We start from the raw sequence: 49,829 nt of genomic DNA, 5'->3' as shown, positions 1-49,829 counted from the left end.
ACGTCAACACCACATCCCCACACACCACCGCCACCGCACCCGGCGACCGACCCACCCACCGACCCACCAACTCATGCACCAACAACCCACCCGAAACACCCGAACCCACCACCGCCGACGACCACGACCCCACCAACGACCGCTCCGCCTCGTCCATCGCCGCGAGGTGCCCGATCGCCAGGCGGGGTTGGTCGAGCGCGCTTCCCAGCAGTCGCAACCAGTGCCGGAAGAACAGTTCTGCCGAGTCACGCAGGAACAGGTCCGTGCAGTACTCGATCTCGATCTCGTACCGGTCGCCGACGTCGTAGACGGTGAACGTGAGGTCCAGCTTCGCGGTGTCCGTCGGCACGAACTCCCGGGTCAGGAACGACTCGCCGACGCCGGCCGCCGGCCCGTTCTCGTGGAACGCGAACAACACCTGCACGAGCGGGCCGTGGCTCGGCACCCGCTGCGGCACGAGACGGTTGACCAGCCGGTCGAACGGCACGTCCAGATGCTCCAGGGCGGAGAGCACCGACTCCTGGGTACGTTCCACGACGGCCTCGAACGTCGGTTCCCCGCTCAGGTCGGTGCGGGACACCAGCGTGCCGGCGAACAGCCCGACCACGTCCAGGAACCGGCTGTCCCCCCGGCCGGCGACCGGCGAACCGACGACGACATCGGTCTGGCCGGTCTGCCGGTGCAGAAAGACGTTGAAGGCCGCGAGCAGCACCACGTACGGCGTGACCCCGCCGCACCCGGCCAGCGCCCGCACCCGGTCGCGGACGCCTGGCTCCACGGTGAACCGCAGGGTCTCGCCGCGATAGGTGAAGTCCCGGGGGCGGTTCCGGTCACGTCCGAGTTCGAGCAGCCCCGGCGCGCCGCGCAACTGCTCGACGCGGCGGTCGAGTTCCCGCTGCGCCTGCGGCCCGGCCAGCCACCGCTGTTGCCGGACGCAGTGCTCGACGTACGCCGCCTCCGCCGAGGGTGGCACGGCGGCGCCGCCCAGCCCGGCGGCCAACTCCCGCTCGATGATCTCCAGCGAGAGGCCGTCGACGGCGATGTGGTGGAACGTCAGGTGGACGAGACGCACCTGGTCGTCGACCGCGAACACCGCCGCGCGGACCAGGGGCCCGGCGCCGAGGTCGAACGGCGCCCGCGCCACGGCCCGTACCACCTCGGCGCACCGCGCGTCGCGCTCCTGGACCGGGCAGCCGGTGAGGTCGTGGACCTCCAGGGGAAGCACGCGGCCGGGCAGGAGACGCTGCACCATCTCGCCGTCGACCTCCTCGAAGGCCATGAACAGCGCGTCGTGCCGGGCCAGCAGGCGGCTGAGGGTGGCGACGGCCTCCGGCAGCGGTACGGCGGCACGCAACCGCCACGAGACCGGGACGTGGTAGGCGGCGCTCGTCGGCGCCAACCGGTCGAGGAACCACAGCCGCTGCTGCTCGCTGCTCAACGGCCAGGGCCGATTGTCCTGCGCCATACGACACTCCCTGCCAGACGGTTCACCTGCTGCGCCCACGAAGGTCGGCGTTCTACTTCTCGGCCTGGAGCATGGCGTTCTCGGCCTGCGCCATGGCGAGGGCGAGGCTTCTCGGCCGCATGTCCTGCCAGTTCTCCTCGACGAAGCGGAGCGCTTCGTCCCGGCCGCCCGGCCCCCATGCCACGGTCCATCCCGCCGGCGCCTCGGCGAATTCCGGCCACAACGAGTGCTGCAACTCCGCGTTCACCAGCACCAGAAACGTGCCGTCCGCATCGTCGAATGGATTCATGATCCGCCTCCGGTCCACGTCGATGCCGCAGGGAGTCCACAAATCCTCCGGAAGCGGCCGTCCCGAATCCTGCCGGGCGATTGAGGCGGCGGCCAGAAATTGCCACTTTCAGAAACTGGCAGTTGGTGTACGCGGTCCCGGCGGGACCGCACGGGCAGGCCAACCCGCCGACGGCAGAATTCCCCAGAAACGAAAGTGGAGGATGTGAGGCGGCTACGCCGGGTCGGTCACCGGAATCAGCGACACGATCTGCAGTTCACTCGCGCTCGGATCGGTGAGGGTGACGACGTCGACCAGGGTCGTCCGGTGGTCGCTGGAGAGCCGGATGCCGCGCCGCGACCGGAGGGCGCACCCGTACGCGGCGTGGGCGTTCCACAGGCAACGGGCTTCGGGGTTGGTCTCCAGGCAGGCGTCGACCAGCGCGGCGATCCCCGCGTCCTGGGGGTGCAGTGCCCGGGCGATACGCATCTGGGTGAGCAGCGGCGCCGCCCAGTCGGTCTCCCAGTTGACCAGCCGGCGGCGCGCGTCCGCGTCGGTGAACAACCAGCGCGGATAGCTGGGATCGTTGCGCAGCCAGGGATAATAGGCCTCGCACGTCTCGTTGTGCAGCACCACCCGCGCGTACCGGTCGAGAACGTAGGTCGCCCAGCGCTGGCCCTCGACGAACTGGCGGAGGGCGGGCCCGAGGACGACCGCGGTCGCGCCGACCGGCGACGGCGGCGGCATTCGGCCGACCGCGAGGAGATACAGCAGCTCCCGCTCGTGCCTGTCGAGCCGCAGCGCCTCTGCGACGGCGTCGAGGAAGGCGTCCGAGTAGTTGGCCCGCACGCCGCGTTCGAGGTTGCTGTACCACACGACACTCACCCCGACGATCTCCGCGATCTCCTCCTGGGTGACGTTCGACCGACGCCCCCGGCGTCTCCGGGCAACCTGGTGGTCGTCCGGCGACAGCCGGTGCCGCCAGGCTCTGACGCAGGCGGCCAACTCGCTGTTCTGATCCGCCGAGACCTGCCGGATGGCAACCATTTTCCCCTCGTCCTGGCGCAGCAGCCATGAATGATTGGTCCACGCACCGAGACCCGACCAAAATGGACCCACCGGCCATCGGCCATCGGTCACACGGCTCTCCTGCGAACCGGAAGCGGGGCAGATCGATCGGTCGACGGCTGCCCGTCACCGTGACCGAGAGATCCTGCGTACGCCGCATTCAGCCGGATAGGCCGAAGCCCGCTCGCGACGAGACCGGCACAATCAGGGCCAGCGGCCGTCACGAATGTGGATACTACCGGCTGGGGACCCGGACACCAATAGTCGAGTATCGATTAGGTCACTGTCCGATCACCTCGCGCGAAACTCCCCGCAACCACCTGCACCAGCTCGTCATGGACTTGGCCGTACTGCACCCTTGGCCACGTCCACGCAGTGCCGCACGATCTGCCCGTGATAAGCGTGTTGCGTAGATAGCGGCAGCCGGGATCGCGCCCACGTCCGAGTGAAACGAACCACGACCATGATCCAGCGCTTTTCGGATTGGTCGAATTCCACGTTTGTCGGGGTCGACGCAAGAAGCCGACGTGACCGCACGTCCCTCACCGGCCCGGGCTTCGCAGCCGGTGCGGGCTCACTCGCCCGGACCTGCGGGGGCGACCCCGTTGTCGACGAAGTCGAAGTTCAGGCCCTCGCCCGCATCGCCCTCGCCCACCCGTTGGGCAGTCAGGCCCTGCCCGTCGACCACGCGCAGGTAGACCTTGCCCTCGCCACCGATGGTGTACGTCGGGCGACCCTGATTCTCCTCCTGCGTCTTCTCGATGGCGAACAGCTGACCGGCCCGGCTGGAGTCACAGGCGGCCGCCACGACCGTCGTCGGGGCACTGCCGTTGTCGCGCAGGCCCATGCAGTCGGGCTCGCTGCCGCCGAGTGCCTTCGCGGTCCTGATCTGGTACCTGTTCCCACCGGCGGGCAGCAACACGAACAGACTCTTGTCCGTTTCGCCGTCGGTCAGGTTCAGCCGGCCCTTGGCGTCGACCGCCAGGATCGACTCGAACGACCCGACCGGCCGCAACACGACCTGCCGTTCACCCCGCAGGATCGGGTCGGCGCTGCCCGCCTGCGACCCGCCTTTCGACCCTGAGCCGGTGGGCGAGGGCGAGGGCGCGGCCCCGGTCGCGCCGCTGTCGGTGGCGGGTGCCGATGTCGCCGGCGAGGCGGCGGAACTCCCGGCCTCGGGGGCCGGCGTGGCGCAGGCCTGCATGGATGCGGCGACACCGGCGGTCAGTACCGCCGCGGCAGCGACACGAAGGGCAGACGTGGGGCGGATCCACAGGTTCAGCATCGGCCAACTCCTTAGTGAGCTCCACCAGGAGGCTAGCCCGCTACCGGATCACGCGCAGAAGTCGTACGGCCGCAGGGGTCCACGTGGCTCGCCGTTCGTCCGGACCCTCCCCCGACACCGGATCCCCCTCGGCTGAGGCGGGCCGTTCCTCCTACGGTCCCCCCAGCGGCTCTGCCGGTCGGCAGGGGAACCCGACATCGACGCAGTGCTCATCGTCGGCGGCGGTGGCCCAGTTCGGAAGGTAGATTTCCCGGGCTGACGCACTCAGCACCTGGTCGTGATCGCGAAGCCACGTACCGATCGCGTCGTAGGCCCGCAGGATCGCCGGGTACGTCGCCTGCGCTTTCGTGAGCGACACGTACGCCTGCCGGTGTGCTCGCTCGATCCGGACCCCGACCGGCCCTTCAGGCTCCACCGGGTCGCTCGTCGGGACACACACCTCGACGGGCCCGTCGGAGTCCTCGCTGACCAGCCCGTGGTAGGCGACGAACAGCGGGCCGGACAGCACGCCGCGGGCAGCGGTGAGGTGGTCGAACAGCAACTGCGTGGCCTCGGGCAGGAAGCCGGGAAGCCGATCGGCGGTAACGTGTCGCTGGATGAAGATCACCTTTTGGGCAGGCACGTCGCGATGATGCACCTTGTGCGCCATGGGAGTTCCTTGATCTTTGAGGAGTTCCAAGAGGTGGCTCACCAGTGGCCGGCGGGCGGAGTGTCTGGTCTCGGCGTCACGCCAGTACGCCTCCACCCGGCTGACCGACTGTGGGCCGGAGACGCTGAGCACGTCGGCGATGTCCGCCAGAGGCATGCCGATCGCGCGGAGCAGAGTGATACGGCGAGCGCGGTCGAGCTCGGCGGGACCGTAGTACCGGTAACCGGTGCGGGGGTCGATGTGAGCCGGGGTCAGAAGCTTCCGTGCGTCGTAGAGGCGCAACGCCTTCGGACTCAGTCGTGACTGAATCAGGAACTCACCGCTCGTCAACCACCGTGGCATGTCGGGAGTCTGTTCCCTGCCCCTGGGGCGAGGTCAACAATGACGGCGGGTCACACACGGCTACCGCCAGCCGTGGCAGCGGCCCGGTGGGCCCGTGACATGATTGCCCCCATGGGGAAGCAGCAGGACGTCGGCGGGCCCGACCGTCACAGCGGGTCAGATACCACCGCCCACCGTGCGGCCGGAGACAGCGTCGACGCGCGGCTCGCCCTCGCGCAGGACCCCGCAACGCCGCAGATGACCCTCTTCGAGTTGGCGTCCGACCCGTCGGCCGTGGTCCGCAAGGCGGTCGCGGCCCGGGCCGACGCGCCCGCGCAGGCACTGCGACCGCTGACCCGGGACTATGATCGCCAGGTCCGGGAGGCCGTCGCGAGAAACCCTTCGGCCTCGGTCGGCAATCTGTTGCGTCTCGTCAAGGACGCCGATCGGTGGATCCGTTGGGCGGTCGCCGGCAACCCGGCCTGCGACGAGTCGGTCCGCCGGGTGATGTCGGAGGCATCCGACAAGGAGCTTCGTGGCCTCCTCGCGGAGATGCGGGAGTTGGAGCCCGAGCTGGCCGCCAAGCTGATCGACGACGTCTCGCCCGAGGTACGGGAACGACTCGCCACCCACACCCACGACCCCGACGTGATCACCGCCCTGATGGCCGACCGCACCGCACGGGTGCGCAAGGGGGTCGCCCGCAATCCGCGGACCACCGCCGGGCAGCGCAGCGCGCTTGCCCAGGACCCCGTGGTCGACGTCCGTGCCGCGCTGGTCCGCTCGGTCGAACTGGACGAGGCGGACCTGGAACGCCTGGTCGACGACCGTTCGGTGCAGGTCCGGCTGGCGATGGCGACGTCCGAGTTCATCCCGCCGCACATCCGGCAGGCCCTCGGCCGCGACCCCGACTCGATGGTGGCCGACGCGGCGCGGGACTTCCGCCCGGCGACCGGCAGTTCCCCGGTGGTACGGGCTCCCCGCATCGGTCACCGGCGCTCCGGGACCGGTCCGGGTCGACCGGGCGACGCCGCACGCTAGGGGGACATACCGGACGGCCCAGCGGGTGTGACAGTTCATTCCCGGATTTGCCCTGCCGGGAGCGGTGCACCGGGCGCGACATGTCGGCGGTCTGCTGCTCAGATCTGCCGCACGGCCAGCAGGCTGAGGGCGGCCACAAGCACGAAGCCCGCCCCGACGGTGATCGTCCGAATCCGGACCCGGAGGTCGGCGTCCCACCTGTCGCCGGTGCCAGCGGCACGGCGGGCGAGCGGGGTCAGCGCGCGCCCGACACCGAACCCGATCCCGGCGAGCACCGCGACGTGCAGGCGTTGACCGCCGAGGAGAAGGGCGGCGGCCAGCACGTACGGAGCACTCGCCGAGACGTAGGTGCGGACCCCGGTGCCGAGTTCGAAGCCGAACTGCAGCGCCCCACGCCGCAGGCTGCGCTGAAGCACGTCCTGCGGTACCTGCCGGGCATTCTGCGGTAACCGGATCGGTACCAGGCCCAACTCACGGAGCAGCCCCAGCACCGCCACCGCCACGATGCCGGCGTACCGCCACGGGCCGGGCAGGGGAGCCGACAGCCCGGAGAGCAACCCCAGCACCAGCCCGCTGAGCGAGCCGCCGACGATCAACCCGGTGACGAACAGGGCAAGGACGACGCTCTGCCGATCTCGATCTCGCCACCCGGGCGAGGCCAGCGCGTGAGCGCTGTTGTGCGTTCAAACCGAGCCGGAGAGCGTGTAACCGGCGAGCCCTCCGACCATCGCCCAGGTGAGCACGTTCCCGTACGCGGCGGCGGCGAGCGCACCGACGGTGAGCAGCAGGAAGGGTGCGAGCGGATCACCGCCCCAGCGGCGTACCGCCCGCACAGGGCCTGGCAGCGTTCGGGTCATACAGCGGCGCCGGTCAGCGTCCGCCAGGAGTTGACCCCGATGATCCCGTCGACCGTCAGCCCGTTCTGCCGCTGGAAGTCGCGCGCCGCCCCGTCGGTCCCCGCGCCGAAGACCCCGTCGACCACCAGCACGTAGCCGCGCCTGTTCAGCTGGCGCTGCGCGGCGCGGACGGCGTCACCGGTGACCCCGGAGCGGACCGTGACCACGAGCGCCGGCCAGGTGGCCGCGTTGACGACACCGGTGGCCCCGATGCCGGCCGCTGCCTGAAAGCTCTTCACCTTCGCCTCGGTGTCGCTACCGAAGATCCCGTCGATGTCGGTCGCGTGGCCCCGAGCGGTCAGCAGGTGCTGCACGGTGTAGACGTTCACCCCGGTGTTGGTCCGCTGGGTGGTGGGCCAGCTGACCGTGCCCAGGCATCCGCACTTGGTGTTCCAGCGGCAGATCGACTTCACCCAGCCCGAGTTGGTCTTCTTGTATCCGTCGTGGCATCGGCGTTCGACCGAGCAGGTACAGGCGCCGCACGCGCCGTTGTAGGCCCACAACCAGCCGTCGTACGTCCCGCCGTAGCACTGGTTCGGTCGCAGTATCCAGGTGACGCCGTCGTTCTTGTGGAATCCGGTGTTCGTTCCGCTGGTGTTGCAGGAGTCGGCGAAGATCGTGCTCGGGCCGCACCCCGGCGAGCAGTTGTGATCGCTGGCGTACGTCGGGCACCCGGCATAGATCGTGTAACCGTCGGCGTACGCGCGGCGGGCTGCCGGAAACACGCTGAGTGCGGCCATGCCCACCGCAGTGCCCGCCCGGAGCAGGGTGCGTCGGGACAGCTCCCAGCCCGCGCGCCTGCGGCCGCCCGGATGAGCCGGCACCCGCCGGACGGCGGGCCCGGTCCCCGGGTCGGTTCCGCGCAGCCAGGGCACGGTTTCGAGATCAGTCATGCCCGACTCCCCTGATTCGTGGCGACCGCCGGTCCGAAGCCGCCGGGCGGGCTGTCGATTTCGTCGAGCAGGCGGCGCAGTGCCGCGCGGGAGCCGAGCGGCTCGGCGCGGAGCACCCGCCCGGCCCGGTCGACAACGGTGGTGAACGGGGTGGCGAGGGCGTCGTACCGCTCGAAAAGCTCCGCCTGCCCGCCGAGCACGGTGATCGGCAGTCCCGCCGCCCGCGCCGGGGGGGCGTCCCGGTAGAGAACCCGGAACTCCAGGCCAGGGCGGTCGACGTGGCCGTTGGCCTCGGCCAGCACCTCGGTGCAGGTCCCGCAGTCGGGCTCCAGGAAGAGCAGCACCAGTGGAACCTCCGGTGCCGCCGGCGCCAACCGGGCGAATCCGGGGGCCGCTGCTCCCGGCCGCAGGCCGACCGACTCACGACGACGCTGGACCGTTCCGCTCGACAGCGCGTGCACCTGGCGTACCAGGCCCGAGACCGTGAAAGCCAGCAGGAGGATCGCGATCCAGCTCAGGATCAGTGCGCTGGTCTGAAAACTCATCCGGGCAGGCCCCCCTTTGTCATGGCGATGGACCGGGCGTTCGTGGGCCGCTCGGCCGGTGCCGTGGCCGGCTCGTACATCGCGGCGGGCAGATGCCACAGCAGCGCGGTGAACGTGGCGGAGGCCAGCAGCACGACGGCCAGTGAGGCGTCGATTCGATTCGCCGGAACGATCGAGCCGGACAGGAACAGTGCGACCAGCGCCAGCCCGGCGAGGATCGACGCTCGGGCCACCACCCAACCGGTCATCGGCAGTTCCACCCGGGAGCACCCGCACGACCCGGTGCGCCCGGTCGACATCAGGTACTGGCCGTAGCCGGCGTACAGGCCGAGCAGCGCGCCGCCGCCGACGAGGACCGCGGTGAGCAGGCCTGCACCGCTGTCGAGGAGCAGCGCCACGATCCCGGCGCCGGCGAGCAGGCCTTCGCTCGCGATGGCGAGAGCGGCGACCGCGACCGGAGCCGGTAGCACCCGGTGCGCGGCCAACGCCTCGGCGAGCGCCGCCGGTCGCGACAGGTGCTCGGCGGTGCTGACGAGCAGGGTGAGCAGGACGGTGTACGCGGCCACGCTGCTCAGCAGTCCGGACATCCCGGCCTACCCGGCCCTCTGGACGTGGAGCTGGTTCACCAGGGCGGGCACCTGCTCCACGGCCGTGTCGGCGAACGGCACCAGGCTGAGCCAGACGTCCGCCGCGGCCAGTACGAAGTAGGGCTGTCCGTCGGGGAGCACGTCCCTGAACAGCTCGCCCGCTCGCGTCTGCAGGCCGCGCCAGGAGGGCAGTTGCCCAGCGCGCTGCTTGGTGAGCGGTGCGATCTCCAGCAGACCGAGCCCGGGGACCTCTTTGAGCACGGTGGAGGGTTCGGCGAACTCGGTGCCGGTCTTCGGGGTCGGGCGCAGGGTCAGGCCGTCGTCGTGTTCCTCGACGCGCAGGGTCCGCAACGCCCCGAGCAGATCGATGGTCGCCGCGCCGTACATCTCGGTGAAGAAGCAGTGTCGCCGCCCCCGCCAGACCGCCACGAGCCGGTCCTCGGCCAGCTGGATCTGCGGGTCGTAGGATCGGATGCGCGCCGTCAGCAGCGTTCCGCCCTGGTAGGTGAGTTCCTCGTCGAACTTCTCGACGCCGAGCGTCCGGGCCACGTCGTCTGCGAGCCCGATCGAGCCGGCCGTGAACTCGTGCAGTCGGCCGCCGATCGTCACATCGGCCACGGACGTGAACGGTGCGCTGAGGTCGAGTGAACCATCGAGCAGGAACCGACCTCTGTCGACTGCCCGATGTGTCACCGGCGCCCCTCTGGCTGCCATGCGACCGCCCTTCGTCCGGGTCTGGAACTTCTCACCGGGACGATATATGGCCATGCAAATATTTGACAAGGTGGATCGAAGCCGCCCGACCGGCGGACGGCCGGTTCACCGATCTGGCCGGAGCCGGCGTTGAGGCTCGGCGTGGCTTCGGTTCGCAGGGACGGTTCTGGTCGACATGACCCATCCAACGGGGATCGACATGCCCGACGACGCTCCGCTGACTGCCTGGCCGCATCCCGAATCGAGCACTTCTGAGGCGCGGTGCGGCTGGTCCCGGGCAGTCCAGGACCAGCCGCACCGGATCGCGTCAGCGATGCAGCGCCCAGTCGGTGACGGCGCGGGCGACCCCCGACAACAGCCCGGACAGGGCGGCTGCCAGCAGGGCCAGCCGCGTGCGGCGGGATCGAGTCGGCTTAGGGATACGCATCGTGCGCTCCTTCTTGCAGGGGTGATCGGACAGGTACGGCGCCGTCACTCAAGCCTCTGGCCGTCAGGTGGATGCCGGCCGGGATCTGACGGAGAAAGACAACAAGCGACAGGCGACCGGCACCGGTCTGACAGAATCTGACGCCTGCGTCACCGAGTGTGTGGGAGGTTCGATTCGTGGCGGAGTCACCGATTGAGTCCGAGTTGCCGCGCGGGCCGCTGGGCGACCTCGTCAGCGCCCTTCGTCAGTTGCACAGTGACGCCGGAAGGCTGAGCCTGCGCAGGCTGAGTCAGCTCATCCGCGACCACCAAGAACTGCCGGACACCGTCAGCCACGACACCATCAACGCCATGCTGCGCGGAAACCGAGTGCCGCAGTGGACGAAACTCCGGTGCTTGGTGACCGTTCTGGTCCAGGCTTCCTTCCGGCGCCCCGACCTCGACACGACGCTGAAGCGGTTCCACGACCTCTGGATCGAAGCCGGACCGCCGAGTGACAGCGCCCCGACCCGCAGTGAAGAGCAGTCGAGTGTGCCGCGGCCAGCACCGGAGGACGACACGCTGACCCGGCTCGTGCAGGCATACACCCTCCGGACCGGACTGCCGGTGGCGCTGCCCCCGATCACCGCGACCACCGGCCCGGTCTGGGCGGTGGCGTTCTCCCCCGACGGCCGCTGGCTCGCCAGCACCGAGGACACGGTACGGCTCTGGGACGCGGGCACCGGGCAGCTCACCCTTTCGCTACCCGGCCACACCGAGATCGTCTGGGGAGTGGCGTTCTCCCCCGACGGCCGGCAACTCGCCACCGCCAGCCACGATCGGACGGTACGACTGTGGAACCTGGCCACCGCCGAGTCCACCGCAGTCCTGACCAATCACAACCACGCTGTCTGGGGCGTGGCGTTCTCTCCCGACGGACGATGGCTCGCCACCGCCAGCGAGGACGGCACCGCCATGCTGTGGCACCTGGAGAGCCGGTCGGTTCGCATCCTTACCGGACACACCGACGCGGTGTATCAGGTGGCTTTCTCCCCGGACGGTCGCCTGCTCGCCACCGCCAGCCAGGACCGGAGCGTACGACTGTGGGACGTGACCAGCGGCCAGCCCGCCGGGAAACCCCTGCGGGCACACACCGACCGGGTCAACGAGGCGGTGTTCTCGCCGGACGGGCGGCTGCTGGCCACGGCCAGCGCCGACCGCACCGCGACGCTGTGGGACCTGGCCGACCGACGGCCCGTCCGGTCCCTCATCGGGCACGCCGACACGGTCGAAGGAGTGGCGTTCTCCCCTGACGGAGGCCGACTCGCCACCACCAGCCACGACGGCACGGTACGGCTCTGGGACTCACAGACCGGACAACCCACTGGTGTCCCACTCGGTGGACACGGCGCGATGGTCTACCGGGCGGCGTTCTCGCCCGACGGGCACCTCCTCGCGACCGCCGGCCGCGATGAAACGATCAGGCTCTGGGCCTTCCGCTGACGATCAAGGCGGCGCTGACGAAAGTGCTGTGATCGACCAGGCAAGGTGCGAACCCGTTCGACGGCTTCACGCTGCTCGTATCGTGCGCCCGGACCGGATGGACCGTCGCCGAGGCCGGCGTCAGGGCAGGGGCCCAGCCAGGCGAACTCCGTCAGTGGCCGGTCCTCGAGCACCGCACGGTCACTGGAGGGGCCAAGGTCGACGGGCATCGCCCGTCTACCGCGGCTCCACGATATATTCAGACCGACCCGGGTGGCCACGGTGTAGAGCCACGAGCGCAGCGAGCCGCGTCCCTCGAAGCCCGCGAGTCCTCGCCAGGCCCACAGCAGGGTTTCCTGCAAGCATCGTCGGCATCGTGGGTCGAGCCGAGCAGGCGATAGCAGTGGGCGTGCACTCCCGGCGCAGCGGCTGGACCAGGCGGGTGAAGGCACCGATCCGCCCTGCTGAGCGCCGACGCCCCGAACACCCCAGGAGACCTCGACATGACCGAGAGACAGGCAAGTGCCCGTATCAATCGTGGGAGCGACACCTGGTCCCGGATCCACGCAGAACGCGCGGCACTGGCAGCCGACCTCGCGGGCCTGACCGGTCAGCAGTTCGCGACGCCGTCGTTGTGCACCGGTCTGACGGTACGCGAGGTGCTCGCGCACCTCACCGCAGCGGCCAGCCTGAACTCCTGGCGATGGCTGGCGGGCGTGATCCGCTGCGGATTCGACTTCGACAAGCAGGTGACCATGCGGCTGAACGAGCAGTTGGGCGCGACCGCCGCCGAGACACTGGACCGATTCCGGGGCATCGTCACGAGCAGGACCAAACCGCCACTGCCGACCATGGCGATGCTCGGTGAGACGATCGTGCACGGAGAGGACATCCGGCGCCCGTCGGACATCCGCCGGACCTACCCGATCGAGACCATCACGCAGGTCGCCCGGTACTACCAGGGCTCCGACCAGGTCGTCGTGGCCAAAGGCCGGGTCCGTGGCCTGCGACTCGTCGCGAACGACGGCCCCTTCACCACCGGCTCCGGGCCACTCGTGTCCGGCACCACCCTGGCACTGACCATGGCGATGACCGGGCGTACGACGTACTGCGACGAGCTCAAGGGCGACGGTGTCGCGACCCTCCGCGAGCGCTGCGCCCCGGCCTGATCCACAACGGCTGCGGCATTCCCGCTGCATGGCGGTGGCAGGCATGCCGCCGGTCCTGGCGCGTGGCGTCGCCGGGGTGACCGCGTCGGCCCGTACGGGTCTTCGGTGGGCGCAGCGTCTGACCGGCATGACTGCCTTTCACCGGACGGTGACGTGGTTGGTGGAGGGCGGGCCGCCGGCCGGGCCCGCCAGCCGGGCGAACGCGCCGCCGGCGGCCAGCAGGACGGCGGGCGGTCCCCACTCCACCAGCCGGCCGCCGTCGAGCACCAGCACCAGGTCGGCGTCGGCGACCGTGGAGAGCCGGTGTGCGATGACCAACCGGGTCATGGGTAGCTCCCGCAGCCCGGCCTCGACCGTCGCCTCGGTCACGGTGTCCAACGCGCTCGTCGCCTCGTCCAGGATCAGCAGCGCCGGATCGGCCAGCAGTGCCCGGGCGAGGGCGACCCGCTGGCGTTGCCCGCCGGACAGTCCGGCCCCGCCGTCGCCGATCCGCGTCTGCAGCCCCATCGGCATGGCCGCCACGTCGTGGTGCAGCGCGGCCAGGCGGATCGCTCGCGCGATCGCCGCGTCGGAGGCGTCGGGACGGGACAGGGTCAGCGCCTCGCGCAGGGTGCCCGCCCCGACGTAGGTCTCCTGCAACACCACCCCGATCTGCTGGCGCACCGAGGACAGGTCCAGCGTGGCCAGGTCGAGGCCGTCGAAGTGGATCTGTCCCTCGGTTGGCGCGTACAACCCGGTCAGCAGCCCGACCAGGGTGCTCTTGCCGCTGCCGGAGCCGCCGACCACCGCCACCTTCGTACCCGGCCGGAACACGGCGGTCACCTGACGCAGTGCCCAGGGGGAACGCCGGTCGTACCGGAAGCCCAATCCCGCCAGGCTGACCAGCCCGGTCAGCGCGGGCGCGGGCCGTCCCGGCGTGGGCTGTTCGACCGGCGCCTGCGCGATGTCGGCCAGCCGGTCCACCGTGGGCGGCAGCAACGTGAACGACGGCAGTCGCTGCGCCAGGGCGACCGCCGGGGTGATCGCGGAGACCGCGAGCGCCGCCAGGCCGACTGCCTGACCCGGCGAGTCGGCCCGCCGGGCCGCCACCAGGAGTACGAGTACCGGGCTGGCAACCGACCAGGCGGCAAGGACGGCGTCCGAGACCGCCGAGAGCCGGGCCAGCCGGTGCGACGCGGAGATCTCCCGCTGGAACGACTCCTGCCACCGTCGCAGCACCCGCCGCTGCGCCCCGGCGACCCGGATCGCCGCCATGCCCTGCAACGCGTCGGCCAGCCGGGCCGACTCCTCGCCCGAGGCCAGCAGCGCCTCCCGTTGCAGGGCGCCGGACCGGCCGCCGACCCACAGCGCCGTGACGACCTGCACGGTGATGACACCGGCGGTCACCAGGCCCAGCACCGGTGCCAGCACGGACACCACGGTCAGGTAGCCGACGGCCAGCAACGCGTCGAGCGCCGTGGCCACCAGCGACGACGCCAGCAGGTCCCGCACGGAGCCCACGGCGCGGACCCGGTCGATCAGGTCGCCGGCCGACCGCCGGTGGAAGTACCCGTAGACCACCTCGAACAGCCGACTCACCGTGTCGGTGCCGAGCCGGATGCCGATCCGCCGTTGCAGGGCCGTCACGGCCAGCCCGCGCACCAGCGACAGCGTTCCGGTCACCAACGCCAGTGCGGCTGCGGCGACGAGCCACGACGCCTGCGAGGGCGCGGCGTCGTCGATGATGGCGGCCGTCGCCCACGGCACGGCCAGCCCCACCACGGTGATCAGCAGGGACGCCGCCGCCAGCACCGCGAGCAGCCCCGCGTGCCGGCGCAGCACCGGTACGAGCAGCTCCCGCGCCGGTGCGGGGGTCGGCGTGGCCGGCGGTGCCGGGCCGGCGGGCTCGGCCAGCAGCACCACCCCGGTCGTGCCCGCCGAGAACTGTGCGGGAGACAGACGCCGACGGCCGACGGCCGGATCAACGATCTCGATGCCGCGCCGGCCGATCCGTTGCACCACCACGTAGTGGTCGCCGTTCCAGTGCGCCACCAGGGGCAGCGCCAACTCCCGCAGGCGGGTCGCGTCCTCCCGCAGCGCCGGCAGCGCGATCGCCCGGCAACGCAGCCCGAACTCCTGCGCCGCGTCCCTCAGGTCGCGCAGGCTCAGCCCGTCGCGGCCGACATCGAGCCGGGCCCGCAGGTGCGATACGGGCACCGCCCGGCCTGACGCCGCCAGCAGCATGGCGAGCGCGCTGGGGCCGCAGTCGGTGGCGGTGACCTGGAGGACCACCGGCACCCGCCGCCGGCGGATCACCTGGTGGGTGCCGTCCGGTCACGGGGCAGCCAGAACCACTCGATGTCGGTGGCGGCCCGCCGCCCGGCCAACCACTCGTCGAACACGGCCTGCTCGACCAGTGGTCGGGTGGCGGTGTCCAGCTCGGCCGGTTCCCGTGCCACCACCACGGCCGTCACCGGCGTCCCGGCGACCACCGTCGACACCGGCCCGGTGGCGTCGCGCACCTCGGGTGCCGCTGCGGCGGCGACCGTCCGCAGCACCCCGGCCGCCCGGCCGTCGCGGACGGCGGCGGCCACCGCCGCGAGTGCCGCTTCGCGGCCGGTGGGCAGTGTGCCTTCGGCGGTCCAGGCGACGACAAGGGTGTCGAACGAGGACCGGTGCCGCGCGAACCAGGCCGGCACCCGGTCCCCCACCACGTGCGCGCGCAGCCGGCCGACCGCCACCGTGTCGGCGACCAGGTCGGCGAAGTCCTCGGCGGACAGGCCCCTTCCGGCGAGCCACCGCGCGGTCGACGCCGGGTCGAGCAGACCCTTCGCCCGGCGGTACGCGTCGGCCGCCGCCTGGAGTTCATCGTCGGGCATCTCGACGGGGTGCAGTTCCAGTTCGGCGGCGATCAGGCAGGTGTCGACCAGGCGGGTGAGCACGTCGTGGTCGTACCAGAGGAAGTCGAGCGCGGTCAGGGCCTCCCCCACCCAAAGCGTCCTGGTGCCGACCCTGGCGAGATGGTGGTCGGAGTGCCGGATCGCCCCGCGCAGCGGCCACGGCAGTGCCGGCGTCGGGCTGTACGCGACGGAGACGGTGCCGGCGGGCTCGCGGAGCAGTACGTCGAAGGAGACCGACCCGTCGCTGGTCTCCTCGTCACGCACGACCGCGAGATCGGCCTGTGGCCACCGCTCCCGCAGGGGCGCGAGCCGGTGCCGGGCGTCGAGCAGGCTGGCGCGCCCGGTGGTCAGCTCACGCACCAGCGCGAGGGCCTCGTCGAGCAGGGCGGGTTCCAGGGTGGTCATGTGGCAGCTCCGGTGGTGGGCACGGCCTCGGTGAGCAGGTCGACCACGGCGGCCGTGATGGGTAGCCCGGTCTCCTCCTCGACCCACAGGTACTGGCCGCTGGGGTTGATCTCGATGTACACGTACCGGCCGTCGGGGGTGACGATCAGGTCGAGGGCGCCGTAGCGCAGACCGAGCAGGCGGGTCAGCGCCACGCAGCGCGCCGCGACGTCGCCGGGCAGGTCGTACGTGCTCATCGGCGTGTTCCGGTCGTCCTGCCGACGCCAGTCGTAGCGGGCGTGGTTGGACCGCTGCGAGTCGATGGCCGCGGTGAACACCCGGTCGCCGACGACGGTGACCCGCAGCTCAACCTTCTTGGGCACCCGGGCCTGCGCGATGAACGGGCAGTGCCGTACCCCGTCGACGTGCCCGATGTCGCGGTGGCTGACCGGCTCGGTGTAACGCATCAGCTCGTCACCGATACTGGAGTGGCCGACCTGCTTGGCGATCAACTGGCCGCCGGTGTGGGCGAACAGGTCGAGCACGGCGTCCGGGTCGTTGCCGACCACTGTCGCGGGCAGGTCGAAGCCGAGGCGCAGGGCGAACTGGAGCTGGCGGACCTTCTGTTGCGCCCGCAGGACCACCGGTCGGGCCGCGGGCAGGGTCGGCACGTCGAGGGTCTCCCACACGTCGCCTACGAACTGCCGGCTCTCCTCGACCACGAACCTGGCATACGGTTCGCCGAGGTGCGCAGGCGCGATCGGCACGCCGGGGCGGCGGAACCAGACGGCGGTGACCGCGTCGAGATCGACGACCCGGCGGCCGGCCGCGTCCCGGTGGCTCCCGCCCAAGCCGGTGCCGCAGGCGTCGGGGTGCCACACGAGGGTACGGGTCAGCCGCCCGTCCCGGATGGCGATCGACAGCGACGCGCGGGACGGCACGTCGGCCGGGTCGAAACGGACCCAGGCGGCGCCACGCCGGCGCAGCTCGGCCTCGGCCGCGTCGGCGTGCACGTCGTCGGGGGCGGTAAGGATGAGGATCATGTGCACTCCGGGCGGGTCGCCGTCGACGGCCCGGACACCGGTGCGGCCGGGCCGTCGAGGGCAGTTGATCAGAAGTCGGTGTCGGTGTCCGGCCGTCCCCCGCCGGGGATGTCGTCGATGGTCTTCGACGAGCCGGCCCCGTTGGCCGGCGGCAGGCCGCCGAGCATCCGGGCGAGCTGTTCGTCGGCCAGCTCCACCCCGTCGGCGGGGATGGTGTCGATCCGCACGGTCTTGCGCCTCATGGTCCTACCTCTATCCACATCGGTACGTCGACCGGTCATCGGCCGGCCGGTAGGAAGCAGTGTCGGCCGGCGGGCGGCAGCCGGCACCGGGGTGATCCCTGGGCTTGGACCCCGGTTCTACGCTTCCACGGTGTCTACCGAAATCGTGGCCGAGCGCTTCCTGTCGGCAGCTGACGGCGCCGACCCGGACCGGGCCGCGCGCCTGGTGTTCCAGGCGTTCGTCGCGCTGTCCCGCACCGCCGACAGTCACCAGATGTTCCCGCTCGTGGCCCGCGTGCAGAAGGCACGCGACGCAAGCCGTTCGGCGCGGACGGAACTGATCTGCTGCACGCTGGTGGGGATCGTGGCCACCCGGTCCCGCCTCGCCGACGGCCCGGAATGCCTCGACACCGCCGTACGGATCTTCGACGAGAACGCCTTCGGAGACGACCCGGTTCTGGTCGAGTGCGCGCTGACGGCCGTGATGACACTGATGCGCCCGCATGAGGCGCGGCGCTTCGCCCCGCTGGTTGACGCCCTCGACCTCGCCCCGGTGGACCGGGCGCGGATGCTCGCGATGATCGGCGTCGGCGACGCGTGGGCCGGCAACCTGGTTCGGGGGCAGGCCGAGCTGCGGGAGGCGGCCCGGCTCGCCACGCTCTCCGGCAGCCTCGACGTACAGGCCGAGGCAACATCGTGGCTGGCCAAGTGCGATGCGCTCCGTGGCGACCTGGACCTGGCGGCGGCCCACCTCGACCAGGCCCGGGAGTTGGCTGCGCGGGTCGGGTCCGCCTGGGTCGCCCGCCACCTCCCCGAGTGCACGGCCGCGCTGGCGTTCGCCCGTGGCGACCTGGATGCCTGGGCGGGACTGCTCGAACTCGTGGTCGCCACCGACACCGGCGTCACCGCCGGCCTGCACTACGAGCACCGCTGGGAACTGGCCACCCACCATGCCCAGGCCGGCCGGCCGGGGGTGGCCGCCGGCCTGCTCGCCGCCGTCGACGACCCGCCCCTCTCGTGGCCGGGCGGACCGGCGCTGCCGGCGTGGCGGGCCTGGATCCTCGCCCCGGACTCGCCGACGACCGCGGCCGCGCTGGCGGCCTCGCTCGGCGAGCTGACCCGGCCCGCCGAGCAGTTGCTGACGGCCCGCATCGCCTGGCTGCTCGGCGCCCACCACGGACGGTCCGGCCGGCGCGGCGAGGCAGCCCGGCTGCTGGAACAGGCGTGCGCGGGGTACGCCCGAACCGGTGCCGCCGGCATGCTCGCGCTGGTGCTGAACGACCTGCGGCTGCTCGGCGATCCGCCGAGCACCAGGCCCCCGGCCGTAGGCCCGGCCCGCGCCGACTGGCCGCCGGCTCTCGACGCGGTGCCGACGTTCGCGAACCGGACCGGCCAGCCGTCGCTGACCGACGCCGAGGCACGGGTCGCCGCCGCGATCGCCGACGGGCTCAGCAACCGGGAGGCGGCCCAGCGCCTGTTCCTCTCGGTCAAGACGATCGAGTTCCACCTCGGCAACATCTTCCGCAAGCTCGGCGTCCGCAACCGCACCGAACTCGCCACCCGGCGGGCCCGAACAGGCTGATCGGGGCTCCGCGACCCCCACCCGAGCCGCAGCCGAGAGCTGGTCGGGCCGGGTGCGGGGCAGCCTGCGTCGATACGCATCGTCAACGCGCTGGACGAGATCGCGTGCGGCGACGGCGACCACCACGGCGACCTCACCCCGCGCGTGCGCCCGGCGCGGCGGACACCTCGTATTGGTTGCGGCTGACGAACAACCTCACCTGGGGGGACGCGACGACGTCCAGCCTTGTTGGCGCAGTCGTTCGATGCCGTCCAGTAACAGGTCCAGAGCGAACTCGAACTCGAACTGGTCGTCGCAGCCCTGGCCGACGACCGAGGTGTCGTCGTGTGACGCCGCGGTGGCGATCGCCGCGAGGTGCGGGAACCGGGCGGCGGCCTCCGCCGGAAACGCCGCCGGCGGTTCGGGCTCGGCCGTGCCGGACCGTCCGGCGCGCCGCGATGCGTCGAACAACTCCTGGCTGAAGCCCAGCATGCGACTGCCCATCGCGTGCATCACGTGGTGGGCGAGGTCCGTGGAGAAGCCGCCCTTGCGGAGCGTCCCGACCATCGAGTCGAGGTAGCCGAGGATGGCCGGCGTCGCCTCGTTCCGCGACTCGATCGCGATCGCCGCCCAGGGGTGGCGCAGCAGCACCTCCCGCGCCGAGAGGATGCGCTCGCGGATCACGCGCTTCCAGTCGGTGTCGAGCACCGGAGGATCGATCTCGCCGACGACCACGTCGATCATGCCGTCGAGCAGTTCGTCCTTGTTCGCCACGTGCTTGTAGAGGGCCATCGGCACGACGCCCAGATCCTGGGCGAGGTTGCGCATGCTGAGGGACTCGATCCCCGCCTCGTCGGCGAGCGTGACGGCGGCGCGCAGGACGCGGTCTCTGCTCAGCGGCGCCCGGCGCAGCGTCTCGGCCTGCTCAGCCATCACGGTCCTCCACTTTCTGCCGGCGGTTGAACCCTAGCCACCTTGACAGGTGTACGGCGTACACCTACCTTGTTCACAGAAGGTGTACGGCGTACACCTGGAGAGGAAGAGATGAAGGCGATCGTCCAGTATCGATACGGTCCGCCGGAGATGCTCACGCTCGCGGACGTCGACGCGCCGGTGCCCGCGGCCGACGAGGTGCTCGTCCGGGTCGAGGCCGCCGCGCTCAACGCGTACGACTGGCACGTCATGCGCGGCGATCCACGCCTGGCACGCCTGTCGATGGGCCGGTCAGGGCCGCAGGCGCGAATCCGTGGCCGCGACTTCGCCGGCCGGGTCGAAGCCGTCGGCCCCGACGTCCGGCAGGTGCGACCGGGCGACGCCGTCTTCGGCGACCTGGGCGACGCCAACGGGGCGTTCGCCGAGTACGCCTGCGTGCCCGAGACCCTGGTCGCGCGCATGCCCGGGAACCTGACGCCGCAACAGGCGGCCGCCCTGCCGCTGGCCGGAGTCACCGCACTCATGGGCCTGCGCGATGTCGGGCAGGTCGAGCCCGGCCACCACGTGCTCGTCAACGGCGCGTCCGGCGGCGTCGGCACCCTGGCCGTCCAACTGGCCAAGGCGCTCGGCGCGACCGTGACGGGAGTGTGCAGCACCCGCAACGTCGACCTGGTGCGCTCCCTCGGCGCCGACCACGTCGTCGACTACACCCGCGACGACTTCACCCACGACGCCGGCCGCCACGACGTCGTGTTCGACCTGGTCGGCAACCGTTCCCTCACCGCGCTCCGGCGAGCGCTGACCCCGACCGGGACGCTCGTGCTCTCCGGCGGAGGCGTCCATCGCGGCGGCAGCCTCGTCGGACCGGTCTGGCTCATCGCGCGCGGGCGCTTGCTGGCACCCTTCGTGCGGCACCGCATCGCCATTCTCACCACCGCACCCAGCCGGCAACACCTCGACACGCTCCGCGCCCACGCCGAGGCCGGCCGCCTCACCCCGGTCATCGACCGGACGTATCAGCTGCCCGAGGTTCCCGAAGCCATCCGGTACCTGGAAGGCGAACACGCGCGGGCGAAAGTGGTCATCACCATCCGACCTCCCGACTGATGCCAGACGCCTCCTGCCGTTCCTGGTCCTACCGAAAGGCATCGCCATGATCAGGCTCGCCCGTTCAGTCCCGCGCACCACGCCTACCGACTCCACGGCCCCGCCGGACGGTCCGCGCACGGCCACGAGGGCGGGTGTCGAATGACCCAGCACACCGTCCCGGTCACCCGATCGGCATCACGGCCCCCGCCGGATGACCGACCCGGGTCGAGCTGGCACCTCCCGGTAGCGCTGGTGGCCCTCGCCCTCGTCCCGGTCGTCGCCGGGTCACTGCGGCTGCTCGAACTCGCCGGCGGCCCTCAGCTGCTACCCACCAACCCGCGCATCGATTCCTCCCCGGCGCCCGTCGTGGCGCACGTGCTCGCCGCGGCCCTCTACGCCGTCCTCGGCGCGTTCCAGTTCTCCGCCCGGCTGCGTCGTCGCCGTCCGAGCTGGCACCGACGGTCCGGCCGGACACTGATCGTGGCCGGTCTGATCGTCGCCGCCTCCGGGACCTGGATGACACTGTTCTACCCCGACGCCCCGGGCGGTGACCTGCTGTGGGGCATCCGGCTCCTGGTCGGATCGGCAATGGCGGCCAGCATCGTTCTGGGGTTCACCGCGATTCGGCGTCGCCATGTCGCAGCCCACCGCGCCTGGATGATCCGTGCCTACGCCCTCGCCGTCAGCGCCGGCACCCAGGCATTCACCCAGCCCGTCGGTGAGGCCCTGTTCGGCACGAGCGACCTGAGCACCGCCCTCTCCGTAGGGTCCGGCTGGATGATCAACGCCGCCGTCGCCGAATGGGTCATCCGACGCCCGGCTGGCCTTCGGGCCCCCTCCGGCCCGACCGGTTTCCGCGTCACTGGCAGGGCGTCCGCGCGCAGACATCGATGACCTTGCCGGTGAGCAGGAACACCGCCTTCTGCTTCTGGGCTCCGGCCTGGGCGCGCGGGAACTCGTGCGAATCGTCGCCGTACTCCGGGCCCACCGGGGCGAGGTTGGTCGGCGGTGGCGCGTACGCCGCGCCGCTGTTCCAGATCACGATCGCCGAGCCGGTGTACGGGTACCTGCGGATCGGCGCGATGCCCCAGTACGGCCGCGTGTCCGGTGACCAGCCGTCGGCGAGCGCGGGGGTGTGCAGGCGGGCGCCGATGGTGCGCGCCTGGACCTCCGCCGCGGCGGTGGAAACCTGTTGGTCGCCGAAGGCCACGTGCATCAGCACCTGGTGCGGCGGGGTGCCCGGCAACGGCCGGTCGGTCATGTGCTGGGCGTACCCGTTGGCCTCGGACCGGTCCCACAACATCTGCAGCAGCGCGAGAATCAACTGCTGGTCGACCTTGTCCGGGTAGTAGCCGTCCATGATCGCCTGGAACGGGGCGAAGTCCTTGCTGCGTTGCAGCAGCGTGGAGTAGTTCATTCCCGGCACGCCGAGCACCGACCGGGTCCAGTCCTGGGCGATGGCGGTGAGCGCGCCGCCGTTGATGCCGCCCTGGCTGTTGCCGTCGTAGCGCAGCCCGCCGGCCACGTCGATCAGCGGCCGGGCGCTGGCGTCCCGGAACGCCGGGTGGGCGGCGAACCCGCCCGGGTGGATCATCGCCCGGCCCAGGAAGAGGAAGTTCAGGAAGCTCTGCTGCACCCGGTCCACCACTGCGGGAAAGGCACTGAGCTCGGTGAAGGCGCCGGCCACGTAGGGGACGTCGGCGGCGGACATGCCGATCCAACTGGTCGCGCAGAAGGTGAAATCGTACGTGTTCGACATCGTCCTGACGTTGCCGGCGTTGATCTCGGTCGGCTTGCCGAGCAGGCCGTGACCGTAGAGCGAGAGGTGCGCCGGCCTCGTGGCGGAGGCACTGCGCGGGATGTTGCAGACGAAGTCCGCCGCCACCGTCGCGCCGGACGGCGTGGGCAGGGCGTTCGGCGTCGGCGGGGTCCCGCCGCCGCCGGCCGGACCGTAGTGCAGCCGGGAGCCGGGCCCGCCGTCGCCGGTCAGATAGGACGGTACGCCGATGGTGCCGGTCACCTGCCGGGCGATCAGCGGCTCCTGCTCCGGTGGGTAGTCGGTCACCTGCGTGACGGTGAACGACGGTGCGGCCCGGCGGAGGGCGGCGAACGCACCATCCCGGATCGCCAGCATCCGCCCGGTCAGACCGTGCCGGCTGGCCACGGTGAAGTCCCAGGCCAGGTAGAGGCTGTGCCGCTTGACGCCGGCTTTGGTCAGGTCGGTGAGGATCCGCTTCATCTGCGGGACACGACGGTCCCGATGGTCGAGGCCGGCACCGGTCACGTACGCCGTGAACGCCTTCGGCGCCGGGATCAGCGCCTCGTTGCCGTCGCGCATTCCGCGCAGTCCGACGACGTACCGAGTGTTCTCGGTCAGCGCCACCGCCGGCCGGATGATCAGCAGCCGGCGGTCCGACTGGCCGGCCGCGTGCGCGTCCAGCTCGGCCCAATACGGCGTACGCTTGCCGGTCCGGGCGTTCAGCAACACGATCGGCGCGTCCGGTGCCAGCGAGCGGCCGATGTCGGTGACCGGCGCGATCCCGGTCGCCGCGGCGTCGAGGCCGGGCACGCGCACCAGAATCGGCGAGCCGGGACTGAACCCGTCCTGCCGGTTCCATTCCGTCGGGTCGATCGAGGTCCCCTGCGCGTTGACGGGCATCGCGGAGGCCGCGAACCGCACCCGCTTGCCGGTCGGGCTGGTCCGATCCGGCACGGTGAAGTAGTCGTTCGGGAACGGCAGCAGGCAGGCCGTCGGGTCGATCGGGTCGCAGTCCCGGTGCCCGGCCGGTGCGGGAGTCGCGGGCGCCGCGGCGGCGCCCGCGCCGAGCAGGACGGCGCCTGCGGTCACCAGCACGGACACGGCAAGACGGAGCCGTCTGAGTGTGGTCACGCGCATCTCCTTCGACACTGGGCGGTGGATCGATGCAGGGGCTGACGGTGGTGGGTGGAGCGTGGTGTCCTTCCTACGCTCGTGAATGGATCTAGGCAAGGGGCCGCGGCTCATGCACCGCGCCATCGCCCGGGGCTCGTCACATGGTTGTCCTGTGCTCCTGGCTTCTGTCCGGCGACGTGGCCACGATGAAGCAGACCGGGTTCGTGAGCCGGATGCAACCGTCGGCGTCCCGCCGGGTGTCCAGTTCCGCAGCGAGCTGACGTTCCAGGCCGGGACGGCGTTCCTGCGGAATCATGTCCCAGAAGAGGCGTAAACCCTGTGCGTACGTCCAGCGGACGAACTCCTCCCCGGACGCCGCGACGAGTGGCACATCCTCGACCACGACCCGCGGCTCGACGAAGCCCGCGCCCCGCAGATGCCGGGTCATGGCATCAACCTCGTCGGCGGCGTCGAGGGCGTCAGCCGTACCGGCTGCGGCATCGGTCGCGGCGAAGTCACGCATGGCTCGCTGGAAGAACTCCAGCGCGATCTGCGACCCGTCCCCTTCGGTGCCGGCTCCGGGGACGGCGAGGGCGATCCGCCCCCCGGGACGCAACAGCCGGGCGTAGTTGGCCAGGGTGGCCGGGTGATCCGGGACAAGGGGGAGACTCATGCTCGCGGTGATCAGGTCGAACGTCCCCGGAGCGAAGGTTGGTGCCCGGCCGTCCATGACGACCGCCCGGGCGTTGACGATCCCGCGCCGGGCGATGTCCTCCTGGAGCAACTGGATCATCCGAGGTGCCAGGTCGATGCCGGTGACCTCACCGTCCGGGCCCGCCGCGGCCGCAGCCGGGAAGAGGACGGCGCCGCGGCCGGTGCCGATGTCCAGGACGCGTTCACCAGGCGCTACCGCCGCGTGGCCGACGAGCCTGCTGCCGACCGGTTTGAAGAAGGCGGGACCGATCTCGTCGTACACGTCGGCGACCGTGTCGTAGACGGCCCACAGCTGATCAGTCATGGTCACTCCGTACTAGCGGCGGCGCGGTGGTCACCGTGCCGATGGTTCCGGGGCCGCTGGTGCCCGGCTGTTTTCTCCGCACGCTCAGGAAGTGCAGCTGGAGCGGCAGTCCGACGACGACCTGGGGTAGGACCTGCTGGGCGTGGAACAGCAGCGCGAAGCCGAGGGCGGCGTCCGGCGCGACGTGCAGCAGACTGAGGCAGTAGACGGCACCGACCTCGAACGTGCCCAGGTTGGCGGGTGCACCGGGCAGGACGTTGGAGAAGTCGATGAAGAAGACCACCAGAACGACGGCGGCCACCGACAGACCGATGTGCAGCGCACGCATGACCGCGTAGGCGGCGGCCACGTCGATCGTCTCGCCGACGAGAATGAGGCAGGAAGCCGAACTGAACCGCAACCGGTCCTTCAGGAAGTACATGCCGTCGACCATGCTGTGCAGCATCTTCGGCAGTCGGTTCGCCCGGGCACGGTAGGCGGTCACCACGAGCAGACCGAGCAGCACGAGCATGAGGGCCGACACGCCGACGACGAAGCCGGTCACCCAGCCGGGCAGTCCGGGGACCACGAACGGCGTGGCCAGTGCCAGCAGACCCATGCAGGCCGCCCCGATCGTCTTCTTCAGCACGATGAGCGCACCGGTGATCCCGACCGGGACGCCCTCGTGCTTGAGCATCCACAGGCGGAGCAGCTCACCGGCGCGGGCCGGGCTGATCGACGACGCCGCCTGCGCGGCGAACTCGTATCGCAGGAGCCGGCCGGCCGGCGGCTGGTGTCGGGGACCCAGCATCACCACCCAACTGCCGGCCCGGACGACCTGGGCGACGAGGTTGAGCAGCACCGCGACCACCAACAGCGGCACATTCGCGCGGGCCAGCGTGTCGCTGAACGCGCGCGCGTCGAGCCCGCGCAGGAACCACCACAGCGAGATGACGGTTGTCGCGACGAGCACCACCCGGACGACGAGATCCCACCGTTTCCTCGACGCCGACCGGGTCTCACTCATCAGGGCAGACGTGGTCGGCGGCCATGGAGGTCGGCAGCCGCCGGGCAGCGGCACTGTGCGGCCACAACGCGCGCTCGGTGGCGTAGAAGCGGAGCAGGTCAGGGGTGTGGATGCCCAACTTCGCCCGAATCTCGCCCAGCGGCCAGGCGAGCAGGTCGCGCCACGGCACATCGCCGAGCGGTTGGATCCTCTGGTGAGCCGCGAAGCGTACGGCCATCTCGAACAGCAGCAGGTCGTCGCGGCTCAGCCGCCACGGCCCGCGGTACAGCTTGGTGGCCGCGAGGGTGAACAGCCTCTGCTGCCACCGACTGAGTCGTCCGCCGGAGCCCATCGTGGCCCCGAGCACGAAGGCCTCATCGGGCGGCAGGGTGCCGCGGCCGAGGACGATGTGGATGCTGTCGTGGCCGAACAGATCGACGTTGCCGGGCAAGGCGACCGGGCTCGCCGGGTTCTCCAGGAGCCGGACGTACCACGGGACGACGGAGGGGTCGTCGCCGGGCATCCCGGCGTGCGCCTCCGCGAGCGTCGCGGAGTCGTCGAGACCGGGCACCCAGTCCGACAGTGATGGCGGAGTTGTCACGATGGGCTCCCCTCCGTCAGGTAGACGAGTCCGCGGGTGCCGTCGACGGTGACGATCTGGCCGTTCTGAATGACCTTGGTGGCGTTTCCGGTGCCCATCACGGCCGGGATGCCGTACTCGCGGGCGACGATGGAGCCGTGTGACAGTGCGCCCCCGCTGTCGGTGATGATGCCGCCGGCGATGCCCAGCAGCGGGGACCAGGCAGGCGTGACGTACGTGGCGACCAACACGTCGCCGGGTCTCACCTCGGTGAAGTCCCGTACCGAACTGACGTGCCGGGCGGTCGCGGTGACCAGACCGGGACTGACCGCGAATCCGCTGAGATCGGCCGACGACTCGTCGGGGTCCTCGCTGCGGCCGAGGAAGGCGATCGGTAGGAAGTCCACGCCGGCCACCTCCACCCGCAGCCCTCGGGGCACCTGGGCGGGCGGTGACACCTGGCGCTGCTGCTCCCGCAGTTCCCGCCGCAGGCGTACGGTTTCGGCGAGATCGGCCGGCCGGTCCCCGGCCCCCAGGACGCGCAGCTGCTCGCTCAGCTCGTCGGCGCTGAGGAAGAAGACGTCGTCGGCGGCGCTCAGCGCGCCCGCATCGGCGAGCCGCCGTCCCAGTTCGAGGTACCCACGCCGGATGGTCGGCCAGCCCATCGTGAAGTAGTGCAGCGCCTCGTCCCGGACGTGGGCGTAGTAGCGGGTCCAGCGCAGCAGGGCCCGCAGCGCGGCGCGGCGGACCGGCTTGCGGCGCAAGCCGCGCAACAAGGTCGTGCGGGACTCTTCCCGCTGTCCGGCCAGGTCGCGCAGGCGGTCGTGCGGCGAGCGGAGACGACCCTCCCGGTACGCCTCAAGGGTGGTCAGGATCGCCGACGGATCCTCCACCGGCGTCGGCTCAACGAAGTCCAGCTGGTACGCCTGATGTGCGTACCCCTCCAGGAACTGGTCGAAGCCGTCCGGTGGCCCGCCCCCGGGCCCGTCGGCCGTGGCCAGCTCGAAGAGAGCTACGTCCATCTCGGAGGTCTTGGTCGGGTATCCCTGCAACAGCACCGCGAACCCGTCCTCGGCCGCCTCCGGCGGCGCCAGGGAGCGGTACAGGCGGTCGAGCAGCCACTCGCCGCCGTTCCAGTACCAGGCGAGCCCGCCGAGCAGCGCCCAGTACACCGCGCTGAGCTCCTCGGCCTCGTCGATGACGGCGAGCACGTCGCGGGTGGTCAGCGTAGCCGGGGTGATCCTGCGCAGCGCCTCGATCCGCTCGACGTGGTGCGGCAGCAGGGTCGTACGCCATTGCCGGTCGAGCCGGGCGAGATGGAAGCGGAAGAAGGCGGCCACGAGCTTGCCGGTCTGGACCGGGTGCCGCTTGAGTCGGGTGTCGAGCCGGATGTAGGCGTACCCGTTGATGGTGCCCGACATCGGCTCCGGCAGCAGGCGGTCGATGCGCGGGTCCGAACCGGACCAGTTCTGCTTCCACTTGCGCACCAGGCGGGGGAAGAGCGTCGTCGCGAAGAGCGGGGACAGCGGCTCCGGCAGCCACGAGTCGCAGATGCTGATCCGCGCCCACTCGGCGCCCTCGATGGGGCTGCGCCAGCGGACGCCCTCGGGCAGCACCACGTCCCGGGTCAGCGGGCGTGCCTGCAGGATCGCGATCCGGCCGTCCGTGATTGCCCACTCGATGTCCTGGGAGGTGCCGAAGTGCTCCTGGACCTCGATGCCCAGCCGGGCGAGCGCCACGGCCTGATCCCCGGTCAGCGAGGGGGTGTCGCGCAGTTGGGGCGGGACGTCGACGACGGTGGCGCCGTCCTCGGCGGGCGTGACCATGAGGGGTTTGTGGGAGTGTTCCGTGCTGAGCAGCCGATGGCCGTCGCGGTCCACCACATGGCGGTCGGGTGTGACGACGCCGCTGACCACCGCCTCGCCGAGCCCCCAGCTGGACTCGATGACCACTGGTTCGGTGACCGCGGCGGTCGGCGCGGTCACGAACATGACACCGGCGGCGTCGGCGGGCACCAGGGCCTGCACGACGACGGCCATGCGTGCCTCGGCGTGCGGCAGTCCCACCCGGTCCCGGTAGTGGATGGCGTGGACGTCCCAGAGCGAGGCCCAGCAGCGCAGCAGCGCGTTCACCAGCCGGTCGAACGTCCGGACCCCCAGCTCGGTGTGGTACTGGCCGGCGAAGCTGGTGTCCGCCGTGTCCTCCGAGGTGCCGGAGGACCGGACCGCGACGGCTCCGCCGGCCGGGCACACCGTCCGGAACGCCTCCTCCAGGTCGGTGAGCAGGGTCGCCGGCAGCTCGATCGCCTCGATCGCCGCGCGCAGCGTTCCGGCGGCCTGCTCGTCCCCGCGGGCGAGCAGGGCCAGGTGTGGTGCCACGGCCGGCTGCGCGAACCGTTCATAGACCGAGGTGGGCAGGCAGAATCCCGGCGGCACCGGTACGCCGACGCCGATGAGCTCGCCCAGGTTGGCGGCCTTGGCGCCCACGGTCGGCGTGTCGTCCCGGCCGACGGCCGACAGCGCGATGACGTCAGGCATCGTCGGCCACCCGTTGCACCCAGTGCTGGTAGTGCTTGCGGAAGGCGCGGACACCGTTGTCCCGTTCGACGTAGATGCCGTGCCGGTCGCCGGTCTCCAGGGTGTTGAAGATCGGCAGATCCTGGTTCGACGTGACGGTGATCTCCGGCCGGTGCACCAGGTAGCTCCGCAGGTCGCGCAGCCGCCGTCCGCTCGGCTCGATGGCGACGGCGATGTGCTGCACCGTCCGGTTGGGGGCGACCGGTGTGGTGGCGAGCAGCAGCCGGTACTGGATCACGTCGTCGGCCCAGTAGGTGATGCGCTGCCCGGCCGGCCAGCCGTCGACGCGCAGCACGAACTGCTTGGCATTGATCCCCAGCAGGTTGGCGAGGGCGCCGAGCCTGCCGGTGTAGGCCGGCCAGGTCAGCTCCGCGCCCATCCACGCGCCACCGGTGATGGGCGGCCCGTGTCCGGTCAGCTCGTCCGGCCGGTCGAGGATCCGCAGGCTCGGCTGGTCAGTGACGTCGAGGCCGTGCAACTCGACGAGGTGGTCCGGGTCGTACGTGTTCTCCAGGATCCGCCGGACGGTCGCTCCGGTGCGGTCGGCCAGCCGGAACCCGCGGGCGAACCCCGCTCCGGCGTCCAGCGCGGGGAACTCCGGCAGGGCGAACATCGGTTCGGCGCTGCCGTACCACGCCCAGACATAGCCGTGACGCTCCGCTGTCGGGTACGCCCTGACCCGGGCGCCGCGCGGGATGCGGTCGGTGCCCGGAACAGCGACGCAGGCGCCGTCACCGGTGAACCGCCAATGGTGGAACGCGCACCGCAGCGTCCCGTCGACGACCTTGCCGTCGGCGAGGCTGGCGCCCAGATGCGGGCAGGTGCGCGCCATCACCGTGGGGCGACCGCTGCCGTCCCGCCAGGCCACCAGGCGGCGGCCGAACAGCGTGATCGCTCTCGGCTTACGCCGCAGCCGGTCGGACGGCAGCGCGACGTACCAGCTCGCCGCCAGGTTGAGGCCACGGTCCGTACGCGTGCCGGCCGGCTGGTTCTGCACGGTCATCGCCCCGCACCGCCGACCGGTCCGGCGGGAACGGGGCGCGAACCGGTCAGCGCCGGTGGTGCGCCGTCTGGTCGAAGCGAGCGACGAAACGCCGTTGCCACGGTGTCTCGACGGCCCGGTGCAAGTAGTGCTCGCGGACGTAGGCAACGGCCTCCGCGGGGGGCACGCCGTCGAGGACCGCCAGGCACGACAGCGCCGTCCCGGTACGCCCGAAGCCGCCTCCGCAGGCCAGCTCGACCCGTTGCGTCCCGGCCCGGTCCAGCACCTCGTGCAGGACGCCGACGAAGTCCGTGCGGTCGGCCGGCAGCCAGAAGTCCCGCCAGCGTACCCAGCGGCTCTCCCACGTCACCGGCGTCGGCGGGGAGCCCACCAGGTAGACCCCGAACTGCGGCTCGGGTCCGTCCGGCAACGGATTCCGCAGGCCGCGGCCGCGCACCAGCCGTCCGGACGGCAGTCTCATGACACCTGCTGCGTTCGGCTGCCAGCCGGCTTCGGTCATTCGGAACACCCCCTCCACTACTCGGCCTCGGGACCGGTCCGGGAGAAAGCCTAGGCGACAGATTCCCCGAACCGGGACACCGGAGCAGGAATCGCTCGTCGGCGTCCCAGCCGGTGTGGCTACGGAGCACGGCCGTCACTCCTTGCCGGCGATGAGGACGGCGAACCCCACTCCGGGCAGCTCCGCGAAGGTGCGCATGCCGTCGATGAGCCCCAGCACCTCCTGCGCGTAGTCGCCCAGCGCCGAGATCCGCTCGGAGTTCGCCCGGACCCATGCGTCCACCACGGCGAGGGTCGGCGGGATCACCTGCTCGTGGATGTCTTCCACGTACCGGGTACGCAGCCCGGCGCGGGCGAAGAGTTGGGGATACTCGTCCAGGTACGGCGGCTGGGCCAGGTGGTAGTTCTGGTAGAGCTGTCTGACGAAGTCGTCCCGCTCCGGATCGTCCACTCGTTGGAGCACCGGTTGCGCGACCACCAGCCGGCCGGCCGGCCGCAGGATCCCGGCGATCGCGTTGAGCACGCCGGCCTGGTCGGGTAGGTGCTCAAGCGACTCGATGGCGAGGACCGCGTCGAACGAGCTCTTGTCGTACGGCATGGACGTGGCGTCGACCAGCTCGAACCGTACGCGATCGGCGACCCCCGCGGCCGCCGCCCGCTCGGTGGCGATGTCGACCTGCGCCTGGCTGATGGTGATGCCGACGACCTCGACCGGGACGGTCTCGGCGAGCCGGACGGCGGGACGTCCGGTTCCGCAGCCGAGGTCGAGCACTCGCTGGCCGGGCCGCAGCGCCAGCCGTTCGATCAGCAGATCGGTCAGGTTGTCGGCCGCTTCCCGCATGCCGACGTCCTCGTGCACGCCGTCCGGGAAGTACCCGAAGTGATGGCTGTCGCCGAGCATGTCCTCGGACAGCACGGTGATCTTGTCGTACATCTCCCCGACGCTCTCGCGGTCAGGGCGGTAGGAGTCGCTCACAGTGCTCCTTCTTCGGCGCGGTCGACCCAGGTCGCATACTGCTTGCGGAAACGCAGGAGGGCGTGGTCGTACCGGGTCGGGGTGGGCGCCGCGGTGTCGTCGGCGTTGCGGTAGATGGCGAGGTCTTCGCGGGTGCCCCACCAGTGGTGGGCGCGATAGGCGAGGTACACCAGCCGGTCCCGGGCCGGGTTGCCGGTACGGCGGACCAGTGACCAGCCGCGCAGGTGAGTACGCCCCGGACCGGCCGGCGTGACGCCGAGCAACTCCTTCACCACCACCTCACCGTCCAGCAGGAAGGTGAGGCGCTGCCCTGCGGGCCAGCCGTCGACGAGGAGTTCGAACTTCTCGCTGCGCAGCCCGAGCGCGCGGATCGCGGCGGGCACCTGAAGGCCGTGGAACTCCAGCCGGGCCCCGGTCCAGGCGTCCACGGGGATCGGCGGCCCGTTCTCGGCGGCCGCGGCCGGTTCCGGCAGGATGACCAGTTCCGGCGCACGATCGCACGCGACACCGTGCAGGGCCATGAAGTGGTAATGGTCGAAGGCGTTCTCGAGGACCCGGCGCGGCGTCGCGGCGGTCGTGTGCGAGAAGCGGTAGCTCAGGTATTCGCTCCGGCGCCCGGTCAGTGCCGGGACCTCCGGCAACGGGTAGGCCGGTTCGCCGCCGCCGTACCAGACCCAGAGGTAGCCGTACCGCTCGACGAGGGGATAGGCCCGCGGCTGTCTCATCGAGTGCGAGAGCCGCTGCATGCCGGGCACCGACGCGCACGCCCCGGTGGCGTCGAAGCGCCAGTGGTGGAACGCGCAACGCAGGCTGCCGTCGACCACCTTGCCGACCGCGAGGCTGGCGCCCAGGTGCGGACAGTGCCGCGGCATGATCGACGCCCGGCCGGTCCCGTCGCGCCAGGCGACCAGCTCGCGGCCGAACAGATCGAGCTTCCGAGGCCCGCGGCGCAGCTCGGCAGAGGCCATGGCGAGGTACCAGCCCGCGGCGAGCCGCATGTCGGTGCCCGGCTGCGACGGGGCCGTCCGGCGCGGTTGGTGCGAGATCGGGCTCGCCCCGGTCACGACCGGCTCCTGACCGGGGCGGTCGTGGTCTCGACCTTGCCCACCCACGACTGGTAGTACCGGCGGAACTGCGCAACGCCGTTGTCGTACGGGGTGCGCAGTGTGCCGGCGGTGGCCTCGGTCGTGTCGTAGATCGGGATGTCCTGCCGGGTTCCGGCGCGGCTCTGCCCGTAGAGCATGACGAGGTTGAAGAGCGTCCGCAGCCGGCCGGTGCGCGGCGTACCCGCCCAGCCGACCTGGGTGGTGACCCGTTCGGACACCGGCGTGATCGCCAGCAGCACCTTGAAGAACTCCTTGCCGTCGACGTAGCCGGTGAAGCGCTGGCCGCCGGGCCAACCGTCGACCAACAGCTGAAAGGCGTCACCAGCCGCGAACGTCGCCGCTTTGGCCATCCCCCAGCGGGCGGGATCGCGTACCGGGTGCCCGGGTGTGGCGATGCCCTCGAACCAGGCGCCGAGCCAGGCGGGGGAATCGATCGGCGAGCCGTTGTCGGCGGCTTCCGACTGATCGCGCAGCATCCGGAACTCGGTGTGGTCCAGTGACAGGCCGTGCAACGTCTGGAAGTGGTAGTAGTCGAACGCGTTCTCCAGCAGCTGCCGGGCCGTACCGGTGCTGCGGTCGGTGTAGCGGAAGCCGACGTAGCGATCCCGGTTCTCCGCGAGCGCGGGAAAGTCCGGCAGGCTGAACAGGGGCTCGTCGGTGCCGTACCAGACCCAGACGTAGCCGTAGCGTTCCACGGTCGGACAGGGCGTCAGCTTCGCGGTGGCCGGGATGCGTGCGGATCCGGGAATCCGCACGCAGGCGCCGGACCCGTCGAACTTCCAGCCGTGGAAAGGGCACCGCAGGCCGTCGTCGTCCACCTTGCCCAGTGCCAGGCTGGCGCCCTGGTGGGGGCAGTAGCGCGGAGCCACGACGGCCCGGCCCGAGCGTTCCCGCCACGCCACCAGATCACGGCCGAACAGCTGCAGGGCCACCGGGCGGTCGCGCAGGCGGGCTGTGGAGAGTCCCGCGTACCAGCTGGCCGCCAGGTCCGCGGGAACGGGATCGGCGGCCGGCGCGGGCAGGGCCAGCCGGTCGGTATGCCTTCTGGTCATTCGCACGATCCCGTTCAGTTGGTACGGGTGAGGATGTAGTCCGCGATGGCGCACAGGGGCTGAGCACCCGCGCCGAACAACTCGACGTCCTGCTTCGCCGAGGCGATGAGTTCGGTGGCGCGACGGCGTGACTGGTCGAGGCCGAGCAGCCGGGGGAACGTCGCCTTGCGCTGCTTCTCGTCCTTGTGCGGCGTCTTGCCGAGCTCGTCCAAGGTCGACGTGACGTCCAGGATGTCGTCGATGATCTGGAACGCCAGGCCGATCTTCATCCCGTACGACTCGGCGCGGCGGACCCTCTCCTCGTCCGCGCCGCCCAGAACCGCGCCCGTCACGACGGCGGCGCTGAGCAGCGCGCCGGTCTTGCGGGTGTGCATGCTCTCCAGCGTCGCCAGGTCGACGTCCTCACGGTCGGCCATCTGGACGTCGATGACCTGGCCGCCGATCGCGCCGTGGATACCGATGGTGTGCAGCAGAGTGTGGATCACCCGCAGGACCCGGCTCGTCGGCGCGTCCGTGTGCAGGAGCACGTGCTCCAGCGAGTACGACAGCAGCGCGTCGCCGGCGAGCAGAGCCATGCCTTCGCCGAACACCTTGTGGTTGGTGGGGCGTCCGCGCCGGAAGTCGTCGTCGTCCATCGACGGCAGGTCGTCGTGGATCAGCGTCGCGGTATGCAGCATCTCCAGGGCAACCGCGGTCGGCATCGCCACCTCGGTGCTGCCGCCGCAGGCCGCACAGGCGGTGAGACACAGGATCGGCCGGACCCGTTTACCGCCCGCCAGCAGCGAATATCTGATTGTTCGGTACAGCTCGTCGGGCCCGCCGATCTGGATCGCCCGCTCGAGTTCCCGGTTGATGAGCTCACGCTGTGAGCGCAGGCGTGATGGCAAGTCAATCTGTTTCAACATTGACGTTCCCCCATGGGTGCAAAGCCGGTGCAACCGTACTCCGCTCGTCGCAGAGAGTCAATGTTCATCTGTTATACATTGATTTTGCCCATCGCCGGACGACGGTGTTAATGTAGCGCCAGGGCTGAACCACGGGGGTGAAGTTATGATCAAAACGGCCGCCACCGCCCGGCGTCGACGTCGAGAAAAAGCGGGCTGACCCGGGAAAACAGCGAGGATTTGCGGCGGTCGACACTGCCGCGTCGACCCTTTGGCGGTGCTGCGGCGCCGCCATTTCCGTGTCGATCTTGGCATGCCGCCACCCGGCGCCGAACGGACACCCGCCAGGGTCGGCCACGATTTCGCATTGATGTGAACTTGCTATGACAACGATGAACAGGTCCGTTTACATTCATCGCGCCCGCGTGGGCGCCACCGACGGTGGAGAAGTGCATGGCGATACCTGACGCCCCGCGGCGGATACCCGTGATCGGGCATGCCGCGGTGCTGCTGTCCGACCCGCTCGGCTACCTCTCCACCCTGCCGGCGCACGGCAACGTGCTACGCCTCGCGCTCGGACCGGTGCGGATCGTGGTCGTCTGCGACCCGGAACTCACCCGCAGGGTCCTCGTCGACGACCGCACCTACGACAAGGGCGGCCCCTCCTTCGACTCCGGGCTCGAGGAGTTCGGCGACGGCCTCGCCTCCTGCCCGCACAGCCGGCACCGTCGCCGCCGTCGCCTCGCGCAACCCTCGTTCCACCACAGCCGCCACCCCGGATACGCCCGGGTGATGACGGGCCACATCGACACGGCGACCGCCGGCTGGCGGCCGGGCCAGGTCCTGGACGTCCGGGCCGAGATGGCGTCACTGTCGATGTCGATCGCCGTCGCGACGATGTTCTCGTCGTCGATGCCGGCCGACCGCCTCCGGCAGGCGGTCGGCGACCTGCAGACGCTCGTCAGCGGCATCCACCGCACCATGTTGCTGCCGCCCGTGCTGACCCGGCTGCCGCTGCCGGTCAACCAGCGCTACCGGAGGGCCGTCACCCGCCTGCGGCAGACGATCGGCACCATCGTCGCCGAGCGCCGCGCCCACGCAGGCGACCACGACGACCTGCTGGCCAGCCTGCTCGCCGCCCGCGACGACCAGAGCGACACGCCGTCCTCGCTGACCGAGAACGAGGCGGTCGACGAAGTCATGACGTTCTTCGCCGCCGGATCCGAGACGATCGCCAACACCCTCGCCTGGTCGCTGTACCTGCTCTCGCAGGACGCCGACGTGCGGGCCCGGCAGCGCGCCGAGGTCGAGCAGGTCCTCACCGGCGATGTGGCTACGTTCGAGGACATCCCCAAGCTGGAGCTCACCACGCGGATCGTCACCGAGTCGCTGCGGCTCTACCCGCCGGCCTGGATCGTCACCCGAGCCGTCACCGCCGACACCGAGCTCGGCGGGCACCCGATCCCGGCCGGCACGTTCGTCGCCTGGAGCCCGTACCTGCTTCAGCGCCGGGCCGATCTGTACGAAGAGCCCGACCGGTTCCGGCCCGACCGGTGGGACGCGACGCGCTGCCCGGCACCGCCGCGCAGCGCGTTCGTCAGCTTCGGCGGCGGCGCCCGCAAGTGCATCGGCGACCAGTTCAGCTACGTCGAGGCCACGCTCGCGCTGGCCACGATCACCCGCCGCTGGACCCTCGACCCCGTTCCCGGGGCCCGCGTCACCCCGGCCGCCTCGACGACGCTCTACCCGAAGAACCTCCGGATGCGGCTGGTCCGGGAGGCATCCTGATGGGGAATCGGGCGACGATGGCACGCGTACGGGAGCGGCTCCGCACCGAGCACGCGGTGTTGTCCAAGTCGCGCGGCATCTTCCGGGAGTACGTGACCGAGCTGTACCACCCGGCGCAGGAGCTGACCCGATGGCAGCGGGCCCGGTGCACTCCGCTGACGTTCCTCGTGGAGTACCTGGTCTACCGGGTCGACGCCGTCGCCGAGGACAGCCGCGACCTCGACCTCGACGTGGCGGACAACCAGCACTACGACAAGTTGGTCCGCTACAAGTACAGGTTCGAGGCACTTCTCCGCCGGGCCCGCGCCCACAACGACGCGGTGGCCCGCCAGCTCGATCTCGGCGAGCAGTACGTGCGCCTGGAGAACAAGGTGACCACGCACGGCGTCGCCGACCAGCAGCAGGTGCTCCGGCTCGCCGAGCTGCGCTCCTCCGACGTACGGCTGCTGCACGCCATGACGTTCGCAATCCTCCGCCGGCCGATCGACCAGGATCTCCTCGACCTGCTGTGGCCGGTGGAGGTGCTCGCCGACATCGGCAACGACCTTGAGCACTACACACAGGACGTGGCGAGCGGGCAGTTCAACACCTACGACGCGATCGTACGCCTCCACGGTGACGCCGCGCCCGCGCGGCTACGCGCCCAACTCGACCGGTACGAGGCGCTCTTCCTCGAACGTCTCGGCAGCTTCCCCGCAGCCCGGCGCGACCGCCTGGCCGTGCTCGGCACCCGCCGCTACCGGCAGCGTACCGCCCAGATTCCTGAGCCGATCCTCGAAAGGGCTCCATGACCTCGAACATCGTCGTCGTCACCGGCGTCATCTGTGTGATCTTCTGGCTGATCGCCTACGTGGGGATCATCTACCGCGGCTTCAAGGAACACACCTACGGGATGCCGATCGCGGCGCTGGCCACCAACCTGTGCTGGGAGGCCGCGTACGGATTCTTCATCAACCCCTTCGCCGACCACATCCACACGCTGAGCATCGTCTGGTTCCTCTTCGACCTGGTGATCCTCTGGCAGGTGTACCGGTACGGGCCCACCGAGTTCGACGCGCCGGTACGCCGCTACATACGGCCGGTGGCGCTCCTCGCCATCGCGGCCGCGTACCCGGCGATGCATCTGGCCTTCTTCGAGTTCAACGACCCGGACGGCGAGTACACCGGCTTCGGCATCAACGTCATGATGTCGATCCTGTTCATCACGATGCTGGTGCGCCGGGGCAGCAGCCGCGGCCAGTCGCTCTACATCGCGGTCGCCAAGTTCCTCGGCACGCTGTTCGCCTGGATCGCCACCGCGCTCACCGTGACGACCAGCGTCACCCAGCAGTGGCCGGACAGCCCGGCCTCCTTCGTCACCGACAGCGTGACGCACCAGGACTATCCGCTGACTCCCCTGGTCAACTATCTCTATCTGCTGGTCTTCATCGCCGACATCATCTACATCGTGATGCTGCGCCGACGGCTCAAGGCCGAGGGCGTCCGGCCCTGGCGGCACTTCTGAGGAGGACGGACATGGCCTGGATCCTGTTGCTCGGCGCCATCGCGTTCGAAGTGACCGGCACGTCGGCGCTCAAACACAGCGCCGGCTTCACCAAGCTCGTGCCCACGATCGTTGTCGGCGTGGCGTACCTGCTGTCCTTCACGCTGCTCGCCTTGGCGGTCCGGCACCTACAGGTGAGCGTCGCCTACGCGATCTGGTCCGGAGTCGGCACCGCAGCGATAGCGATCGTCGCCCGGTTCGCCTTCGGCGAAGCGCTGACGCCGGCGAAGATCGCCGGTATCGCGCTGATCATCGCCGGTGTGGCGACCCTCAACCTCGCCGGCGCGGAGTGACCGGGTGCGTACCGCCGTGGTGGCGGTGGCCGAGTACGCCATCTACCTGGTCACCGCCGCATTCGCCGTGTCCTGCTGGCGCCTGCCCGAGCCCTCCCGGCGCGTCATCGCCGTCCAACTGCTGGTGGCCACGGCTGCCACCGTCGCCCTGGTCGGACTCGCCGCGCTCGCCTATCACCACCCCCGGCCGTTCGCCGACGGCCAGGTGCAGCCATGGTTCCCGCACGACGCCGACAGCGGGTTCCCGTCCGACCACACCACCGCGACCACGATGATGGCAGCGCTGCTGTGGCCGTACCGTCGGGCCGTCGCGGCGGCGCTGATGGCGACCGCCGCGATGATCGGCGTCGCCCGGGTTCTCGCGCACGTGCACTGGCCGGTCGACGTCGTGGCTGCGATCGGAATCGGCGGCACCGGCGCGGCGCTGGGCTGGTGGCTCGGGGGGCTGATGATGCGACCACGCCGCCGGACGCCGGCGGGGCCGTAAGAGGACCTCCTCCCGCTCATGCGGACCGGGCATGCACTGGCCGGTCGACGTCGTGGCCGGCGCTGCGGCTGCCCGGGCGGGCTCCGGAACGCGGGATGCGTCGGGCGTCGCAGGGTGCGTACAGTTTCGGGTCGGACTTGGGGTGGGGCCGGCTGGATCCGGCACCGGAAACGGGACGAGACAGAGACGCATGGCGGAAATGAACCTGGAGAGCGGTCAGCACGCGATTGACCGCGACCGGCTGGAGACCTGTCTCAGCGTCTTTGCGGCGTTGGAGGCCCTGCCTCCGGATCATCCCGACGTGGTGCAGGTGCAGCGGGCCACCGCCAAGCTCTACAAGGTGATCAAGCAGCGGCGGCGGGAGGAGCGTCGGGACGCCATCCTGGCGGCCGACCGGGCGGTGACGGCTGCCACAGCCACCGGCGCCCCCGGGCGGATCGACGACGAGACCCAGGGCATTCCGCTCGCCTCGCCCACCGCCGGCGCCACGGCGGGCGTCCTGCACAACGCGCGCGGCTGCTACGTCTGCAAGCAGCGCTACCGCGAGGTGGACGCCTTCTACCACCAGCTCTGCCCGTCCTGCGCGGCGCTCAACCGCGAGCGCCGGGACGCGCGTACCGACCTGACCGGCCGCCGCGCGCTGCTCACCGGCGGCCGGGCGAAGATCGGCATGTACATCGCCCTACGGCTGCTGCGGGACGGCGCGCACACGACGGTGACCACCCGGTTCCCGCACGACGCGGTCCGCAGGTTCGCCGCGATGCCGGACAGCGCGGACTGGCTGCACCGCCTGCGGATCGTCGGGATCGACCTGCGCGACCCCGCCCAGGTGATCGCCCTCGCCGACTCGGTCAGCAGCCAGGGGCCACTCGACATCTTGATCAACAACGCGGCGCAGACCGTCCGCCGCTCGCCAGGGGCGTACGCGCAGCTCGTCGCCGCAGAGGCCGCAGCCCTGCCGGACGGCCCCCTGCCGGAGGTGATCATGTTCACCAAGCCGGCCGGCGGCCCGGCCAGGAGCCTGACCGCCGGGCCGAAGTCGACCGCGCTCACCCCGCACGCGCTGACCGCGCTGGCGTTGACCAGTGGCTCCGCCTCCCCGGAGCGGATCGCGGCGTCCACCGCCATCGACGCCGGCGGCCTCGTGCCGGACCTCGATTCGGTCAACAGCTGGGTGCAGCGGGTGCAGGAGGTCGACCCCCTCGAGCTGCTCGAGGTGCAGCTGTGCAACGTGACCGCGCCGTTCGTGCTGGTCAGCCGGCTGCGTCCGGCGATGGCCGCGGCGAAGGCCCGCCGCAAGTACGTGGTGAACGTGTCGGCGATGGAGGGCCAGTTCGGACGCGGCTACAAGGGCCCAGGGCACCCGCACACCAACATGGCCAAGGCCGCGCTGAACATGCTGACCCGCACCAGCGCCCAGGAGATGCTGACCGACGGCATCCTGATGACCAGCGTCGACACCGGTTGGATCACCGATGAGCGGCCCCACCCGACGAAGATGCGGTTGGCGGACGAGGGGTTCCACGCCCCGCTGGACCTGGTCGACGGCGCGGCCCGGGTGTACGACCCGATCGTCCGCGGCGAGCAGGGCGAAGACCTGTACGGCTGCTTCCTGAAGGACTACGCGCCCTGCGAATGGTGATCGGAGAAGTTGCACATGGCAGCTGACCAGGGCACGTGACGCTGACACGGCCACGCCAGATGCCCTGCCGCTGCTGGCGTGCCCCCGTTGGCAATGATTTTCCATATAAGAACCTCTGGCGAAACTTCCCTCCAGGCGGGACAGTGAACGGCAACGATGCCTCACCCCGTGGAGCTGCCATGGCCATGACACCGCTGCGCGCCGTCGCCCTCGCGGGTGCCACCGCGCTCGCCCTCCTCGGCACCACCGCCCCCGCAGGGGCCACCGGAGCCAGCACGGCCGCCCACGACGAGCAGATCACCTGGCAGGGCTGGTCCGGGGCCACCCTGTCAACCGGCGCCACCGCAGGCACTACCGTCACCGCCGCCGGGCTCACCCTCGGCACCCCGGTCGGCACCACCGTCTACAAGGACCCGCACACCAGCATCAGGCGGACCTGGGCGTACGGCACCTGGACCTCGCCGCTGACCGAGGTGGGCTTCGGGGCCAGGGAGCTGATCGCCTCCTGGAACGCCGACACCCCGGCCGGCACCTGGCTCCAGGTCGAACTCCAGGGCACCTACACCACCGGCACCCGCACCCCATGGTACGTGCTGGGGCGCTGGGCCTCCGGCGACGCCGACATCAAGCGGACCAGCGTCGACAGGCAGGGCGACAGGACGTCCAGCATCTCGACCGACACCTTCGCCATCGACAACGCGAGCGCCGGGGTGCTGCTGCGGGCGTACCAGCTCCGGCTGACCCTCTACCGCGACCCGGCGAAGACCGCCTCCCCGCTGGTCCGCTCGGTCGGCGCGATGAGCTCGAACGTGCCGGACCGGTTCACCGTCACCCCCAGTGCCGGCCATATCGCCTGGGGCACCGAGCTGGCGGTCCCCCGCTACTCGCAGAACGTCCACGCCGGCCAGTACACGCAGTACGGCGGCGGCGGTGAGGCCTGGTGCTCGCCGACCTCCATCGAGATGGTGATCGAGTACTGGGGGCGGAAGCCCTCCGCCGCCGACACGTCCTGGGTGGACCCCAGCTACGCGGACCCGACGGTCGACCACGCCGCCCGGATGACCTACGACTACCAGTACAAGGGCGCCGGCAACTGGCCGTTCAACACCGCGTACGCGGCCAGCTTTCCCGGGCTGGAAACGAAGGTGACCCGGCTGCACTCACTCGACGAGATCGAGCACTTCATCGCCGCCGGCATCCCTGTGGTGGCCAGTCAGTCCTTCCTCGCCAGCGAGCTGACCGGGGCGGGCTACGGCACCGCCGGGCACCTGATGGTGGTGGTCGGCTTCACCGCCACCGGTGACGTGATCGCCAACGACCCGGCCTCGCCCAGCAACGACGCGGTACGGCACGTCTACTCCCGGACGCAGTTCGAGCAGATCTGGCTGCGGACCAAGCGGACCACGGCCAGCGGCGGCGCAGGCAGCGGCTCCGGCGGCATCGTCTACCTCATCAAGCCGACCGGAATGGCCTGGCCGCAGGTGACGGACTCCACCAACTGGTAGCGACGGTCGGCACAGTCGCCATCGGGCACCGGCACCGGCCCTCCCTCGACCGACCCCGGGCGGCCACCCGCATCGCCCCTGCGCCGCGGTGGCCGCCCGGTCGGCATACCGGCTGCGATCGGTGAACTCGGTGGCGGCAGGGCGGGACGCGCGAGCCTGGCACACGCTGCCGCCACCTGATTCGGTCGCCCGGCGGTCCTACCCCGGCAGCCAAGCCCGGAAGTACCAGCCGTTGTATTCGCTGTTGGGCAGGGTGCGGTACTCACAGTTGCTACTGACCTCACCCCAGTAGCTGGCATCGATGCGGTAGCGCTCGCACTCGTCGTAGGTCACGAAGTAGCCGTTCCAATCGAATTGCACGGCGGCGGCCGGGGCCGGCTGGACGGTGAAGCTGACGGCTGCCGCGGCGGCGGCGACAACCCCGAGGCGTGCGAGCCGGCGGCGGAGCGGCTGGGGCATTGCGAGTCCTTCCGGAGTGGTGACGAACCTGCCGACCATTATAAATCCACGATCGCCGATTGATGATCCACCGTCCGGATAGCCTGGACCCACCAATATCGGCGGATGCCACCGCCACGGCCAGCCTGTCGCCGGCTCGACGATCTGCATGGCCCGGAACTCCGATCCCGCACCGCCGGAAAGCAGCACCACCGGTCGCTTCTCATCGATCTGGGCCCACCAGAGCTCGCCACGCTCCACGTACCGACCCTGGCAACGCCGTCAGGTCGGCGCTGTCGGGTCGCACTGGTTGCGCCTCCTGCGTCAGCGCGGCCCGCGCCCCCATGGACCGGAGGTGCAGGGGCCGAGCCTTTCGGGCGTCCCCACGGCTGGGGCCGTGCGTGGCCACGGACGCAACCCACGAGGGAGAGCCGTGACCCGCTTTCCGTACGCCACCGCATCGATCATGCGGAGCGCCCAGCGGGACCCGAACCCCTGGCCTTCCGATCCGCGTGATCGGTCGTCGTCGACGATCACGGCACGGGCCTGTCGCAGGACCCCGATGAGCCGGTCGATGCACGCCGCGTGGAACTCCGCGCCTCCGGGCATGGTGCGACGACGTTGGGGATCGGTGCCCGAATCTGTAACTATCCGTTGCGTGATGCTCACCAAAGGAACTGGTCGTTCGGGGGCGTCGGAATGAGCGGCCGGCTGGGCACGCTCCTACGGCGGCACCGTGCATCCGCCGGGCTCACCCAGGAGGAACTCGCCGAGCTGGCGGGCGTCGCGGTGCGTACCGTGCGGAACCTCGAACTCGGCCGGGTGGCCCGACCTCAGCGCCGCACCGTGGAGGAACTGGCCGACCGGCTCCGCCTCTCCGAGCCGGACCGGTCCCGGTTGCTCTCCGTGGCCCGTGGCGGCCCGGACAACGACCGGGCGGGCTCGCTGCCCGGGGACCTGGCCGACTTCGCCGGCCGGGCCGAGGAGCTGCGCCGGCTCGCCGGCGAGGCGGAGGCCGCCTGCCGGTCCGGCGCCGTCCGGGTCGTCGTCGTCAGCGGCCCGCCCGGCGTGGGAAAAACCAGTCTGGTGGTGCACTCCGCGTACGCCCAGGCACGCCGGTTCCCGCACGGGCCGCTCTTCGTCGACCTGCGGGGCATGGACGACGAGCCGACGACCCTGGCGCAGGCCCTCGACCAGCTACTCACCGCCCTCGGCGTGACCCAGCCACCGTCCTCGCCGGACGCCCGGCTGACCCTCTGGCGCACCCTCACCGCCGACCGACGAGGGCTGCTGGTTCTGGACAACGCCCGGGACGAGGCGCAGGTGCGGTCTCTGTTGCCGAGCGGGCCAGGCTGGCTGGTCCTGATCTCCAGCCGGAACACGCTGGCCGGGCTGGCCGGGGTGTACCGGTTGCCGCTGGCAGTGCTGTCGAACGTCGAGACGTACACCCTGCTCGCCACGACGGTGGGCGGTGGCCGGATCGACACCGAGGGCACGGCGGCGGTGGAGCTGGGCCGGCTCTGCGGCGGGCTGCCGCTCGCCCTCCGGGTGGCCGTGAACCGGCTCGCGGTGCGTCCGGAGTGGAGCGTGCAGTCGCTGGTCGAGCGGCTCCGTGACGAGCAGCGCCGGCTCGACGTGCTGCGGGCCGGCGACGTCCAGGTGCGCAGCGCCTTCGAGCTGTCGTACCGGCTGCTCGACGCACCGGCCCGGCGGGCGTTCCGGCTGCTGGCCGCCGTTTCGCTGCCGCAGTACTCCGCGCCGGTGGTCGCGGCGCTGACCGGCGAACCCGTGACGGTCACTGAGGACCGGCTCGACGGCCTGGTGGACGCGGGACTTCTCACCGCTGGGGCCACCCCCGGTCGGTACGTCCTGCACGACCTGCTGGCGCTCTTCGCCGCCGAGCGGGTCGCGGGGGACGAGACGGCGGAGGGCCGGGAGGCGGCCAGGGACCGCCTGGCCGCGTACCTCCTGGACCGGGTCGCGGCGGCCGAGGGGTGGCTCGACCCGGTCTGCCGGGAGCCGTCGGGCGGTTTTCCCACGGCAATCGCGGCGGTGGGCTGGCTCGACACCGAGCGACCGGCCTGGTGGTGGGCGGTCCGGCACGCGGCAGCGCGGGGACGCCATCACGAAGTCCTGGCCGCCGCCCGGCACCTGTACTGGTACTCCGACCGGCGACACCTGGCGGTGCCCTGGGACGAGCTGTTCGGCCTGGCGGTGCGTGCCGCGCGGGCGCTCGGCGACCCGGGCGCCGAGGCCACCCAGCGGAACAGTCTCGGCTGGGCGCTGCACCTGGTCAAGGGCGAAGCCGACGAGGCTTTCGTCGAGCATGACACCGCGCTGGCGCTGGCCGAGGCGGCCGGTGACCCACGGACGATCGGATGGTCCCGCTGTTACCTGGCCGGCCTACTGAGCAGGCGGGGCGCTCCCGCCGAGGCGGTGGAGCAGTTCCGGGCGGCCAGGCGGCTGTTGTCGGACGCGGACGACAAACTCGGCTGGATCGTGGCCTCCTATTCGCTGTCGGACCTGCTGCGGTCCCTCGGCCAGCTCGACGAGGCCCTGGAGTTGGTCGAGGACGCCCACGCCGGCTGGGCGACCGCCCTCCCGGACCGGCTCTCCAGCCGTCCGCTGCGGGGCTGGATGCGGCTGCGGCTGGGGTTGTTGCAGGCGGACCTCGGCCGGTTCGGCGACGCAGAGGCCACCCTGCTCGGGGCGATCGGGGACTTCGTCGCCGGGGACGACCCGAACGCCAGCGGCCGGACCCACCTGAGCCTCGCCGAGGTGCTGCTGCGGGCGGGGGAACCGGACCGGGCCAGGCACGCGCTCGACCGGGCCACCGACATCCTCGAAGCGGTCAACGACGTCCCGTCGGTCCGGCATGCGGAGCGGGTGCGGGCTCAGCTCGGCGAGCCCCTCAGGTGACCGGATCGACGCCGCACCGGCGACGCTGCACCAACCCGAGGGTGATCGCCTCCAGGGTCAGCTCGGCCTTGTTCCCGACGTCGAGCTTCGACCTGATCCGGGTGACGTAGGTGTTCACCGTGGCCTCGGAGATGCCCAGCCTGCGGGCCGTCTGGGCATGTGTCAGGCCCTGGGCGATCAGCTCCAGGGTCGCCGCCTCCCGGGGAGCGAGCGCGGGCCGGCGGGGCGCTCGGGAACGTGTCCGGTCCCGGCCCGGCCCGGGACCCGGCGCGCAGGCCGGGCCCCCGCCGCCGGCCGCCCCCCGACCGCCGGTGACCACACCGCCGGACTGGCCGCCGCCGACCGGGCGCTCCGGGCCGGGGCCGTCCGCGTCGGCGCGGAGCCGGGCGGAGAGCATCGGGCACAGGTAGAACCCGCCGGCCGCGGTGACGTCGAGGGCGATCCGCAGCTGCGTACGCTCGGTCGCGGTGCTCACCACCGAGCGGGCGCCGGCCCGGATCGCCTCCATCGTCATGGCCTTCGTCGACTCCGGCATCATCACCAGGGTCGGGTGTCGGGCGCAGGCCCACCGGACCACCTGCGGCAGCGGGTCGACCAGGACCACCACCGTGTCGGGGCCCCCGCCGACCGCGGCTACCTCGCTCGCCGTGTCGACGGCGAGCAGACACCGAACCATGTCGTTGCCGTCGATCAGCTGGTGAACCCCGCGCCGGGCCAGCGGCTCGGACACCACCACACACACGTCGTACATCCGCCCACCTCTCGGTGAGCAGTCAACTACGGAATGGGTGGCGGGACGAGGCAAGAAGACCGGCAAGAACGGTGTCACACCGGCAGGTAGCCGAGTTCGACCGCGCGCTGGGTCAGCTCGGCCTTGTTGGCGGCGCCGAGCTTGCGGCGCAGCCGCTTCGCGTACGTGTTGATGGTCTGTTCCGTGACTCCTAGACGGCGGGCGGCCTGCCGGTGGGTGAGGCCCTGGGCGATGTACCGGAGCGTCTCCACCTCCCGGGGGCCCAGGGACGCCGGGTCTCCCCGGCCGTCACCGCCCGGCCGGCCGCCGACCGACGCCGCCACGCTCCGCGACAGGTACGACCCGCCGGTGAGCACCGCCGACCGGGCCAGGTTCAGCTCGTCGGTGCCGTCGCCGTCCCGTAGGACAGCCCGGACCCCGGCGGCGAGCAGCGCCAACGGGGCGACCGTCGTCTCGTTGGGCAGCACGAGGAGGACCAGCCCGTCGGCGGTGAGGTCGGCCAGCTCCGGCCAACGTTCGCCGGCCAGACCGTCCCACCGGACCACGACCGGCATGGGTCCACCGGCTTCGGGTGGGTCGACGGTCGACATCAGGTCGCTCCTGGGAAGGATGGGTGCCCGAACCCCAGCGTGTTCCGAGCGCTACCGATGGTAGATGCCCCGGAAGTCCCCGAATTGACGGCTGCCCATGTCCCCCGACGGCCGAGCAGAATCTGCGACGCGACGTGGGTCGCCCACCTCCCCAGCACAGGCGGTCCCGCCTACGCCGTGACCGCGCCCGACACCAGCGCGGCCCGGTGCTGGCGTCTGGTCGCGGACCGGCAACGGCCCGCGTTGTCGTGGCGACAAGGGAGACAGATCACATGACTTCGAGGGATCGTCCGGCAGCCGCCTCCGAGGGGCGCCGGTACCTGAGGTTACGCTGCTTCGGCGGGTTCCGGCTGGAGCCGGACGGCGTCCCGGTGGACTGGTCGGGCATACGCCCCCGGATCCGGACCCTGATGCGTTACCTCGCGGCGGACGCCGGTCAGCCGGTGCACCGGGAGCGGATCACGGCGGCGCTCTGGCCGGAGCTGCCGGACCGGGCCGCGATCAACAACCTACACGTCGGCGTCTCGACACTGCGTACCTTCCTGGAGCCCGGCGTGGCCCGGGGCGCGTCCCGGTTCATCATCCGCGACGGGTCGACGTACCGGTTGGACTTGGGGGCGGGCGGTGTCTGTGACGTGTCAGCCTTCGAAGCGTCGCTGGTCGCCGTTCGGCGGGCCCGGTCGACCGGCGAGGACGCGGCTGCCGTCGCGGCGCTCCGCAGCGCGCTCGACCACTACACCGGTGACCTGCTGCCCGAGGACGGACCCGCCGAGTGGGTGCTCGCCGGCCGGGACCGGCACCGGGCCCGGGCGACGGAGGCCGCGGTGCTGCTCGCCCGGCTGGAGCTGAACCGGGGACGGGCCCGGGCCGCGGCGACGGCGGCCCGGCGGGCGCTGGAGTTCGACGGTTACCACGATGACGGATGGCGGCTACTGGTCGCCGCGCAGCGCCGGGCCGGCGACGTGGCGGCGTCCCAACGCAGCCAGCAGGCGTACGAACGGATGCTCCGTTCGCTCGGCGTCGCCCGGCCGGCCGACACCCGAACCGTGCACGTCACGGCCGCCTGAACACCTCGATCTCGGCCAGCGCCACCTGCCGTCCCTGCTGCGCGCCGTAGCTGGCGTCGACGGTCAACCGGAGCCGGGCCACCCCGCCCGTCACGTGGTGGAAGCTCTGCGGTCCGGGCCGGTCGGTCAGGCGCAGCACCGTGGTGCTGCTCGTGCCGTCCCTGGTCCACAGGGTCATCGTCAGCTCGGCCGGCCTCCCCTGCCGGACGAACGCGTCCTGCTGCGGGGACGCCCCGGTGTGCACGATGAGGTCCATCAGCCGGATCGGCGGGTCGAAGGTCAGCTCCACGTACTGGCCGGTGGCCGGCCGGTCGGTGGCGGGTGCCCAGTACCGGTTGTTCAGGCCGTCCACGGTGGACCGGGCGGGGTGACCGGACGCCTCACTGGAGGCCGTCACCGTGCTCGGCAGGACCGCCTCGGGCTTCGCCGTCCGGTCCCGGACCGCGTCGACGACCGGGCCCGCGAAACGGGCGACGGCCCAGACCGCCCCGGCGACCAGGACCAGGACCACGAGCACCGCGAGCAGCCGCCGCAGCCGGCCCCGGCCGGGCCGCCGCCGGGGCCATCGCAGCCGCCGCCACCACGGTACGACCGCCGTCGGTCGGGCCGTCGCGGTCAGCGGCCGACCGCACCCCCGGCAGAACGAGCTGCCGCCCCGGTTGGTGGTCCCGCAGGCCGGGCAGACCACGTCGTCCGCGCCGCCGGCCCGGTCACCGGCGAAGTCGCGGACCTCGGGCGTGGGCGCGACGGGCCGGCCCGGAAGCACCGCGCCGGGCTGGCCGGCGACGGGAGGCCGGTCGGCGGCCGGCGGTGGGGTGCCGGCGGCCCGGTCGGGGGGCGGGGTGGGACCGGTCTCGTCGGCGGGGCGCACCGGCACCACGAGCGCGGCGGCCCGCCGAAGGTCCCGCTCCTGCGCCCGGTGTTCCTCGTGCCCGACGTCCCCCGTCCCGGCCGCCGGCTCGGCCGCCGGTTCGGTCGGTTCGGTCGGTTCAGTCAGTTCAGTCGGTGTCCTGGCCGGCGTTTCCTCCGCCGCCGTCCCGGCCGGCATTCCGGTCGCGGTCGCGGCCGGCGTGGCGCCGCCGCCGGCCGGGGCGTCCCTGGCGGTCGTGGTCGCCGGCGCGGGTGCCGTGTCGGTGGCGTCCCAGGCGAGGAAGGCACCGCAGGTGCCGCAGAAGCCGTCGCCGGCGGCCACCTCGGCGCCGCAGTTGTCGCAGATCCTCACCGGGGCCCGCCCGCCGCCGGGCCGTCGTCGGGCGACAGCACCTCCACGGTGTACGGCACGTGTGCCGGCCGGTTCGCCTCGACCACCGCCCGGAGCCGGGACTCCAGGGCCGCAGTGGGCTCGGACACCCTGATCCGTACGGTCAGGGCGGGCTCGGCGGAACCGGGCAGCTCGGCACCCGGGGTGGCGGACCAGGCCGTCCCGCCGCTCTCGACGACCTCGGGGGTGACGCCGGTGGCGAGCCGGATCTCCTCGGCGAGCCCGGCGGCGGTGCCGCGCACCCGGTGCCGGGCCACCGCGCCCGCGACCATTCGGCGGCGCTCGTCGGTGCCTGCGTCGCGCCCGCCCCCGGCGGCGACCCAGCCACCCAGCCAGTCCACGAAGTCCGGCGGGGCCAGCGCCGGGTCGAAGTACGCCCACAGGCTGTCCAGCGTGGCGTGCACCGGCGCGATGACCTGGTCGTACGCGTCGGTCAGGCGCTGGGCCAGGTCGTCGGCGGCGTAGACGGCGGGCAACCGCCGACCCAGCGGGTCGGGCGTGGCCAGTCCCTCGATAGCGGCGCGCATCCGCGTGCTCCCTCCTGCTCAGGCGCCCGGCGGGCGCTCGTCGACCCGGACCTGATGCTGGTGGGAGAAGGCGAGGGCGTGCCGGTCCAGCTCGATCCGGGTCACCTGCTCGCCCCGGCGGCCGGTCAGCGGGTCGGCGGGAAACATCCGTACCTCCTCGACCACCTCGACCCCCGGCAGCCGTTGCAGGACCCCGAAGATCTCCCCGGAGTGCACCTGCCGCCCGAACGGCCACCCCGTCCCCTCCGGCCCGCCGCGTACCGGGTCGAGGTACCGGTACAGGGTGGCCGTCGCCTCGGCACGGAGCTGCGCGGCGGCCGTGTCGGGGCGGGGAACAAGCCGGGCCGCGACCGTGACGCCCTGGTAGAACGGCGGCTCCACCATGAGCCGGGTGCCCACCGGGCGGCGGGCGTCGAGGTGCTCGGCGATGGTGGCGAGCATCCCGTCCGGGGGCACCAGGTCCTCGAAGTGGAGCCGGCCCTCCTCGTCGGCGGCCACCTCCGGCACGACCAGCAGCCGGACCCCGCCGGCCGCGCTGCCGTCACCGGCGGGCAGGCACCGGACCCGGGC

General features: G+C 71.5%; 47 protein-coding genes and 1 pseudogene. 15 read left to right on the top strand and 33 right to left on the bottom strand.

All coding sequences use genetic code 11. The features are described from left to right. The 5 genes from ABT023_RS23625 to ABT023_RS23605 form a co-directional block, all read right to left on the bottom strand. Positions 1–1,465, bottom strand: a 1,465-nt coding sequence (locus ABT023_RS23625; protein ID WP_350888574.1) for a condensation domain-containing protein, incomplete at its 3' end; no start/stop codon positions are given. A 52-nt stretch (positions 1,466–1,517) separates the two neighbouring features. Beyond that, the gene (locus ABT023_RS23620) at positions 1,518–1,754 is read right to left on the bottom strand and encodes an MbtH family protein (RefSeq protein ID WP_350888573.1); all 237 of its coding nucleotides are present in this window, start codon (positions 1,752–1,754) and stop codon (positions 1,518–1,520) included. Positions 1,755–1,967: 213 nt separating this feature from the next. Continuing rightward, positions 1,968–2,780: a helix-turn-helix domain-containing protein gene (locus tag ABT023_RS23615; protein ID WP_350888572.1), complete on the bottom strand. Its 813-nt coding sequence runs from the start codon at positions 2,778–2,780 to the stop codon at positions 1,968–1,970. 595 nt (positions 2,781–3,375) lie between these two features. Next, positions 3,376–4,086, bottom strand: a complete 711-nt coding sequence (locus ABT023_RS23610; RefSeq protein WP_350888571.1) for a hypothetical protein — start codon at positions 4,084–4,086, stop codon at positions 3,376–3,378. Positions 4,087–4,237: 151 nt separating this feature from the next. Then, positions 4,238–5,077: a MerR family transcriptional regulator gene (locus tag ABT023_RS23605; protein ID WP_350888570.1), complete on the bottom strand. Its 840-nt coding sequence runs from the start codon at positions 5,075–5,077 to the stop codon at positions 4,238–4,240. Between the two features lie 111 nt (positions 5,078–5,188). Between ABT023_RS23605 and ABT023_RS23600 the strand changes: the two genes are divergently transcribed. Then, positions 5,189–6,097 carry a hypothetical protein gene (locus ABT023_RS23600; protein WP_350888569.1) on the top strand — a complete coding sequence of 303 codons (909 nt, stop codon included), beginning with the start codon at positions 5,189–5,191 and terminating at the stop codon, positions 6,095–6,097. A 98-nt stretch (positions 6,098–6,195) separates the two neighbouring features. Here the strand turns inward: ABT023_RS23600 and ABT023_RS23595 are convergent, their stop codons facing one another. From ABT023_RS23595 to ABT023_RS23570, 6 genes are all read right to left on the bottom strand, one after another. Further along, positions 6,196–6,693, bottom strand: a complete 498-nt coding sequence (locus ABT023_RS23595) for a hypothetical protein (protein ID WP_350888568.1) — start codon at positions 6,691–6,693, stop codon at positions 6,196–6,198. A gap of 87 nt (positions 6,694–6,780) precedes the next feature. Beyond that, the gene (locus ABT023_RS23590; protein ID WP_350888567.1) at positions 6,781–6,930 is read right to left on the bottom strand and encodes a hypothetical protein; all 150 of its coding nucleotides are present in this window, start codon (positions 6,928–6,930) and stop codon (positions 6,781–6,783) included. A gap of 20 nt (positions 6,931–6,950) precedes the next feature. Beyond that, positions 6,951–7,886, bottom strand: coding sequence for a peptidoglycan-binding domain-containing protein (locus tag ABT023_RS23585; RefSeq protein WP_350888566.1), 936 nt, complete (start codon positions 7,884–7,886; stop codon positions 6,951–6,953). Continuing rightward, positions 7,883–8,431, bottom strand: a complete 549-nt coding sequence (locus tag ABT023_RS23580) for a hypothetical protein (RefSeq protein ID WP_350888565.1) — start codon at positions 8,429–8,431, stop codon at positions 7,883–7,885. The genes ABT023_RS23585 and ABT023_RS23580 overlap by 4 nt, the downstream gene beginning before the upstream one ends. Continuing rightward, positions 8,428–9,018 (bottom strand): MauE/DoxX family redox-associated membrane protein, encoded by a 591-nt coding sequence (locus ABT023_RS23575; protein WP_350888564.1) that lies wholly within the window; start codon positions 9,016–9,018, stop codon positions 8,428–8,430. Before ABT023_RS23575 ends, ABT023_RS23580 begins: the two co-directional genes overlap by 4 nt. 6 nt (positions 9,019–9,024) lie before the next feature. Continuing rightward, complete coding sequence (locus tag ABT023_RS23570; protein WP_350888563.1) at positions 9,025–9,636, bottom strand: hypothetical protein; 612 nt, start codon at positions 9,634–9,636, stop codon at positions 9,025–9,027. Positions 9,637–10,335: 699 nt separating this feature from the next. Between ABT023_RS23570 and ABT023_RS23565 the strand changes: the two genes are divergently transcribed. Continuing rightward, positions 10,336–11,640 carry a WD40 repeat domain-containing protein gene (locus ABT023_RS23565; RefSeq protein WP_350888562.1) on the top strand — a complete coding sequence of 435 codons (1,305 nt, stop codon included), beginning with the start codon at positions 10,336–10,338 and terminating at the stop codon, positions 11,638–11,640. 482 nt (positions 11,641–12,122) lie between these two features. Next, positions 12,123–12,788, top strand: a complete 666-nt coding sequence (locus ABT023_RS23560; protein ID WP_350888561.1) for a maleylpyruvate isomerase family mycothiol-dependent enzyme — start codon at positions 12,123–12,125, stop codon at positions 12,786–12,788. 138 nt (positions 12,789–12,926) lie between these two features. On the opposite strand, the gene ABT023_RS23555 is transcribed toward ABT023_RS23560, so the two are convergent. From ABT023_RS23555 to ABT023_RS23540, 4 genes are all read right to left on the bottom strand, one after another. Continuing rightward, positions 12,927–15,083, bottom strand: a complete 2,157-nt coding sequence (locus tag ABT023_RS23555) for a peptidase domain-containing ABC transporter (protein ID WP_350888560.1) — start codon at positions 15,081–15,083, stop codon at positions 12,927–12,929. Next, positions 15,080–16,072 (bottom strand): TIGR04500 family putative peptide maturation system protein, encoded by a 993-nt coding sequence (locus ABT023_RS23550; protein ID WP_350888559.1) that lies wholly within the window; start codon positions 16,070–16,072, stop codon positions 15,080–15,082. Before ABT023_RS23550 ends, ABT023_RS23555 begins: the two co-directional genes overlap by 4 nt. Continuing rightward, entirely contained in the window at positions 16,069–17,094 is a 1,026-nt protein-coding gene (locus tag ABT023_RS23545) for an ATP-grasp domain-containing protein (RefSeq protein WP_350888558.1), read from the bottom strand. The genes ABT023_RS23550 and ABT023_RS23545 overlap by 4 nt, the downstream gene beginning before the upstream one ends. A gap of 68 nt (positions 17,095–17,162) precedes the next feature. Next, positions 17,163–17,336, bottom strand: a complete 174-nt coding sequence (locus ABT023_RS23540) for a putative ATP-grasp target RiPP (protein ID WP_350888557.1) — start codon at positions 17,334–17,336, stop codon at positions 17,163–17,165. Positions 17,337–17,466: 130 nt separating this feature from the next. Between ABT023_RS23540 and ABT023_RS23535 the strand changes: the two genes are divergently transcribed. Beyond that, positions 17,467–18,897 carry a LuxR C-terminal-related transcriptional regulator gene (locus ABT023_RS23535; protein ID WP_350888556.1) on the top strand — a complete coding sequence of 477 codons (1,431 nt, stop codon included), beginning with the start codon at positions 17,467–17,469 and terminating at the stop codon, positions 18,895–18,897. Between the two features lie 195 nt (positions 18,898–19,092). On the opposite strand, the gene ABT023_RS23530 is transcribed toward ABT023_RS23535, so the two are convergent. Then, positions 19,093–19,809: a TetR/AcrR family transcriptional regulator gene (locus ABT023_RS23530; protein ID WP_350888555.1), complete on the bottom strand. Its 717-nt coding sequence runs from the start codon at positions 19,807–19,809 to the stop codon at positions 19,093–19,095. Between the two features lie 111 nt (positions 19,810–19,920). On the opposite strand from ABT023_RS23530, the gene ABT023_RS23525 reads away from it, so the two are divergent. Both ABT023_RS23525 and ABT023_RS23520 read left to right on the top strand, forming a co-directional pair. After that, complete coding sequence (locus tag ABT023_RS23525; RefSeq protein WP_350888554.1) at positions 19,921–20,916, top strand: NAD(P)-dependent alcohol dehydrogenase; 996 nt, start codon at positions 19,921–19,923, stop codon at positions 20,914–20,916. A 234-nt stretch (positions 20,917–21,150) separates the two neighbouring features. Further along, entirely contained in the window at positions 21,151–21,792 is a 642-nt protein-coding gene (locus ABT023_RS23520; RefSeq protein ID WP_350888553.1) for a DUF2306 domain-containing protein, read from the top strand. Here ABT023_RS23520 and ABT023_RS23515 read toward each other — a convergent pair. The 11 genes from ABT023_RS23515 to ABT023_RS23465 form a co-directional block, all read right to left on the bottom strand. After that, positions 21,758–23,794, bottom strand: coding sequence for a hypothetical protein (locus ABT023_RS23515; RefSeq protein ID WP_502890743.1), 2,037 nt, complete (start codon positions 23,792–23,794; stop codon positions 21,758–21,760). The genes ABT023_RS23520 and ABT023_RS23515 overlap by 35 nt on opposite strands. A gap of 133 nt (positions 23,795–23,927) precedes the next feature. Next, complete coding sequence (locus tag ABT023_RS23510) at positions 23,928–24,788, bottom strand: class I SAM-dependent methyltransferase (protein WP_350888551.1); 861 nt, start codon at positions 24,786–24,788, stop codon at positions 23,928–23,930. After that, on the bottom strand, positions 24,781–25,794 hold the full coding sequence (locus tag ABT023_RS23505) for a lysylphosphatidylglycerol synthase transmembrane domain-containing protein (RefSeq protein ID WP_350888550.1): 1,014 nt from the start codon (positions 25,792–25,794) through the stop codon (positions 24,781–24,783). The genes ABT023_RS23510 and ABT023_RS23505 overlap by 8 nt, the downstream gene beginning before the upstream one ends. Further along, on the bottom strand, positions 25,787–26,374 hold the full coding sequence (locus tag ABT023_RS23500) for a hypothetical protein (RefSeq protein WP_350888549.1): 588 nt from the start codon (positions 26,372–26,374) through the stop codon (positions 25,787–25,789). Before ABT023_RS23500 ends, ABT023_RS23505 begins: the two co-directional genes overlap by 8 nt. Continuing rightward, positions 26,371–28,890, bottom strand: a complete 2,520-nt coding sequence (locus tag ABT023_RS23495; protein WP_350888548.1) for a PEP/pyruvate-binding domain-containing protein — start codon at positions 28,888–28,890, stop codon at positions 26,371–26,373. Before ABT023_RS23495 ends, ABT023_RS23500 begins: the two co-directional genes overlap by 4 nt. Then, positions 28,883–29,932 (bottom strand): Rieske 2Fe-2S domain-containing protein, encoded by a 1,050-nt coding sequence (locus ABT023_RS23490; protein WP_350888547.1) that lies wholly within the window; start codon positions 29,930–29,932, stop codon positions 28,883–28,885. The genes ABT023_RS23495 and ABT023_RS23490 overlap by 8 nt, the downstream gene beginning before the upstream one ends. 46 nt (positions 29,933–29,978) lie before the next feature. Continuing rightward, positions 29,979–30,392 carry a protein-tyrosine phosphatase family protein gene (locus tag ABT023_RS23485; protein WP_350888546.1) on the bottom strand — a complete coding sequence of 138 codons (414 nt, stop codon included), beginning with the start codon at positions 30,390–30,392 and terminating at the stop codon, positions 29,979–29,981. Between the two features lie 174 nt (positions 30,393–30,566). Beyond that, on the bottom strand, positions 30,567–31,406 hold the full coding sequence (locus ABT023_RS23480; protein ID WP_350888545.1) for an SAM-dependent methyltransferase: 840 nt from the start codon (positions 31,404–31,406) through the stop codon (positions 30,567–30,569). Then, the gene (locus ABT023_RS23475) at positions 31,403–32,470 is read right to left on the bottom strand and encodes an aromatic ring-hydroxylating oxygenase subunit alpha (protein ID WP_350888544.1); all 1,068 of its coding nucleotides are present in this window, start codon (positions 32,468–32,470) and stop codon (positions 31,403–31,405) included. The genes ABT023_RS23480 and ABT023_RS23475 overlap by 4 nt, the downstream gene beginning before the upstream one ends. Continuing rightward, a complete protein-coding gene (locus tag ABT023_RS23470) occupies positions 32,467–33,564 on the bottom strand; it encodes a Rieske 2Fe-2S domain-containing protein (RefSeq protein ID WP_350888543.1) in 1,098 nt (365 codons plus the stop codon). The genes ABT023_RS23475 and ABT023_RS23470 overlap by 4 nt, the downstream gene beginning before the upstream one ends. A 14-nt stretch (positions 33,565–33,578) precedes the next feature. Further along, positions 33,579–34,469 carry a polyprenyl synthetase family protein gene (locus ABT023_RS23465; RefSeq protein ID WP_350888542.1) on the bottom strand — a complete coding sequence of 297 codons (891 nt, stop codon included), beginning with the start codon at positions 34,467–34,469 and terminating at the stop codon, positions 33,579–33,581. A gap of 432 nt (positions 34,470–34,901) precedes the next feature. Between ABT023_RS23465 and ABT023_RS23460 the strand changes: the two genes are divergently transcribed. From ABT023_RS23460 to ABT023_RS23430, 7 genes are all read left to right on the top strand, one after another. Beyond that, on the top strand, positions 34,902–36,236 hold the full coding sequence (locus ABT023_RS23460) for a cytochrome P450 (RefSeq protein ID WP_350888541.1): 1,335 nt from the start codon (positions 34,902–34,904) through the stop codon (positions 36,234–36,236). Positions 36,237–36,253: 17 nt separating this feature from the next. Beyond that, complete coding sequence (locus ABT023_RS23455; RefSeq protein WP_350888540.1) at positions 36,254–37,027, top strand: hypothetical protein; 774 nt, start codon at positions 36,254–36,256, stop codon at positions 37,025–37,027. Beyond that, positions 37,024–37,740 carry a transmembrane-type terpene cyclase gene (locus ABT023_RS23450; protein WP_350888539.1) on the top strand — a complete coding sequence of 239 codons (717 nt, stop codon included), beginning with the start codon at positions 37,024–37,026 and terminating at the stop codon, positions 37,738–37,740. The genes ABT023_RS23455 and ABT023_RS23450 overlap by 4 nt, the downstream gene beginning before the upstream one ends. An 11-nt stretch (positions 37,741–37,751) precedes the next feature. Then, positions 37,752–38,072, top strand: a complete 321-nt coding sequence (locus tag ABT023_RS23445) for a DMT family transporter (RefSeq protein WP_350888538.1) — start codon at positions 37,752–37,754, stop codon at positions 38,070–38,072. 4 nt (positions 38,073–38,076) lie between these two features. After that, positions 38,077–38,559 carry a phosphatase PAP2 family protein gene (locus tag ABT023_RS23440; RefSeq protein WP_350888537.1) on the top strand — a complete coding sequence of 161 codons (483 nt, stop codon included), beginning with the start codon at positions 38,077–38,079 and terminating at the stop codon, positions 38,557–38,559. Positions 38,560–38,749: 190 nt separating this feature from the next. Further along, positions 38,750–40,201: an SDR family NAD(P)-dependent oxidoreductase gene (locus ABT023_RS23435; RefSeq protein ID WP_350888536.1), complete on the top strand. Its 1,452-nt coding sequence runs from the start codon at positions 38,750–38,752 to the stop codon at positions 40,199–40,201. A 179-nt stretch (positions 40,202–40,380) separates the two neighbouring features. After that, entirely contained in the window at positions 40,381–41,706 is a 1,326-nt protein-coding gene (locus ABT023_RS23430; RefSeq protein WP_350888535.1) for a C39 family peptidase, read from the top strand. Positions 41,707–41,904: 198 nt separating this feature from the next. On the opposite strand, the gene ABT023_RS23425 is transcribed toward ABT023_RS23430, so the two are convergent. After that, a complete protein-coding gene (locus tag ABT023_RS23425; RefSeq protein ID WP_350888534.1) occupies positions 41,905–42,405 on the bottom strand; it encodes a hypothetical protein in 501 nt (166 codons plus the stop codon). A 438-nt stretch (positions 42,406–42,843) separates the two neighbouring features. On the opposite strand from ABT023_RS23425, the gene ABT023_RS23420 reads away from it, so the two are divergent. After that, positions 42,844–45,063 (top strand): ATP-binding protein, encoded by a 2,220-nt coding sequence (locus ABT023_RS23420; RefSeq protein WP_350888533.1) that lies wholly within the window; start codon positions 42,844–42,846, stop codon positions 45,061–45,063. Here ABT023_RS23420 and ABT023_RS23415 read toward each other — a convergent pair. Together ABT023_RS23415 and ABT023_RS23410 are read right to left on the bottom strand one after the other, a co-directional pair. Beyond that, positions 45,056–45,814: a helix-turn-helix transcriptional regulator gene (locus ABT023_RS23415; RefSeq protein ID WP_350888532.1), complete on the bottom strand. Its 759-nt coding sequence runs from the start codon at positions 45,812–45,814 to the stop codon at positions 45,056–45,058. The genes ABT023_RS23420 and ABT023_RS23415 overlap by 8 nt on opposite strands. Before the next feature lie 74 nt (positions 45,815–45,888). Further along, entirely contained in the window at positions 45,889–46,404 is a 516-nt protein-coding gene (locus ABT023_RS23410) for a helix-turn-helix transcriptional regulator (RefSeq protein WP_350888531.1), read from the bottom strand. A gap of 272 nt (positions 46,405–46,676) precedes the next feature. On the opposite strand from ABT023_RS23410, the gene ABT023_RS23405 reads away from it, so the two are divergent. Next, positions 46,677–47,471: an AfsR/SARP family transcriptional regulator gene (locus tag ABT023_RS23405; RefSeq protein WP_350888530.1), complete on the top strand. Its 795-nt coding sequence runs from the start codon at positions 46,677–46,679 to the stop codon at positions 47,469–47,471. Here the strand turns inward: ABT023_RS23405 and ABT023_RS23400 are convergent. From ABT023_RS23400 to ABT023_RS23390, 3 genes and pseudogenes are all read right to left on the bottom strand, one after another. Then, positions 47,458–48,693 (bottom strand): zinc ribbon domain-containing protein, encoded by a 1,236-nt coding sequence (locus ABT023_RS23400; protein ID WP_350888529.1) that lies wholly within the window; start codon positions 48,691–48,693, stop codon positions 47,458–47,460. The two genes, ABT023_RS23405 and ABT023_RS23400, sit on opposite strands and share 14 nt — an antisense overlap. Then, positions 48,690–49,259: a phage tail protein gene (locus ABT023_RS23395; RefSeq protein WP_350888528.1), complete on the bottom strand. Its 570-nt coding sequence runs from the start codon at positions 49,257–49,259 to the stop codon at positions 48,690–48,692. The genes ABT023_RS23400 and ABT023_RS23395 overlap by 4 nt, the downstream gene beginning before the upstream one ends. Positions 49,260–49,277: 18 nt before the next feature. After that, a pseudogene (locus ABT023_RS23390) lies at positions 49,278–49,829 on the bottom strand (putative baseplate assembly protein); the annotation flags it as partial.

It is taken from the genome of Micromonospora sp. NPDC002296 (assembly GCF_040296145.1).
GTDB lineage: Bacteria > Actinomycetota > Actinomycetes > Mycobacteriales > Micromonosporaceae > Micromonospora.
Note: the sequence above shows the minus strand (reverse complement) of the source record. Positions and strands in the feature narration are given on the sequence as shown.

Bases quoted from the DNA above. Each gene is read 5' to 3' on its own strand.
- ABT023_RS23620 (WP_350888573.1), bottom strand. From the start codon at position 1,754: ATGAATCCATTCGACGATGCGGACGGCACGTTTCTGGTGCTGGTGAAC.
- ABT023_RS23615 (WP_350888572.1), bottom strand. From the start codon at position 2,780: ATGGTTGCCATCCGGCAGGTCTCGGCGGATCAGAACAGCGAGTTGGCC.
- ABT023_RS23610 (WP_350888571.1), bottom strand. From the start codon at position 4,086: ATGCTGAACCTGTGGATCCGCCCCACGTCTGCCCTTCGTGTCGCTGCC.
- ABT023_RS23605 (WP_350888570.1), bottom strand. From the start codon at position 5,077: ATGCCACGGTGGTTGACGAGCGGTGAGTTCCTGATTCAGTCACGACTG.
- ABT023_RS23600 (WP_350888569.1), top strand. From the start codon at position 5,189: ATGGGGAAGCAGCAGGACGTCGGCGGGCCCGACCGTCACAGCGGGTCA.
- ABT023_RS23585 (WP_350888566.1), bottom strand. From the start codon at position 7,886: ATGACTGATCTCGAAACCGTGCCCTGGCTGCGCGGAACCGACCCGGGG.
- ABT023_RS23580 (WP_350888565.1), bottom strand. From the start codon at position 8,431: ATGAGTTTTCAGACCAGCGCACTGATCCTGAGCTGGATCGCGATCCTC.
- ABT023_RS23575 (WP_350888564.1), bottom strand. From the start codon at position 9,018: ATGTCCGGACTGCTGAGCAGCGTGGCCGCGTACACCGTCCTGCTCACC.
- ABT023_RS23560 (WP_350888561.1), top strand. From the start codon at position 12,123: ATGACCGAGAGACAGGCAAGTGCCCGTATCAATCGTGGGAGCGACACC.
- ABT023_RS23550 (WP_350888559.1), bottom strand. From the start codon at position 16,072: ATGACCACCCTGGAACCCGCCCTGCTCGACGAGGCCCTCGCGCTGGTG.
- ABT023_RS23545 (WP_350888558.1), bottom strand. From the start codon at position 17,094: ATGATCCTCATCCTTACCGCCCCCGACGACGTGCACGCCGACGCGGCC.
- ABT023_RS23540 (WP_350888557.1), bottom strand. From the start codon at position 17,336: ATGAGGCGCAAGACCGTGCGGATCGACACCATCCCCGCCGACGGGGTG.
- ABT023_RS23530 (WP_350888555.1), bottom strand. From the start codon at position 19,809: ATGGCTGAGCAGGCCGAGACGCTGCGCCGGGCGCCGCTGAGCAGAGAC.
- ABT023_RS23525 (WP_350888554.1), top strand. From the start codon at position 19,921: ATGAAGGCGATCGTCCAGTATCGATACGGTCCGCCGGAGATGCTCACG.
- ABT023_RS23515 (WP_502890743.1), bottom strand. From the start codon at position 23,794: ATGCGCGTGACCACACTCAGACGGCTCCGTCTTGCCGTGTCCGTGCTG.
- ABT023_RS23510 (WP_350888551.1), bottom strand. From the start codon at position 24,788: ATGACTGATCAGCTGTGGGCCGTCTACGACACGGTCGCCGACGTGTAC.
- ABT023_RS23505 (WP_350888550.1), bottom strand. From the start codon at position 25,794: ATGAGTGAGACCCGGTCGGCGTCGAGGAAACGGTGGGATCTCGTCGTC.
- ABT023_RS23495 (WP_350888548.1), bottom strand. From the start codon at position 28,890: ATGCCTGACGTCATCGCGCTGTCGGCCGTCGGCCGGGACGACACGCCG.
- ABT023_RS23490 (WP_350888547.1), bottom strand. From the start codon at position 29,932: ATGACCGTGCAGAACCAGCCGGCCGGCACGCGTACGGACCGTGGCCTC.
- ABT023_RS23485 (WP_350888546.1), bottom strand. From the start codon at position 30,392: ATGAGACTGCCGTCCGGACGGCTGGTGCGCGGCCGCGGCCTGCGGAAT.
- ABT023_RS23470 (WP_350888543.1), bottom strand. From the start codon at position 33,564: ATGACCAGAAGGCATACCGACCGGCTGGCCCTGCCCGCGCCGGCCGCC.
- ABT023_RS23465 (WP_350888542.1), bottom strand. From the start codon at position 34,469: ATGTTGAAACAGATTGACTTGCCATCACGCCTGCGCTCACAGCGTGAG.
- ABT023_RS23460 (WP_350888541.1), top strand. From the start codon at position 34,902: ATGGCGATACCTGACGCCCCGCGGCGGATACCCGTGATCGGGCATGCC.
- ABT023_RS23455 (WP_350888540.1), top strand. From the start codon at position 36,254: ATGGCACGCGTACGGGAGCGGCTCCGCACCGAGCACGCGGTGTTGTCC.
- ABT023_RS23450 (WP_350888539.1), top strand. From the start codon at position 37,024: ATGACCTCGAACATCGTCGTCGTCACCGGCGTCATCTGTGTGATCTTC.
- ABT023_RS23445 (WP_350888538.1), top strand. From the start codon at position 37,752: ATGGCCTGGATCCTGTTGCTCGGCGCCATCGCGTTCGAAGTGACCGGC.
- ABT023_RS23435 (WP_350888536.1), top strand. From the start codon at position 38,750: ATGGCGGAAATGAACCTGGAGAGCGGTCAGCACGCGATTGACCGCGAC.
- ABT023_RS23430 (WP_350888535.1), top strand. From the start codon at position 40,381: ATGGCCATGACACCGCTGCGCGCCGTCGCCCTCGCGGGTGCCACCGCG.
- ABT023_RS23420 (WP_350888533.1), top strand. From the start codon at position 42,844: ATGAGCGGCCGGCTGGGCACGCTCCTACGGCGGCACCGTGCATCCGCC.
- ABT023_RS23415 (WP_350888532.1), bottom strand. From the start codon at position 45,814: ATGTACGACGTGTGTGTGGTGGTGTCCGAGCCGCTGGCCCGGCGCGGG.
- ABT023_RS23410 (WP_350888531.1), bottom strand. From the start codon at position 46,404: ATGTCGACCGTCGACCCACCCGAAGCCGGTGGACCCATGCCGGTCGTG.
- ABT023_RS23405 (WP_350888530.1), top strand. From the start codon at position 46,677: ATGACTTCGAGGGATCGTCCGGCAGCCGCCTCCGAGGGGCGCCGGTAC.
- ABT023_RS23395 (WP_350888528.1), bottom strand. From the start codon at position 49,259: ATGCGCGCCGCTATCGAGGGACTGGCCACGCCCGACCCGCTGGGTCGG.